Here is a 57,671-nt window from a genome sequence, read left to right on the forward strand (position 1 = left end):
CAAGGCCTGGCTGGCGCGCACCGGTGAGGCTTTTCAGGGCTGGGTGCTGCTGGACCGCGTGGTGGGCAAGTACGAGCTGATCGACTATGCCGCGGGCTTCAACGCCCAGGGGCAGGTCAGTGGGGTGGAGGTGCTGGTCTACCGCGAGTCGCATGGGGCCGAAATCCGCACCCCGGCCTGGCGGCGCCAGTTTGAAGGCCGCAAAGGGCCTTCGCAAATCCGTTTCGGCGACGACATCCGCAATATCTCAGGGGCCACCTTGTCCTGCCAGCACGTGACCGAAGGCGTGCAGCGCCTCAGCGCCCTGGTGCAGGGCCTGGTCAAGGCGCGCGAGGGCCGCTGACTTGCTGCACCAACGCGCCCGCCCCCTGCTGGGCACCCTGGTGATGCTGCGCCTGCGCGACGAGAACCCCGCCCGCGCCGAGCAGGCCATGGCCCAGGCCTTCGAGGCGGTGGCGCTGATCGACCGCCTCATGAGCGCCCACCAGCCCGGCAGCGATCTGCATCGGCTGGCCGGCGCGCGTGCCGGCGATCTGGTGGAACTTCATCCGCACACCGCCCGCGTGCTGGTGCTGGCCCACTATTGGCAGCGCCAGAGCGCAGGGGCATTCGACCCCTTGCAGGCCGGCGCCGAGCTGGCCCGAAGCGGGCTGCGGCCCGCGCTGGTGCCGGCCTTGGGCCAGGCCCTGGCGAGCTGGAGCGGGCTGAGCTGGGAGGCGCCCCACACGGTGCGCCTGGACGGTGCGCTGCCGCTGGATTTGGGCGGTATCGCCAAAGGTTACGCGGTGGACTGCGCCCTGACCGTGTTGCGCCAGCATGGTGTGCCCGGCGCTCTGGTCAATGCCGGCGGCGATCTGCGGGCCTATGGCCCCACGCCCTGGCCGATCGAATTGCGCCTGCCAGAAGCCCCCACCCGCACCCGGCGCCAGCCGGGTCTGCGCGGCCTGCGCGGCGCGGCCCTGGCCTCGTCCGTGAGCGGGCCGCAACGCGCTGACTGGGTGCGCACCGGGCGCACCCGACCGGGCATCCGAGGGCGGCCTGTGTTGCAGCCCAAGGCCTGTACCGTCATGGCGCCGGACTGCGTGAGCGCCGACGCCTTGACCAAATGGGTGCTGCAGTGCCCGGCCGGCGCGCCGCAGGGGCGGCTGGCGCGGGTGTTGCGCGCCCACCGGGCGCGGGTGTGGCTGGCATGAACCGGCGCCACCACCCTCATCATGGGGCCCACCGCCCGCCACGCTGGCGGGCCGGCTGGAGCCGCCGTGGCATCGGGGCCCTGGTCCTGCTGCTGCTGGGGCTGTGGCTCAGCGGCATGGCCTTGTGGGCCTGGGGCGGCGAATGGTCACCCGACACACCGCCCTGGCAAAACCAGGCCCACCGTGCGGCCCAGGTGCTGCACGGCGTGCTGGTGTGGGCCGTGTGTGCCTTGGCCGGGCGCTGGTTGGGGCCCCATGCCCTGCAGATGTGGGGGCGCAAGGGCGCCCGTGGGGCCTGGTGGCTGGGCTTGGCCACAGCCGCCCTGGGGGCCTGGGTGGCGCTGGCCGGCCTGGGCCTGCTGTACGGGCCGGCCGACTGGCGCGAGGCCCTGGTGGCCCTGCATTGGTGGCCAGGCCTGCTGTGGCCGCTGCTGGCCTTGGGGCACGGCCTGTACCACCGCTGGCTGGGGCGTTGAAGGCAGGTAGCGCAGGGCAGGGCAGGGGGCATCGGCCACTGCCACCGGCGCTTCACGTTCTGAAGGCACAATCTCGCGCATGCTGATCTACCCGCAATTCAACCCCGTGGCCCTGCAGCTGGGGCCCTTGTCCGTGCACTGGTACGGCCTGACCTACCTGGCCGCCTTTGGCCTGTTCATGCTGCTGGGCATCCAACGCCTCAAGCACCAGCCCTACGCCTCATTGCAAGGCCCGCAGGCCTGGAGCCGGCGCGATGTCGAGGACATCCTGTTCTACGGCGTGCTGGGCGTGGTGCTGGGCGGGCGCCTGGGCTACTGCTTTTTCTACAAGCCCCTGCATTACCTGAGCCACCCGCTGGAGATCGTGCAGATCTGGACCGGGGGCATGAGCTTTCACGGCGGCCTGCTGGGCGTGATCGTGGCCCTGGTGTGGTTTGCCCGGGCGCATCACCGGCCCTGGCTGCAGGTGACCGACTTTGTGGCCCCTTGCGTGCCCACCGGGCTCGCGGCCGGGCGCGTGGGCAACTTCATCAATGGCGAACTGTGGGGGCGCTTCAGCCCGCCCGACCTGCCCTGGGGCATGGTGTTTCCGCAGTCAGGCTCGATGCTGCCGCGCCACCCCTCGCAGGTCTATCAGATGCTGCTCGAAGGGCTGCTGCTGTTCGTGCTGCTGTGGCTCTATGCGCGCAAGCCCCGTCGCCTGGGTGAGGTGTCGGCCGCCTTCTTGCTGGGCTATGGCGTGCTGCGCTTCACGGCCGAGTACTTCCGCGAGCCCGATGCCTTCCTGGGCCTGCTGTCCATGGGCATGAGCATGGGCCAGTGGCTGTGCGTGCCCATGGTGCTGGGTGGCGTCCTGATGTGGCGCTGGGCCCAGGGCCAGCCCCTGCCAGGCGCTCGCGCCCACTGAGCAGGCCGCAGGCCCTGGGGCGCTGCTGCCCCTGGGCCGGCCTGGCCGGCGTCTCCCCGAACACGGGCTTTTCTCGGGCTGGCTCTGCTCTCTCCACCCTGTATTTCGGCCCGACTTCGGGGGTAAACACCGAGGGCTGAGTGCTTGTCTTGGGCGCTCAAATCAAAATAATTAGCTGTAATTATGAAAAATTACAGCGCCCCAACCTTTTGCCATGCTGGCTGTGGCCCGGTGCTCTGCAGTCTGGGGTGCCCAGAGTGCACCTCAGCGGAGCGGTCATGCGCCTGAAGCCCAACTCCCTGCACAGCGAGGTGGCCAATCAGTTGCGTGAGCGCATCTTCAACGGTGAGCTGGCGCCCGGCATGTTCCTGGACGAGGTGGCCCTGTGCGAGCGCCTGTCCATCTCGCGCACCCCTTTGCGTGAAGCCTTGAAGGTGCTGAGTGCCGAGGGGCTGCTGCGCCACGAGCCGCGCCGGGGCTGTTTCGTCAACGAGGTGACCGAGCGCGATCTGGACGAGATCTTTCCGCTCATCGCCTTGCTGGAAGGGCGCTGCGCCTACGAGGCGGCCCGCCATGTCAACGATGCCGACCTGGCCACGCTCGCGGTCTTGCACGATCAACTGCAGGCCTGCGCCCAGGCCCAGCAGCTGACCGAGTACTACCAGGTCAACTACCAGATCCACGAGGCCATCATCCGCCTGGCCGACAACCGCTGGTTGGCGCAGACGATTGCCGACCTGCGCAAGATCCTGCGCCTGGCCCGCCTGCAGTCCTTGCAGGCCCCGGGGCGCATCGGGCAGAGCCTGTCCGAGCATCTGGCGGTGCTGGCGGCCCTCAAGGCACGCGATGCCGAAGGGGCCGAGGCCGCCATGCGCACCCATCTGTTGCGTCAGCGTGAGGCGCTGCGTGACCTGGCCCGTCAACAACCCAGCCGACTCCTCGCATGAACGCCACCACCACCTGGATCAGCCGCCGCGTCTCCAAACTGCTGCCTGCCGCCCTGGCCAAGGACGAGGCGGCTGCGGGCGCCCCGGTCAAAAGCGAAGCTGCTGCCACCCCCTTGCGTGGCCCCGGCAGCGCCCCCGCGCCCAGCCCGCGCGGCAAGCCGCCCCAGCGCAGCACCCGCGAGCGCCTGGAGGCCACCCTGCGCCAGGGTGAGGAGGCGCTGTCGCCGCGCATGCTGCGGCGGGCGCTCGACGAGCTGCGCGGCATCATCGACCCGCGCGTCAGCGAGGTCGAGGGCGGGCGCCGCGCCGCGGCCCTGGCCGTCTGGTACGAGGGGGCCACGCCGGCGCGCCGGCGTGACCTGTGGCTGCTGATGAGCGAGATGTTCGTGGCCGACGCCGACAAGGCGCGCGAGGCCCAGGCCCGTTTTGCCGCCGCCGTGGGCACCCCGGACGAGGCCGTGGCCGAGGTGCATTACCGCCGCGCCACCGTGTCGCCGCGCCGGCGCCTGCTGCAGCGCTTCAGCGTGTACCCGGGCGGGGTGCAGTTCCTGGTCGATCTGCGCGCCGAGCTGCAGCCCCATCTCAAGGCCGACCGGCGCCTGCAGGCCCTGGATGTCGAGATGGAGTACATGTTCTCCACCTGGTTCGATGTCGGGTTCCTGGACCTGCGCCGCATCAGTTGGGATTCGCCGGCCTCCCTGATCGAGAAGCTGATCCAGTACGAGGCCGTGCACGACATCAAGAGCTGGTCTGATGTGAAGAACCGCCTGGACAGCGACCGCCGCTGCTATGGCTTCTTCCACCCGCGCCTGCCCGAGGTGCCGCTGATCTTCATCGAGGTGGCCCTGCTCGATGACATGGCCAGCGACATCGTGCCCCTGCTCGACGAGTCGGCCGCGGCGGCCGACCTGCAAAAAGCCACCACCGCGATCTTCTACTCGATCAGCAACACCCAGGTCGGCTTGCGCGGTGTGAGTTTTGGCGACTCGTTGATCAAGCGCGTGGTCGATACCTTGAAGGAAGAGTTCCCCAAGCTCAAGACCTTTGCCACCCTGTCGCCCATCCCGGGCCTGCGGCCCTGGCTACAGCGCCACCTGGCGGCTCAGTTGGAGCGCCTGGACGAGCGTGCCCTGCGCGAGCTGGGCCGCGCCGTCAGCTTCGAGCCGCCCAGCACCGAGCATGTGCTGGGCGCCCTGGACAAACCGTTGGCCCTGGACGCCAAGTCGCCGCTGCGCCAGTTTCTGCTGCGCTGTGCCGCCCAGTACCTGGGCGCCGAGTGGCAGGACGGCAAGCCGCTGGACCCGGTGGCGCGCTTCCACCTGGGCAATGGCGCCCGGGTGGAGCGGCTGAACTGGGCTGGCGACCCTTCGCCCAAGGGGCTCAAGCAGTCGTATGGCCTGATGGTCAACTACCTGTACGACCTCAAACGCCTGGACAAGCACCGGGCCCAACTGGCCCAGGGGCGCATCCCCATGGCCGCCGAGATCGAGGGCCTGCTCAAGCCCTGAAGACGGCCTGGGCCCCAGCCCTCTCGAGGGCAGGGGCCCAGGCCGGGCAATCACCGAGCCGGGGCGGCACTTCGAAGGCCGCCCGAACCCATCACGACAGGAGACAGACAAGCATGAACCCGATGTTCCAACGCCGCGCCTTGTTGCGCACCGCATCCCTTCTGGGCAGCACGGCTGCCCTGGGCCCGCTGGCTGGGCTGGGCCAGGCCTGGGCGCAAAGCGCCTGGCCGGCCAAGCCCGTCAACATGGTGGTGCCGTTTCCGGCCGGCGGGGGCACCGACGCCTTCGCCCGGCCGCTGTCGGCCGCGTTCTCCAAGCAGACGGGCAAGCAGCTCATCGTGGACAACCGCGGCGGCGCCGGGGGCACGCTGGGGGCGGGCATCGCGGCCCGGGCCGCACCCGATGGCTACAACCTGTTCATGGGGGGCGTGCACCACGCGATCGCGCCCTCGGTCTACCCCAAGCTCGATTACGACCTCGAAAAAGACTTCATCCCCCTGGCCATGCTGGCCAACGTGCCGCAGGTGCTGGTGGTCAACCCCAAGAAGGTGCCGGGCGATTTCAAGGCCTTCCTGGCCGCGGTGCGGGCGGCGCCGGGGCAATTCAACTTCGGCTCGGCGGGCGGCGGCACCTCGCACCACCTGGCCGGTGAGCTGTTCAAGCTCCAGACCCGCACCTTCATCACCCACATCCCCTACCGGGGGGCCGGTCCGGCCCTGCAGGACCTGATGGCCGGCAACGTCGACATGGTGTTCGATGGCCTGGGCTCATCGGCTACGCACATCAAGGGCGGGCGCATCAAGGCCTTGATGGTGTCGGGCGCCAAGCGCAACCCGGCCTTCCCCGACGTGCCCTGCGCGGCCGAACTGGGCCTGCCCGACTACACCGTCACCACCTGGTATGGCCTGTGGGCGCCCAAGGGCACCCCGGCCGATCTGCAGGCCCAGATCGTCGAGCAGGTGCGCGTGTTGGGGCAGTCTGAAGAAATCAAGGCCGCCTGGGCCCAAAATGGCGCCGAATTCACGGCCAGCACCCCGCAGCAATTCGGGGCTTTCGTGAACGGCGAAATCAAACGCTGGGCGGCGGTGGTCAAGGCCTCCGGCGCCAAGCTCGATTGACAACACAATCCCATCCAGAAAGGTCAATGCATGTCAGCACAGGTACGGGTCGAGCCGGGCTTTGAGGGAGAGGCCCTGCCCGGGGTGGTGCAGGTGATGCTGTCCAACCCGGGCAAGCTCAACGCCATGTCACGCCCCATGTGGCATCAGCTGCGCCAGGCCTTTGTTGACCTGCAGGCGCGCGATGACGTGCGCTGCATTGTGCTGCGCGGCGAGGGCGGGCATTTCTGCGCCGGTGGTGACATTTCCGAGTACCCCGACTTCCGCTTCGACGAGGCGGCCCTGCGGCACTTCCATGAGGTGGAGGTGTGGGGCGGCCTGTCGGCCATGCTGGCCTGCGATGTGCCGCTGATTGCCTGCATCGAGGGCGCCTGCATGGGCGCCGGGGTGGAGCTGGCCAGCACCTGCGACCTGCGGCTGGCCGGGCAGTCGGCCCGTTTTGGCGCGCCGATCGCCCGCCTGGGCTTCCCCATGGCCCCGCGCGAGGTGGCCTTGGTGCGGGCAGCGGCGGGGGAACTCTCGGTGCGCCAGATGCTGCTGGAGGCCGCCACGCTCGATGCCCCCACGCTGCTGGCGCGGGGCTTTCTGACCCGGCTGCTGCCCGACGATCAGGTGGGCTCTGACGCCCGCCACAGCGCGGCCCGCATCGCCACCCTGGCGCCCCAGGCCGCCCGACTCAACAAACAAACCTTGCGCGCGCTGGTCTCGGCCCTGCCCGAGACCCTGCTGGACCAGGCCTACGCCTATGCCGACAGCGCCGAGCACCGCGAGGGCATTGCCGCCTTCCTGGCCAAACGCACGCCCGCCTTCTGAGGCCTGCCGGCCCACTTTCCCATCCCTCATCTCTTTCTCTCTTGCTTTCATCATGACGACGAACCAGAACCTGTTTGCAGCCCTGCGGGCGCAGTTTCCCGCTGATCTGGACGCCACGGCGGTGGAGACCGACAACGGCCTTTTCTACACCTGGCGCGACCTGGACCACGCCACGGCCCGCATGGCCAACCTGCTGGCTTCGCTGAAGCTGCCGGCTGGCGCGCGGGTGGCGGTGCAGGTCGAGAAATCGGTCGAGGCCATGGTGCTGTACCTGGCCACGCTGCGCGCGGGCTATGTGTTTCTGCCGCTGAACACGGCCTACCAGAGCGCCGAGATCGAGTACTTCATCGGCAATGCCGAGCCCGCAGTGGTGGTGTGCAGCGCTGCCAACTTCGGCTGGGTCAGCAAGATCGCCTTCAAGGCCGGCACGGCGCACGTCTTCACCCTCAACGACGACCGCACCGGCTCGCTGCTGGAGCGGGCGGCTCATTTTGGGGACCAGCATGAGGTGGCGCCTTGTGCGGCCGACGACCTGGCCGCCATCCTCTACACCAGCGGTACCACCGGGCGCAGCAAGGGGGCCATGCTGAGCCACGGCAACATGCTGAGCAACGCCGTGATGCTCAAGGACTACTGGGGCTGGCAGCCCGGTGATGTGCTGATCCATGCGCTGCCCATCTTCCACGTGCACGGCCTGTTTGTGGCCATCCACGGCGCGCTCATCAACGGCAGCAAGATGATCTGGCTGGCCAAGTTCGACCCCAAGCTGGTGATCCGCAAGATGCCCGAGGCCACGGTGTTCATGGGTGTGCCCACGCTGTATGTGCGCCTGCTGGCCGACCCCGGCCTCACGCGTGAGGCGGCGTCACACATGCGCCTGTTCATCGCCGGCTCGGCCCCCTTGCTGATCGAAACCTTCAAGGAGTGGCAGGACCGCACCGGCCACACCATCCTGGAGCGCTACGGCATGAGCGAGACCATCATGCTGACCTCCAACCCCTACGTGGCCGACGCGCGCCATGGCGGCCAGGCCGAGCGCCGTGGCGGCACCGTGGGCTTCCCCCTGCCCGGGGTGTCGCTGCGCGTGCAGTCGGACGAGGGGGCTGCCTTGCCCGTGGGCGAGATCGGGGGCATCCAGGTCAAGGGGCCCAACGTGTTCAAGGGCTACTGGCGCATGCCCGAAAAGACGGCCGAAGAGTTCACCGCCGACGGCTACTTCAAGACCGGCGACGTGGGCAAGGTGGATGAGCGTGGCTACGTCACCATCGTGGGCCGCGCCAAGGACCTGATCATCAGCGGCGGCTACAACGTCTACCCGGCCGAGATCGAGAGCTACATCAACGAGATGCCCGGCGTGGCCGAGAGCGCCCTGGTGGGCGTGCCCCACCCCGACTTTGGCGAGGTGGGCGTGGCTGTGGTGATTGCCAAGCCCAGCGCCACGGTCGAGGCGGCCCAGGTGATTGCCACGCTGAAGGGCCAGCTGGCCAACTTCAAGATCCCCAAGCAGTGCTATGTGGTGGCCGAACTGCCGCGCAACACCATGGGCAAGGTGCAGAAGAACCTGCTGCGCGACCAGTACAAGACCTTGTTCGCCTGATGGGGGGCTGCCCCGGTCAACCCACGATCCCACGACCCCACTGAAGGAGAATTTTCATGAGGCTTTTCTCGAAGGGGCTGCGGCCCTGCCTGGCCCTGCTGGGGGTTCTGTGGTGGGCCACGGCGGCCCAGGCGGTGGGCCCCATGCCCGATCCCAAGACCCTGCCGTCGCGGGTGGAGCTTCATGCGCTGCCCAGCCTCACCCTCAGCGATGCCGACTTTCTGACTGGCAACGCTTCAGCAGGCCAGCCCGTCACGGTGGGGGCCGAGTTGCGCCTGGCCGATGTGCCGGGCCGCCAGCCCGCCGTGGTGCTGGTGCATGGTTCCAGCGGCATGGGGGCCAACGGCGAGCTGTGGGCACGTGACCTGAACGCCATGGGCATGGCCACCCTGGCCATCGATGGGTTCACCGGTCGCGGCATCACCACCACCGGGGCCAATCAGGCCCAGTTGGGTCGCCTCAACCTGTCGCTGGATGCCTACCGGGCGCTGGAGTTGCTCGCCAGGCACCCGCGCATCGATCCGCAGCGGGTGGTGTTGATGGGCTTCTCGCGCGGCGGCCAGGCCACGCTGTTTGCCAGCCTGAAGCGCTTTCATGAGGCCTGGAACCGCAGCGGCATCCGCTATGCCGCCTACATCCCGTTCTACCCCGACTGCATGACCCAATACCAGGGCGACACTCAGCTCGATGCCCCGGTGCGCATCCACCACGGCCTGGCCGATGACTACAACCCCGCGGCGCCCTGTCGGGCGTATGTCGAGCGCTTGCAGAAGGCGGGGCAGGACGTGCAGATCAGCCTGTACGAAGGGGCTCACCACGGCTTTGATTCGCCGCTGGCCCCGCAGCCGGCGGTTCAGGCCAAGGGCTCGCAGACGGTGCGGGCCTGCAGCATCCGCGAAGAGGCTCCGGGGCGCTTGGTCAACCAGGCCACCGGTCAGGTGTTCAGCTACCAGGATGCCTGCGTGCAGCGCGACCCCTACGTCGGGCACGACCCGGCGGCGACCGAGCAGGCCCGGGCCTCGGTGGCCCAGACCCTGCAGGCCTTGTTCAAATTGCCGGCACCATGAGAAACGGGCTCCGAGGAGCCCGTTTTTCTTGCAGCGCCTGCAGCCGCGTCAGATGTGCAGCATCGCGGCGGCTCCGATGGCCACGCCGACACCGGCCACGCCGAACATGCCGTATTGCAGCCAGCGCTTCTTGGTCAGCAGGGCAATCGCCGCCAGCGCGATGGCCACCTGCAGTGCGGTGGTCGACTGGGCCCAGCGGTGGTGCAGGTGCATCTGCTCGTCGGATTGTTCGTCCCACTGCTTGGCGTCGGCCTCGAGCTTGTCGGCCACCACCTTGATTTCGTTCTTCTCTTTGTCGTAACGCTCCACCTTGGCCTGGTAGGTGGCCTTCTTGTCCTCGGGCGCCAGGTCGCGGGCCAACTCGGCCAGTGACTGCTTGGTGCTCTTGGACTGGAAGTAATTCCACTGGTTGGAGGCTTCGGTCTTCTTGATGGCCGCGTTGTTCTTGTACAGCCCGGCGTTGGCCTGGGTGGCGCCGCCCATGTAGGAGAAGATGGCGCCCACCGTCGCGATGATGGCCGTGAACATCGCGATCTGGTTGGTCATGCTGTCGCCACCATGCTGGGCTGCGTGCTCCAGCTCATGGTCGTGCGGGCCGTGGACGTGGAATCCGTGTCCGGACATATCAAGCTCCTCGTTCTTGTGTGTAGGTGACAAAACTGAATGTCAGGCCGGTCGATGACTGCTGTGTGTCGCGCGCCACCTCGGTCCAGCCTGGGCCGAATTGTGGCGCAAAGGCGTCGCCCTCAAAGTCTTGCGCGATCTCGGTCACCACGGCCCGGTCGGCCAGTGGCAGGGCCTGGGCGTACACCTCGGCCCCGCCGATGACCCACACCTCCTGCTCGGGAGGCAGCAGGGCCAGAGCCTCGGCCAGTGAGCCGGCGCGGCTGGCGCCTTCGGCCGCCCAGGCCGGATCGCGGGTCAGCACGATGTTCTGTCGCCCGGGCAGGGGGCGAAAGCGCGGCGGCAGCGAATCCCAGGTGCGCCGGCCCATGATGACGGGGCAGCCCAGGGTGTGGCGCTTGAAGTGGGCCAGGTCCTCGGGCAGGTGCCAGGGCAGGGCGTTGTCGCGGCCGATCACGCCATTGGCGGCCCGGGCAAAAATCAGGTTCAAAGGCATGGGCTGGGCTCTCAGACGGCGACCGGGGCCTTGATGGCGGGGTGGCACTGGTAGTCCACCACCTCGAAGTCTTCGTACTGGTAGTCGAAGAGGCTGTCGGGGCGGCGCAGGATGCGCAGCGTGGGGTAGGGGTAGGGCGCCCGGGCCAGCTGGGTCTCCACTTGCTCGTGGTGGTTGCTGTAGATGTGGCAATCGCCACCCGTCCAGATGAAGTCGCCCACGTCCAGATCGCATTGCTGGGCCACCATGTGGGTCAGCAGGGCGTAGCTGGCAATGTTGAAGGGCACGCCCAGGAAGATGTCGGCGCTGCGCTGGTACAGCTGGCAGGACAGGCGGGCGCGCTCACCCGGGGCCTGGGCGGGTGCCACATAGAACTGGAAGAAGGCATGGCAGGGCATCAGTGCCATCTTGTCCAGATCGGCCACGTTCCAGGCGCTCACGATGATGCGGCGCGAATCCGGGTTGCTCTTGAGGGTCTTGATCACCTCGGCGATCTGGTCGATGTGGCCGCCGTCGGGCGTGGGCCAGCTGCGCCACTGCACGCCGTACACCGGGCCCAGGTCGCCGTCTTCGCGGGCCCACTCGTCCCAGATCGTGACACCGCGCTCCTTGAGCCAGTGGTTGCTGCTGGAGCCGGTGAGGAACCACAGCAGCTCCTGGATGATGGAGCGCAGGTGCACCTTCTTGGTCGTGACCAGCGGAAAACCCTCGTTCAGGTCAAAGCGCATCTGGTAGCCGAACACGCTGGTGGTGCCCGTGCCCGTGCGGTCGCCCTTGGCCACACCTGTCGTATAGACGTGGCGCATGAAATCTTCGTACTGGGAACGAACGGGGCGTTGGGTCGGTTGGGGCGGTTGGGTCATGGGGCAGGCGCGCAGGTCTGTGGGTGACCGGCGATTTTAGGGGGTTCGCCGGCTGCCGGTGCATTTGGGTAGGGCCTCCACCTTCCGTCTGGATTGCCTAGCTGATCGGCAAGATGGAGCCGCTGGGCCCTCACAGAATGGCCAATCCCCGTACCGTCTGTTCGGGCAACGCCGGTGCGGGCACTCTGGCGGGGCCCGCCACCCCCGCTTTTTGATGATGGGAGAACCAACCATGTTTTTGCACTTGTTGTCTTTGCGCCCGGCCTTGGGCGCTGTTCTGTTGCTGGCCAGTGCCTTGGGCCCGGCCGCGCCGGCGCAAGCTAATGGGCAAGCTGGTGGGCAAGCTGGTGGGCAAGCTGGTGGGGCATCGGATGAGCCCGGCGCTTTGATGGCCCAGGCCTTTGACTACGCCTACCCGTTGGTCGCCATGGGCCGCCTGCGGGCGGCGTCGCTGGGGGCCGGGACCGACGCCTCACCCAGCCCTGCATGGCAGCACCGCCGCGAGCTGGCCGACCCGGCGCGCCGGGAGGTCACCACCCCCAATGTCGACACCTTGTATTCGCTGCTCTGGCTGGACCTGCGCCAGGGCCCCGTGGAGCTGTCGCTGCCCGACATGGCCGGGCGATACCACTCGCTGGCTTTCATCGACATGGTGGGCAACAACTTCGCCATGCTGGGGCGGCGCCTGAACGGCACCCGGTCCAGCCGCCATGTGCTGGTTGGCCCGGATTGGCCGGGGCCCATGCCCAAGGCGGCCCGCGTGATCCGGGCGCCGTCCAACGATGTGCTGGTGCTGGCACGCATTCTGGTGGATGGGCCGCAGGATCTGCCAGCGGTGCACGCCCTGCAGGACCAATTGGTCGCCCAGCCCCTGGCCGCGGCCCCCCGGCCCCCGGTATGGGATGCCGCGCCCCCCCTGGGCCCGACCCCCCAGGCCTTTGTGGACCTGGCCAACCGCATGCTGGAGCGCAACCCGCCACCGGCCTACGAGCAGGCTTTGCTCGGCCGCCTGGCGGCCGTGGGCCTGTGCGGTGCCGCATGCGCCTGGGATCGTCTGTCGCCCGCCCTGCAGGCGCAGTGGACGCAGTCTTTGCCCACCTTGCTGGCAGGCCTCAAGACCGCAGCCTTCTCCGCGGGCCGCACGGTCAATGGCTGGCGATACGGTCAAGCCAACCTGGGCCAGTTCGGCACCGATTACCGCTACCGGGCCAGCACCGCGCTGAGCGGCCTGCTGGCCCTGGAGCCGGTCGAGTCGGTCTACCCCAGCACCGGGGTGGATGCCCAGGGCCTGGCCCTGAGCGGCGCGCACCGCTACCGGCTGCGCCTGCCGGCCGGGGGCTTGCCGGTGAATGCCTTCTGGTCGCTGTCCATGTACGAGGTCGAGCCTGATGGGCGGCTGTTCTTCAGCGCCAACGCCTTGCGGCGCTACGCCATCGGCGACCGCACGCCGGGCCTGCAGGTGGCGGCCGATGGGGCGGTCGATTTGACCATCCAGCACGAAGCGCCTGCGACACCCGAGCAGGCCCGCAACTGGCTGCCGGCGCCCCAGGGGGCCTTCCGCCTGGTGTTGCGCGCCTACGAGCCCAGGGCGGCCTTGCTTGACGGGCAGATCACCCTGCCTGCGGTTGAGCGGCTGGACTGAGTGGGGCGCAGTGGATCAGCCCTCTGAGCCCTTTGACCCCTCTGAGCTCTGAGCTGCGACATCCATTTCCTTGAACACCTCTTTGGCGGTGCGGAAGCTGTCAATGGTGGCAGGGGCGCCGCAGTAGATGGCGGTCTGCAGGAACACCTCCTGGATTTCCTCGCGGCTCACGCCGTTGGTGAGGGCGCCGCGCAGGAGCCCTTCGTGCGGAGACCGGTGGCGATACATGCGCCATGACCCGTGGCCGTGCTGAACGAGAAGGGCGTGAAGGACATGAAGGACTTTGGGCGCCCGTGGACAAAGAACGTCCGCGTCTCTGCACTTTCCCGAAGGGGGTGCACCGACCGCCCTTAGTCCCTCCCAAGGCGCGCAGTCAAGTGAAGGCTGTCACTTGTTTTGGGGGCATACGGCAAAAATGCTTCTCGATAAAGTCGTGTCCATTCAATCCGACATCGTTCCTGGAAGAAGCCCGCTCGGGGGCTTCGACCGGTGCCCTGGTGACTGTTGGAACTTTTCCTCGCAGCGGCCCCGAAGTGCGCCCCCTTCATTCGCTTCAAGCGGACATTCATGCAACCTCATGACCCACCTTCTCGTCGGCGTTTGATTTTGCAACTCGCGGCTTTGGCTGCGACAGTGCCGTGGGCAGGAGGGCCGGTCAACGCAGCGCCTGGCTCGTCGTTTCCAAGGCGGCGCATGCAAGCCTTGGCCTCGGTCTGCACAGAGTTGACCGGCATTTCCAATGAGAGTGAAGCATTGACCCAGCAGTATTTGACGGTGCTGCTCAAAAGCCTAGGCAAGGCCCAATGGAACGCCTTGCTGAGTCTTGCCAATGCCTCGCCCAAGAACCAGCGCATGGCCTCGTTGCAGGCTCCATTGCGTGATGTCGTGGAGTTTGCGTTGCAGTTGTGGGTCAGTGGCATGGCAGGCTCCACTGAAGTCGTCACCTATGTCGGTGCGCCCATCTGGTCCGTGCTGACATTCACCAAGCCCCCCGGGATCTGTGGCGGCGCCTTCGGTTATTGGTCTGAGCGACCGATCTGATGGCGCACCTTTTCTCCCGCATTGCGCCCCTTTTCCCATTTGAAGAAACGCCACCATGAACAAGTCTCTGGAGAAAGATCTGACGGCTGACGTCGTCGTCGTGGGGGCGGGTGCTGTGGGCAGCATGATGGCCTGGCAACTCGCACAGAAGGGCGTCAAGGTGTTGTTGATTGACGCCGGGCCTCGCATTGAGCGTGCCAACGCGATACAACACTTTTTCGCATCCGCTGAAAAGGGCCCGAACTCACCCTACCCCAGTCAGCCGTACGCGCCGCACCCCATGCATCCGCAAGACCATCTGGTGCAGGCAGGCCCCGCCGTCTTTGGCGGCAGTTACCTGCGCGGCGTCGGTGGAACGACCTGGCATTGGACGGGGTTTTCTGCTCGCTTCAGGCCCAATGACTTCCGGACGAAGTCTTTGTTTGGCGTTGGCGTGGATTGGCCAGTCGGGTACGCGGATCTGCAAGAGCTTTACCTTTTTGTGGAGAAGCAGTGGGGCACTGCCGGCGATAGCGCGTTCGACCAGGGAGGTCCTCGCGGTGGAGCACCGTTTCCCCTGCCGAAGGTGCCGATGACCTACGCAGACACGCTGATCCGCGACGCCCTGGCCCCCCTGGGGTACACCGTTGCGCCGTTTGCCCATGCGCGCAATTCCGAAGTCTTCGATGGGCGCCCAGCGTGTTGCGGCAGTTCCAGCTGCGCCCCCATCTGCCCGATCGGCGCAAAGTACGACGCCAGCGTGCATGTCGCCAAAGCAGAAGCCGCTGGTGTGCGGGTGGTGTCGGAGGCGCTCGTCGAGCACATCGAAGTGGGACCGGATCAACTGGTGACCGGCCTGCGCGTGCGTGGATCGGATGGGCAGCGTGCTGTGGCAACGGGCCGTGCCTATGTGATTGCAGCCCATGCCATTGAGACGCCGAGTCTGTTGCTGCGTTCCGCTCAGGCCAATGCCCCGCAGGGGGTTGCCAACCGCAGCGATGCGGTTGGGCGCTATTTGATGGGCCAGGTGGACCTGGACACGCGCGCCCTGACCCGCGAGCCGATCTACACCTACCGTGCCCCCACGACCACGGCGGGGGTGCTGGAACTTCGCGACGGTCCAACGCGCAGCGAGCATGGCGCGATCGGCACCTCCTTCCTCAATCGCGGATGGCGGACCGCGCTGGGTCCCATGCAGCGTTCTGCCCATTTGATCAGGGCCGGGTTGCGTGGGACCGATCTGGCCCGTCGATTGAGCGATGAATGTGCACGGGAACTCGCCATCAACACTTCCGTGGAAACCTTGCCTTCCGCAAGCAACCGGGTGGTGCCCGACGCCGAACTGCGTGATGCCAGCGGTATGCCGCGACCGCGTATCCAGTTCACCATTGAAGACTACACCTTGCGTGGCATCGAGAAGGCCAGGGAGCGCCATGCGGCGATCACGAAAGCACTGGCTTGCACGGACATCGAGACCGACACTCCTTCCGTGGCCTCCGCGATCATCGCCGGCACGGCACGAATGGGTACTGACGTGCTCACTTCGGTTGTGGATCCATTCTGCCGAAGCCACGATCACGCCAATCTTTTCATTGTGGGCACTGCCAATTTTCCCACCATGCCCATCAATGCACCCACCCTCACGGCGGTGGCCTTGGGTCTTCGGGCGTTGCCCTCCCTCCAGGCCGATTTGACCGCGGGACGTTTCCCTCTGTCTGCCTGATATTCACACGAAAGCTCCTATGCTGCGACGCCATTGGTTGAGAACGACTGCGCTGATGTCCTTTGCTGCGACACTGCCGGTCAAGGCGCGAGAGGCTTTGCGCAAGCCCGGCGATGCGGTGATCGGTGGATCTGGCAGGTATCAGCGCATCGTCCGAAGCATTCGCGACACTTTCCCGTCCCCTGTTCGATCTCAGGCGGCAGACAGCCGACTGTCGCGCCTCATGGCATTTGCGATGTCGGAGTACGAAAGGCGCAAGTCCCACCGGACCTATCTGGGCACCCGTGGTGCGCTTGACTATGCCGGCGCGCGGCGTGAACGCATCGGCGAATCACTGGGCGATGCTCGGAGCACGATCCGGGAGACCGCACGCTATCTGGAAGGTCAGTACACCTGGAGCCATCCCAACGTGCACCGGCTTCACGGATCGGCCACCTCCGTGTCGATCATTGGCCAGTTGTTCGGCTCGATCATCGACCCCAACACGGTCTGGGACGACCTGTCGCACAAGGCGGCCGAAGCCGAAGTGCGGGTATCCGCCATGTGTGCGGCGCTGGTTGGGTACGAAGCAGACAAGGCGCTCGGTTTGTTCACCTTTGGGGGAACTGGGACCACCCTTTACGGCATCAAGGTAGGGGCCGAAATCGCGCAGCCGGGCTTGTTCAACGAGGGGCTGCGACAACCCTTGCGGGTGTTTGGCTCGGACCTGGCGCACTACGCGAAACTCAGCGCTTCCGCCTGGCTGGGGCTCGGCGCTCAAGCCGCAGTGTCCGTGCCCACCGGGGATGACAACTCGATGGATGTGGTCGCGCTGGAGAAGGCCTTGCGCCAGAGCATCGAAAAGGGCGAACGGGTCGCCGCGATTGTCGTCACCATGGGGACGACGGATGCCTTCGGCATTGATGACATTGCTGCGGTACATGCCCTGCGCAAGCGGCTTGTTGAAGAGTACCGACTCGACTACACCCCGCACCTGCATGCCGACGCCGTCATCGGTTGGGCCTACGCGGTTTTCAATGACTATGACTTCGGTGCAAACCCGCTCGGTATTCCCAACGACGCCTGTTCGTCGCTCGAGGTGGTCCGGCAACGCATTCGGCATTTGCATCTGGCTGACTCTTTGGGCATCGATTTCCACAAGAGTGGCTACACGCCCTATGCGTCAAGCCTGTTCCTTGCGCGCGATGCCCAACTGCTCAATACCATTCGGCGCGACAAGGTGGCCATGCCGTATTTGTTCCAGTTCGGCGAATACGACCCAGGCATTTACACACTGGAGTGCTCGCGCTCCGGCGGGCCTGTCCTGGCAGCGCTGGCGAACTTGCTGATGCTTGGCAAAGACGGCTACCGAGGCTTGCTCGGTCATTGCATCGAGATGTCGAATCTCTTGCGCCAGAAGGCACGCACACTGCCCTGGTTGACGGTGCTCAACACCGGGAACCACGGTGCAGTGGTCGTGGTCCGTGTCTACCCGGATGGCGTGGATGCCGACAAGAGTTACCTGTCGGAAAAGGAAGGCGTCGCCAACCGCGATGCGCTGGCTCGTTACAACGACTTCAACAAGGCGGTCTACCTGGCAACCCGGGGTGCAGCAGAAGCCGGTGAAAGCTCTGTGTTCGTGCAAACCAGCCGTTACCGAAATACCGTCTACGGAGAGCCCATCGTCGGGATCAAGGTCTTCACTTTGTCTGCTTTCACCGACTCTGCCTCCGTAGATGCCGCCATCGCGGCACTGCAGGCAGCCCGCAAGAAGGCGGCGAGCGGACTGAAATTCGCCTGATGACTTTCCATTTTTCACAGAGGTTCCCCATGGCCCTGTCTTCACTCTGCACCCGCATGAATTTCATGGCACGGCGTTTCGCCATGATCGCGGGCCTGGTTCTGCCACTGGCCTTGCTCGGGTCGCCTGTGCATGGCCTCGAGCCTGCCAAGGCTCCGCTTGAGATTCCGGCCCAACTGTTCGCTTTGACCCACCCGATCGGGCAGCAGCGCCTCATCGAAAGCAGCTATCGCCAAGCGTACTGGCCGCTCGCGGCCTATTTTGAAACCCAGCGCAATCAGGCTTACTGCTCAGTGGCGACTTCTGTGGTGGCCTTGAATGCCCTGGGCGTAGCTCGCCCAATGACGGGCCTGTATCCGGACTACCGCTTTTTTACCCAGCAGGACTTTTTTGAGGGGGTGGATCCGCGCATCGCCCAGCCCGAGGTGGTGGCCAAGGAAGGCATGACGCTGGCCCAGCTTGGACAGGTTCTTGCCTCCCAGCCCGTGCGGGCTGAGGTCATCTTTGCCGATACGCTCGATCTCAGCCAGTTGCGCCTGCTGCTGATGAGGCACTTGCGGGAGCAGGACCGTTTTGTACTGTTCAACTTCAATCGTCGCATTCTCGGCGAGGCTGGCGGTGGGCACTGGTCACCCCTGGCGGCCTATCATGAAGCGAGCGATTCGGCTCTGTTGATGGATGTAGCCCGTTACAAATATCCGCCCGTGTGGGTGCCCTTGGTGGAGCTGCTGCAAAGTGCACAAGACCATGACAGCGTGAGCGGCAAGGCTCGCGGCATGATCGTGCTCAGTGGGCGTTAGAACTCAATGGCCTTCATACGAGATATTGCAGCGGGCCGAGACCACAGCCTGGTGCTGGGTGTCAACGGGCGTCTGCTGGCCTGGGGCGGCGACGGCACAGGGCGATTCCCGCCTCCCGCCAACGTGTGTTCCGTGCCCATGCCGGCGTCGTCTGCGATCGTGGTTCGCACCCCGTCGCCCCTTCAGCAGGTCAGTGCCAGTGGCGGGACCAGCTTGGGCCTGGACGAGCGCGGATTGCCCTACCTTTGGGGCGCGAACCGGGCTGGCATTGGCGGGCGTCTGGCGCACATCCTGCACGAAAGCCCGCAGGCGCTGAAAGGCCTGCCTCCGATTGCGCGGCTGCACAGCAGCGAGTTCCTTTCACTTGCGTTGACGCGTGATGGACGCCTGTTTGCCTGGGGGCTGGTCAAGCATGCGACGCAGGTGAGCAACGACCAACCTTCCATGGTCCGCGGATTGCCCACGCTGGCGCAATGCGCGGTGGGCGGCTCGCATGTGCTGGCGATCGATCAATCCTGCGGGCTTTGGGGCTGGGGCGCGAACGCGGCGGGCCAACTTGCGCAGGCCCATCTCCAGGACGAGGACAGTCCGGTGCGCATCCGGGGAGTTGGCCGTGCGCAGGCGGCGGCGGCGGGCCCCAGCCACAGTCTGGCGATCGATGCCGATGGGAAGGTGTGGGCATGGGGGAGCAATCAGCATGGCCAACTGGGTTGTCGCGAGGCCGCTTACAGCGACATACCGTTGTGCGTCCGGCTGCCTGAGAGGGTCGCGAAGATCGCGGCCGGCATGTACGTGTCCTATGGCCTGGGCGTATCGGGGCGGCTCTATGCCTGGGGTTGGAATGCACGGGGCCAACTTGGGCAGGGTGATGTGCTGCCCCATCAGGGCATCTTGACGGTCGCGCTGCCTCGTCGCATACGGCAAGTGGTCTCCGGACAGGGGCATGTATTGGCCTCCGACGGTGAACAGGTCTGGGCCTGGGGTGATAACACCAGCGGCCAGCTTGGCCGCGAGGGGGGGCATAGCGGCATCCCGAAGCCTCTGCCCGCGGTCGGCCCAGCATTTCCCCTCCCCACCTAACCCACTGAACTCACCCATGACTCACCCACCTTCCCGCCGAAATTTCCTGAACGTCAGTTGGCAACTCGGTGTCGGGGTCATGGTTTCCCCCGTGCTGGCCGCCTGCGGTGGGGGCCAGACGACGCAGGAAACCTTCGTTGAGCCGCCAAGAATCAAGGCAGCGGATGGTGTTCTCGACTACACCTTGCGCATGGCCTATGCCGATTTGCAGATCGACGGCAAATCAGTTCACTTGCGGACCTACAACGGCATGATTCCGGCCCCCACACTGCAAGTGCGGGCTGGGGATGTGTTGCGCCTGCGGGTCGAAAACGATCTGCCGCCGAATCCCGCCAGCGCCGAGCCTGTCGAGCACCTGCGCTATATGAACAGCGCGAATCTGCACACCCATGGCTTGCACGTCTCGCCAAAGATGGTGGGTCCTGGGGTGTTCGGAGATTACGTCGTGGATGGCCCAGCGTCTGCCGTCCAACCCGGTGCGGTGCGCCAGCACGAGTATTCGATCGTCAGCGATCACCCCATCGGAACCTCCTGGTACCACCCTCACTTGCACGGTTCGACTGCCATCCAGGTGGGCAGTGGCATGGCGGGGGCCATCCTGATCACGGGCGATCTGGACGATGTGCCAGAGATCGCCGCGGCACGTGACCGTGTCATGATTTTTCAGGCCCCTGTCTTCGACGCGGACGGCCGGCTCGAAAGCTTCTCGCAGGTGACAGCCCCTGATGCTGAGCCCCCTTTTCTCATCAACGGGGTACGCCGCCCGCGGTTGGTGCTGTCTCCTGGCGAGGTACAACGCTGGCGTCTGGTCAACGCCGGCATTGCCAACTACCTGAATCTGGCATTGGATGCTCACGACCTGCACCTGATCGCACTGGATTCCTGCCCACGGCGACAGGCGCAGGTCTACTCGGCGCAAGCCGATGCCGGTCTGGTACTGGCACCGGGCAATCGAGCAGATATTTTGATCAAGGCGGGGCCTCCTGGGCGCTACCTGCTGCGCACCAAACCCTATGACATGGGTTTTCCAAACCCCTTGGCGGGTGATGTCCTGGCCGAGTTGGTGGTCGAGGGTGCGTCCATGAACATGGCGCTGCCGACGGCGGATCTTCCCGTATCGCAGGTGCTTCGCCCCATCACGGACGATGAGCTGGCCGCACATGGAGGCCTGCGCCGCAAGGTCGTGCTGCGTTCGGTTTTCAATGAGAACGGTGATCCCTTGAGCGCAGCCCCAGCGGTTGACGCGCTTGACCATCCTGGAGATGAGTTGTCCCAATGGCAATACCAGACAGATGGCACCTTCTTCGCCGATACGGCGTTCACGGTGGGTGTTGGCGACGGCACGGCTTCGGCAACACCGGTCATGCCGCAGCGATTTGCGCCGTTTCAATCACACCGGGCGACCCGCCAGACCGTCGCGCTGGACAGCGTTGAAGAGTGGACCGTCTACAACATGAACGCGGTTCAGCACCCCTTTCACATCCATATCAACCCATTCCAGGTCGTCAAGATCGACGGTTTGCCGGTCGAGCCCTACTGGGCGGACACCATCGGATTGCCCAAGGGGGGCACGGCGCAGGTGCCCACATCCGTGACCTTCCGTACCCGCTTCTCCGATTTCACGGGCCTATTCGTCATGCATTGCCACATCCTGGCCCATGAGGACATGGGCATGATGCAGCTTGTGGAAGTGACGTGAAACATCCTGCCGAAGCGAATGACCGCGCGTCGCCGCTCGGGATCGAGCCCCCGTTTCCTCAGGGGGGGAGTTTCGCCATCGCTGCAGCCTGCATGTTGGCCGCTGTCGCTCTGCCGTTGTTGGGCTGGGCCACGGCCACGCAACTTGCCCCAGGGCTTGTGCTGGCGCTGCTGGCAGGCTTGTGGATGTTGTCGTCAACACCTTTTCTGCTTCCCCCTTTGCTGGCACTCTTGCTGCTCTGCTTGTTCGATGTTGTTCCTTCGGCAGACTTGATCAGGGCGGCCTCGGGCGACGCTGCGCTGTGGGCTTTGGCTTCATTGATCCTGTCGCAGGCGGCCAGACAAAGTGGGCTGCTGGGCACCTTGTTCGTCCATGCCGCCGGGCGAGCTGCGCCGGGCAGTGGGGGTCGTGCGATGGGGGCTGTGATCTGGTTGGCTCTGGCGCTGGCGCTGCTTCCGTCGCCGGCGCAGGCCGCCAGATGGAGCGAGAGTTTTCGTGCGGCCTCAGGGCTGTCCCTTCGAGCAGGCCGCGAACTGTCGGGAGCCGCACATCTGCTGGCGCGGCTCGCTTGGCTGCCTGCCCACCCAGCCAACCTGGTGGCAATAGGCCTATTGCCTTCGGGAGGCCTGGATCGTTTCGTCGCCCTGCACTGGCTGCTTCAGGTGTGGCCGTTGCTCGCCCTCGCCTTGGTGCATGGGGCGGCCGCCCAGTGGCTGTCAGCGCGACCCCCCCGACATCCGGAATCGGCTCACTTGATCTCTGCGCAGATCAAGGACAGGTTTGCCCTTCACGGCGTGGCAGGCATTGGCTTGGGGCTGGCTGTGATGACGGTGCTTCAGCCTTTCCATGGACAGGCCCCCGGACAGGTGGCGCTGTTGGGTCTGGTCATGTTGTTTGCGCTCCGATGGGTGCCCGCTGGCAGATTTCACCCGTCGATCGATTGGGAGGTGTTGATTGCAGTAGGGCTGTTGCCGGGCCTGATAGCAGCGCTGGGCTTCTTGCTGCCGGAAGCGGCGGTGTCTCTGCCACTGGCCGCCACAGCCTTGCCACTGTTGCTGGTTTTGCGGGCCCTGTTTCCTGCTCTGGCAGCGGTCAGCCTGGCCTTCGTCATTGTTGTTCCCTGGACGGGGCGTTTGAGCGCAGATCTGTTGACTACGGCGCTGCCGGTGTTGGTCTCGCTGCACATTGCCGAACTGGTTCTGGTGTGTCCTGGCGCCGGTGATCGTGGCGTCGGTTGGCAGGGCGTTCTCCAGGCGCTGAGGCGTCCCTGGACGTGGCTTTGGGTCGGGGCGTACTACCTCTGGCTTGGCTGGATCCCATGATGGGGGTCTTTCGCGGTCCAGTTGTGGGTGTGCTGGCGGGCGTCTCGTGCTGGCCGAGACGCTTGTTGCTGAGCGCTTTCGTCGTGCTGGCGAGCAGCCTGCTTTGGAAAGGGGCGCGTCGGCCGGCCGTGCTGGTGGTGCACAGTCAGAGCGAAGGGATTCCCTGGACCCAGGGTATTGATGCCGGGTTTGATGCGGTGTTTGGTGTCCGCAAGGAAGTCCGGTTGCAGCGCATTTACCTGAACGCCCATGACACTCAGCGGGTCGCCGACCAAGTCAACAGGGCGCACGGCTTCATTGCCCGCTGGCGCCCGGATGCGTTGATCACCGTGGATGACTTCGCACAACTCGCCGTCGGCACGCGCTACGTCGACCAGGTGTCGCCGCAGGTGGTTTACAGCGGTATTGAAGATGCTGGACGTTCCCTGGCGACCCGTGCTGCCTCCAACGTCAGCGGTATTGTGGAGCGCACGCCTTGGGCCGTGGTCGAGCGCACGCTGCTGAGGCTTGCCAGGCCGCCAGATGGCTCTGCGCGGCAGGCCAATTCAGGCCGACCGCTGCGCGTCGCCATGATCAACGATGGTGGCGCCGCGTCTGATGAGGAAGCGCGAGGCTTCGCTCTGCACCCCTGGGCGCACGCGGTACCAGTTGGGGTTTGGCGTTGTCAGACCCTCGCTGAGTGGCGCACGGCCCTCCATGAGATAGCACACCGGGCCGATCTGGTGGTGGTGGGTGATTACCGGGCGATACCGGTACCAGAGGGCACCAATGCGCCGATCTGGACGAAGCAGTTGGCGACGCAGGCTTTGGATGCGTTGCCGCAACCGATGGTGGCGCTCTCGTACTACGCGGTTCGAGATGGCATCCCGATGGGGGTGCTGCCTTCGCCGATGGAACAAGGCGCGGTCGCCGCACGCTATGCTTTGCGTGCTCTCTCGGGCTCATCGGCTGGTTCACCCTTGTTGCCGCAATATTCCGTCACATCGGAATTCGCGCTGGTGGTCAACCCTGAATCGATGGCGCAACGCCGACTGGCCATCGGTGCCGTCGACGCCTATTACGCGCGGCTTTCAAGCCGGATGCTGGGGAGTGGTGGGCGGTGAAAGGAACTCTGCAGGCACATCCCTTTTGGCGCAGTCTGGACCTCTCGACGCGTCAACTGCTCACCCTTGGCTTGCGACCGCTGCAATGGTCGGGGTCGCACGAACTGCAGCAGCTCAGCCAGGGCGAACTCGTGATTGGTTACTTTGCCCATGGGGGCGTGCTCACGGTGAATGCAAGCACCTTGCTGGCGCAGACAGCGCAGGCTTGCGTCATACCCGATGACGCGGGTCATGGGTGGAGGATTCCCAGTGACCTTCTGCAACCCTTGCTTGACGGCCAAGAGTCAAGCCAAAGCGAGCTGGCGCGAGCTTGTTCCGCACCTTTCGTGATACCAGAGGTGCCTGGACCCGCTCCAGGAGATGAACGCACAGACCCGTTCTCCGGGGCTTTCACGGTTGGCTGGCTCATGGCAATTGCCTTTGCGTTGTTGGCCTCTCTGGTGTGGGGCAACACGCCTGCGCTCAGTGCGTCTTCGGTTCAGCGGCTGCATTTCCTGGCGGCGCTGGCCTCGGGCTTGTGCATCTGGATTTTCAACCTTGCCCCACCCTTTGTTGGCGCCTTGTTGGCACTGCTGCTGATGGTGGCGGGCAGTGGCCTACCGCCTGAACTGGCGTTCTCAGGCCTGGCCAGTGGTAGCTTTTACCTGTTGCTGGGCATGCTGGGCGTCAGTGCGGCTGTCCAGCAGTGCGGGCTGGTGGCACGCCTGCTGTCGGCGGTGCTCAGGCATTTGCCCCGCGGAGCCAGGACTGTGCAGGTCAGTGTGTTGTTGATCGGGGTCCTCATGTCGGCATTCATTCCCAGTACCTCTGGGCGATTGCAGCTGATCACCCCCATGGTCAATGCCTTTGCCCGACCTGGCCACCGATCTGCGCTCGCGTTTGCGGGCTTGTCCGGTTGCACCTTGTTTTCGACCGCATTTCTGTTGGGCAATGCTGGCAACTTCATTGTGCTGGGTATTTTGCCGGCGCATTGGCAGCCCCACGTGAATGGGCTGATGTGGTTCCGGGGCGCTGCAGTCTACGTGGGGGTGCTTGGCGCCTTGTTGGCCGCGACGCTGTTGTTGCAGTCCTTGGATTCCGCGGGGGCCAGGTCGCAGACAGCGGTTCCTGATCACCCATTTTCTGCCGACGAAGGCATCGTCGCCCTGGCGCTTTGTTGTCTCACCTTGGGACTCGGTCTTGGCAATTTTCACCACATCGAGACCTCCTGGTTGACGCTGTTCGTGTTCTTGCTCCTGCTGGCCACCGGTGTGCTGTCCTCGTCCGGACTGCGCAGCGCCATTCATTGGCCCATTCTCATTTATCTGGTGTGCACGGTGGGGTTCGCTCGTGGGTTCGCATTCACTGGGCTGAATGAGTGGATTGGCGCCCATCTGGGGGTGCTTACATCGCTCATGCGCGGTGGTCAGACACAGTTTCTGTTGTGGCTCATCGCCATCGTATTGCTGATGCGGTTGTTGTTGCCTGCCGTGGTCTGTGTGACCACGATTTGCGCTGTGATGATGCCGTTGGCCGATTTGTTCGGCTTGAATCCCTGGGTCATTGGCTTCGTCGTGCTGACCGCCAGCGAGGTCTGGTTCTTCCCGCATCAAAGCACCGACTACCTGTTGTTTCGTGAGTCGACCGGGCTGGACTCTGGAGAGCGAACATGCTTGCTTCGCAACAACACCCTCATCCAAGCCTGCAGGGTACTGGCATTGGCCTTGTCGATTCCCTATTGGCAGCATTTGGGGTATGTGCAATGACGCGTCTGTGGCGAATGGCTTGGGTGGTCTGGTTCATGTTGCTGGCCGTTGCGGCAGTGTGGGTCAATGCCGGCAGCCGGCGCATCTTCATATTGCATGAGGGGCGCGCAGACCAAGTGACGTCACGCGCGTTTTTCAGCGGAGCCGATAGCGTTCTGCGGGGGCTTTCGCATCTGAAGGCCCGTCACCAGTACCTCGGTCTGGGTCTGGACGCCTGCCGACAAGCCCTGATACAGCTGACGTCATTTCACCCCGATGCCGTGATTGCAGAAGGCCCCCAGGCGCGTGAATGCGTTGGCGAATGGCACAACGAGCAGGCACAGCGCATTTTTGAACCTGCGACCGGTGCGGCCACGAACGGTAAAGAAGCCTTTGTTGCGGCCTGGGCGACCTTGCTGCGTGAGCTGGTGTCTGGCAGTGGGCCAGTCACTTTGCTGCATGGGGACGACCGTCACAGCCTGGCGGAGCGAGACCTCCTGGCGCAAGCGGTGGCCATGGCAGGATTTGAAGTGCGCTTTGTCGAATTCAAGACCTCTGCTGCGCCTGACTCTGCCTGGACCCTGCCAGATGCGCTTCTGAGCCAGACAGAAGGCGCGTTGGTGCTTGGCCGCATTGGGGGAGGGGGCGCAACCGAAAGCAGTGAAAAGGCCTGGCGCACCTTGTTTTCCAAACTCCACGAGGTGACCTCGGAGCCTATTTTGTCGACCCGGCTTGACAGTGTGTTTTGGGGGGCTGACATGGCCCTTGACGAGGCGCCGGAGCAGCGTGGCGAGCAGATGGCGTTGAGTGCATGGCGGGGCGGCCGTGAAGAAACGATTCCGCCTCTCGAAATGGCTGTGGCGTTGCGCAGTGCGTTTGCCGAGCGAGTGGCGACGACATTGCCGCAGGTCTATCTGGCCAGTGCACGGCTTTCCGGGCTTCTGGCAGCACCATGAACGGCGGCACCTTGATCACAAAGCGATGGGTGGCGGGTTCGCTTGTGAGCCAAGGCTTGCAGCCATCCGGTGACAGGGAATCGCAGTCAGGAGGCCCGTGGGCGCTTGATCGCGAGACATCTCACGCGTTGTCGCTGCTCAGGCCAGCGTTCCACGGATATCCCCGGCTTTCGGGGCGATACCCGACAGGCGGGTTGATAATCCCCCAGTTTCTGTGCAATAGGGGGGCCGTGACCCTGCTTGGCGTTGGCGACGCCATTTGTGCATTTGACGGCTGATTCGCCCCAGTCCCCACCCTTGCCACTATGCCAACCCCAGCGCCTTCTACCCAGATTCGGGTTGCCCTTGTCGAGGACGATGTCGAGGTTCAACACGCCATCGTGAGTGCCATTGAGGCCTCTGCCGATTTGTGCATGGCCTGCCTTGCCAACACCCGGGCTGAAGGTCTGCTTGCTCTGCAAGGTCAGGCTGCAGACGTCTTGCTGGTGGACCTGGGGCTGCCGGACGGATCCGGCTTGGACGTGATTCAGGCTGCCAGACACCTGTGGCCCACCTGTGCGGTCATGGTTTGCACCACCTTTGCCGACGAAGCCCACGTCATGAAGTCGCTGGAAGCAGGGGCCTCTGGCTATTTGCTCAAAGACGGCGAGGCGGGCGACATGCTGCGCGAAATCCGGAGCCTGTATGCCGGCGGCAGCCCCATCAGCCCCATGATCGCCCGTAAGATCTTGACGCACTTTCGCAAGCAGTCCCTGACCAAAGCGCTGGAGCCTGCAGGTCGGCAGGGCAACATCCCCTCAGTGCTGTCCGGGCGGGAGACGGAGGTGCTGGAGTTGATCACCAAGGGATTCACAGCTGATGAGATTGCCAAGGTCATGCAGGTGTCTACGCACACGGTGCAAACCTATGTGCGCCGCATCTATGCCAAGCTGAAGGTCAACTCCAAGGCTGAAGCCATTTACGAAGCCCGATACCAGGGTCTGGTATGACGGCGTCTTGGCGCCCATGACCCAGGCGCATCGCTCCAAATGGCATCGCCAGGGCTCCTGGAGGCGATGCGTTTGCTCTCGGCTGGTTCTCGCTTTCTGTGCGCTGGTCTGGAGTCTCGCCCTGGCCGGATGCGAACAGGCCGTGAGCGAGACGCGTGCCACCCAATGGCGCGAGGCGCAATTTCTATCGGTGCCTGGTCGTGGTTACAGCCGGCCCCCAGCACAACTGACCCCGGAATTTCTGGCTCAGGAAGGCTGGAAGAGCGTCGGGCTCCCGAGTGCTTTCAAGCGCGACGTGTTGGCCGCTGCGGGCCTTGAGGGGCAAACACTGACCGATTGGTATCGGCTGGATTTGAGTCATTTCAATGCCAGTCAAGAGCCCCAATACCTCTACATCCCGCGGTGGAAGACCGTTGGTCAGGTGGCGATCTATGCAGATGGTCGCCTGATGTACGCGTCTCAGGGCAGCATGACGCTGAATGGTTACAACCATCCGCTTCTGATTCCGCTCAACGCCGCCGCCGACGAACTGCTGCCCATGGCGGTCACCCTGCGCATAGACCATTTACGAAACAGCGGCAGCGCTCTTTCCACGGTCTGGGTAGGCCCTGCGAAGGCCCTGGTCTGGCGCTACCAGTTGCGTCAATTGGTGCAGACCCAACTTCCCTTGATCGGCAGTGGGGCCTTTTTGGCGGTGGGTTTTTTTGCGTTGGCCATCTGGATCAAGTTGCGCCGTGATGCGCTGTACCTCATTTTTTTTGCAACATCGGTCATGGCCTTTTTGCGCATGTTGCATTACCACGTGGGTGGCGGATTTCTGCCCCTCTCTGACGAGTGGATGGAGTGGATCAAGACCTGCTCACTGATTTGGCTGGTGGTCTTCTGCCACTGCCTGATGGAGCGCCTGCATCGACTTTCCATGCGCGGCGTGACTCGTTTTCTGATGTTGAGCGCTTTGCTTTGGAGCGCTGTGACCGTCCCCGGTCTGGGTATCCTGCCAACGCTGACGCTGTTGACGCCGATGATCAATATTTTGATGGTCCCGGTTGCCGCGCTGATTTTCTATGACGCTCTGCGCAAAGGGTTTCGTCAGAATTCGCGGGAAACGTGGGTTGTGGCTGGCTGGCTGTTTATCGCAGCGCTGTGTTGCATTTACGATTTATTGTTGCAAACCAATTGGGTGAGCCCGGAGGGCATCTACACCAATCCGTATGCCATCGTCGGTGTTTTCGGCGTCACCCTGTACATCATGTACGGCCGCTATGTGGGTGCAATGGAGAATATAGAACAAGCCAATCTTCACTTGGCCCAGCGTCTGTCGATTCGAGAAGCGGAGCTGATGGCCAGCCATGCGCGTTTGCGCGACATCGAGAGAATCCAAATGCTCAGCGAAGAGCGCCAACGCCTCACGCAAGACATGCATGATGGATTGGGCTCCTCGCTGGTCACCGCGCTGCGCGCGGTGGAGGGCGGTGACATGACGCAGGCCTTGCTCGGTGACATTCTCAAAGCCTGCATCGACGATTTGAAATTGACGATTGATTCGATGGAACCCATCGAAGCAGACTTGCTCTTGCTGCTGGCCACTTTGCGATTCCGCTTGGGTCCCAGGCTCAAAGCGGCGGGAGTGCGACTGAATTGGGAGGTGCAGGATATACCCAAGCTGTCGTGGCTGAATCCGCGCAGCGGTTTGCATATTCTGCGCATCTTCCAAGAAGCATTCGCGAATATTCTCAAACACACTCGTGCCACCGAAGTCCATGTGCGTACCGGGATGCAGGGGCCGAATGTGGTGGTTTCGATTCAAGACAACGGAACCGGCTTTGACTACGAGGCTGTCCGGTTAAACCCCAAAGGGCGTGGTTTGCACAATCAAATGCGCCGGGCTCAAGCCATCAATGGGAGCGTTCAATGGGTATCTGGGCCTCTGGGGACGCAATTCACTTTGTTGCTTCCCCTGTCCGAGGCCGAGGAGCGCTGATCGCACCGCGCCCCGGCTTCCACGGCGGCTGCTCGGGTTCCGCCATGCCAGTTGGATCGGCGGTCGGAAAACGCTGGTTTCAACACCCCACCGGCGCGCACAGCTTGGTCGAACCGTTTGCGCGTTGTGCGAGATCGCAAGGCGTCGATCCCCCCGACAGCAGCCAGGTCGCCTGGCCGCTCAGGGCCGGGGTGAAATGGAGCACAACCCCCCTGTGGAGGGGCTGAATCTCATCCTGGTTGGGCATCCACTTCCTTGAACACCTCTTTGGCGGTGCGGAAGCTGTCGATGGCGGCCGGGGCGCCGCAGTAGATGGCGGTCTGCAGAAACACTTCCTGGATCTCTTCACGGGTCACGCCGTTGGTGAGAGCGCCGCGCAGGTGCAGCTTGAGCTCGTGCGGGCGGTTCAGCGCGGTCAGCATCGCCAGGTTGAGCAGGCTGCGGGTGCGGCGGTCCAGGCCCGGCCGGTTCCAGATCTCGCCCCAGGCGTATTGGGTGACCAGCTCCTGCAGCGGGCGGTTGAAGGCATCGGCATTGGCGATGGCGGCGTCGACGTACTCGCTGCCCAGCACCTCGCGGCGGGTCTGCAGGCCGGCATCGAAGAGTTCCTGGTTCAGAGGCATGGGGGTTCCTTGAGGGGTTTGAAAAAAAGCGAAGGGCTTGAACAGGTCGCGACCCGGGCGCTCAGACCTCGATCACCCGGCCTGGGTTCATGAGGTTCTGTGGGTCCAGGGCACGTTTGATGGCGCGCATCAGCTCCAGCGCCACCGGCGATTTGTAATGGGACAGCTTGTCGCGCTTGAGCGAGCCCACGCCGTGTTCGGCCGAGATCGAGCCCTGGTAGCGCTGCACCTGGTCGTACACCAGGGTGTTGACGCGGTCCTCCTGCTCACGCAGAAACACCTTGGGGTCGCCATCGGCCGGGGCCTGCACGTTGTAGTGCAGGTTGCCGTCGCCCAGGTGGCCGAAATTCACCAGGCGCACGCCCGGGATCTCGCGCTGCAGCAGGGCATCGGTCTCGGCGCAGAAGGCCGGGATGCGCGACACCGGGATGCTGATGTCGTGCTTGATGTTCAGGCCTTCCTCGGCCTGGGCCAGCGGAATGCTCTCGCGCACATGCCACAGCTGGTGGGCCTGGCTGAGGTTCTCGGCCACCACGGCATCGAGCACGAGGCCTTGCTCCAGCGCCAGCTCCAACAGCTTCTCGAAGCGTTCACGGGCGTGGGCCTCCGACTCGCTGTCGGAGTTCTCGAGCAACACGCCCCAAGGCGCATCGTCCTGGCCCAGAAAGGGCACGCGCAGCTGCGGCATGTGCTTGCCCACCAGGCTGAGGGCGAACTGGCCCATGACCTCAAAGCCGGTCAGCCCGGCACCCAGTTGCTGGTGCGCCAGGCCCAGCAGGCTCACGGCGGCCTCCAGCGAGGGCACGGCGGCCCAGGCGGTCAGGCAGGCGGCGGGCTGGGGGAAGAGTTTCAGGGTGGCGGCGGTGATCACGCCCAGCGTGCCTTCGCTGCCGATGAACAGGTTACGCAGGTCGTAGCCGGTGTTGTCCTTGCGCAGGCCGCTCAAGCCGTCCCAGACCTCGCCCTGGGCAGTGACCACTTCCAGCCCCAGGCACAGTTCGCGCGTGTTGCCATAGCGCAGCACCTGGGTGCCACCGGCATTGGTGCCCAGGTTGCCACCGATGGTGCAGCTGCCCTCGGCCGCCAGGCTGAGCGGAAACAGGTAGCCGGCCTGCTCGGCCGTGGTTTGCAGGTTCTGCAGAATGCAGCCGGCCTCGACGGTGAAGGTGAGGTTGTGCGGGTCGATCTGGCGCACCGCGTTCATGCGCGTGAGGCTCAGCACCACCTGGCGACCGCTGTCGTCGGGGATGGAGCCCACGGCCAGGCCGGTGTTGCCGCCCTGGGGCACCAGGGCCGTGCCGGCCGCCACGCAGGCCTTGACCACGGCCGCCACTTCGGCCGTGCTGGCGGGGCGTACCACGGCCAGGGCCAGGCCGCGCGAGCGGCGGCGCCAGTCCTGCTCCCAGGCGCTGAGATCGGTGGCGGGGTCGTCATGGGTCAGCACATGGGCGGCGCCGACGATGCGGATGAGTTCGGAGATCAGGTGGGCAGACATGGTCGAGAGGGTGTGAAAGGGCCCGACGGGCCGGATTCAGGACGGTTGGGCCTGGCGGGCCTGGGCCTGACGCGCGTTGCGCAGGCGCAGGCGCACATGCAGGGCGCAGGCTGCAAACAGGCTGAGGCACAGCAGCACCTCCAGCCCGGCCAGCCAGGCACCGGGCGAGCGGTCGCTGTAGGCGCGCACCACGCCTTCGGTGAAGTACAGCCACACCAGCAGGCTGACCCAGCGGTAGGTGTACATGCGGTTTTTCAGCAGGCCGGCGAGCGGAATGCACAGCGGCAGCACCTTGAGCGCGAGCAGCGAGCCACCGGGCCGCACCGGGGCCAGCACCAGCTCCCAGGCCAGGCCCAGGGCGATCAGCCCGACCAGGCTGCCCACCGCCAGCCAGCGGGTCAGCCGCACCGATGGGTCAGAAGAAAGGGCCGTCTCGCCCGATAGGGCGGCATGAGCCGGGGGGGGAAGGGGGGCGGTGCGATCAGGCTGTGTCATGGCGATGGCATCATAGCGGGCATGTTCGAGTCTGCCCGTTCCACTTCCCCCCGACGCCCCTGGTCGCTACGCCTGATGTTGGAGCTGAGGCATGTCTGGCGCAGCCTGATGCGCTTTCCGTGGCGTGTCACGGCCTTGACCCTGCGTGAGCGCTTCCGCGAGGACCGGCTGGGCCTGACCGCCAGCAGCCTCACCTTCACCACCACCCTGGCGTTGGTGCCGCTGGTGACCGTGGCCCTGGCGGTGTTCACGGCCTTCCCGATCTTTGGTCAGGTGCAGGGCGTGTTGCAGCGCTGGTTGATCGAGAGCCTGGTGCCCGAGACCATCTCGCGCCAGGTGTTGGGCTACCTGACCCAGTTCTCCAGCAAGGCCAGCCAGCTCGGGGTGGTGGGCCTGTCGGCCCTGCTGGTGACGGCGCTGACCCTGATCCTGACCATCGACCGCACACTGAACAACATCTGGCGGGTGCGGCGCCCGCGCAAGCTGGGCCAGCGGGTGCTGATCTACTGGGCCGCGCTCACGCTGGGCCCCCTGGTGCTGGGCATGAGCCTGGCGCTGACGTCGTACGTGATGAGTGCCTCGCGTGGCGTGGTGTCGGGCCTGCCGGCGCCGATCCGGGTGCTGCTGGATTCGGTCGAGTTCCTGGTGCTGGCGGCCGGCCTGGCCGGGCTGTACCACTTTGTGCCCAATACCCAGGTCAAATGGGCCCATGCCTGGACGGGGGGCCTGTTCGTGTCGCTGTGCATGGAACTGGCCAAGAAGGCGCTGGCCGTCTACATGGCCCAGGTGCCCACCTACTCGGCGGTGTATGGGGCGTTTGCCACCTTCCCGATTCTGCTGATCTGGATCTATGTGGCCTGGGTCATCGTGCTGCTGGGGGCTGTGACCACGGCCTACCTGCCCAGCCTGTTGTCGGGGGTGGCCCGCTACGGCACGGGCGCGGGCTGGACCTTCCAACTGGCGCTGGAGGTGCTGGACCACCTGCGCCAGGCGCGTGAGCAGCCCCATCATGGGCTGAGCCTGCCCGAGCTGGCCGCGGTGCTGCAGGTGGACAACCTGCAGCTCGAGCCGGTGCTCGAAACCCTGTGCGATCTGGACTGGGTGGGCCTGCTGCAGGTGGATGAGGGCTCGCCGGTGGCCCGCCATGTGCTGCTGGCCGCCCCGGAGTCCACGCTGCTCGCGCCTTTGCTGGAACGGCTGCTGCTGCAACACCGCAGCAGCGTGGCGCCGTTCTGGGACCGGGCCGGCCTGTCGGGCTTGTACCTGGCAGACGCCTTGCCTGCGGTCCGTTAGCAAGCTCTCAGAACGGCACCCGGCCCAGCCAGATGTCACGGTACATGGCCCAGTCGCCCATGAAACTGTAGAGAGGGCGCTTGAAGCTGGCGGGCTTGTTCTTTTCGAAGACGAAATGCCCCACCCAGGCCAGGCCATAGCCGCACAGCAGGCCATACAGCAGGTACTGCGGGCGCCCGGTGAAGGCCAGCATGGCCAGGCACACCAGGCTCAGCGTGGAGCCCGCAAAGTGCAGGCGCCGGCAGGTGCGGTTGCTGTGCTCACCCAGGTAGAAGGGGTAGAAATCAGCAAAACGGGTGAATTGGCGCGGGTCGACGCTGGGGGCGGCCGTGCTGGCCGTGCTGGCCGTGCTGGCCGTGGTGCTGGCGTGGGCTGAGGGCATGGAGCGGCTCCTGGGGTAGGAGCCGCAGTCTAGGCAGCACCTGCCGTTCGTCAGTGTCGCCCCTGTGTCTTCAGGCCCTCAGGAAATCCCGGATCGCGAACAAGGTGTCGTCGGGCGCCTCGCTCATCTGGTGGTGGCCCACCGGCACGTTCACGCTGCACACCGCCTTGCCTGCGGCCTGGGCCGCCTGGATCAGGCCCTGGGCGGCCTTGGGCGGCGTCATCTGGTCTTGCGTGCCCAGCACGAACAGCACCGGGCAGCTGAGGTCGGCCATGGCCTGCAGGCCCCCGGCGTACTGGTCGCAGGCCTGGAAACCCCGGTGGAACACGTTCACGGAAGGGTTGCTGCGCAGCACGCGTCGGCCCAGCGCCATGCCGCCGCCAAACACCCAGGTGCCCGGCCCCAGCGTGGACGGGGGCGCGCACAGGGTGCTGCGCGAAAAGACGTTGATCATGCGCAGCGCCTTCTCGGGCTCGTTGAGCGAGCTCTCCAGCAGGGCGGGCGACACCTTCATGGGGAAGGCGCAGCCCACCAGCACCAGGTGGCTGACGCGCTGCTGGAGCTGGGCGGCCGCCTGCAGCGCAATCAGCGAGCCCCAGCTGTGGCCCACCAGGGCGGCCTTGTCGACGCCCGCGGCCTGCAGCAGGTCGCCGATGAAGCGGGCGGCCTGCTCCACGCTGGCCGGCGCCTCGCCCGCGCTGCGGCAATGGCCGGGCAGGTCGATGGCCAGCACGTTCCAGCCATGGTTGGCCAGGTAGCGGCTTTGCAGAATCCACACGCTGTGGTCGTTCAGCACACCGTGGATGAAGACCACCGTGGGCTGGGCCGGGTTGAAGGGCTTGCCCCCGGTGTAGCAATAGGTGTCGTGCCCGTTGACCTTGAGGATCATGGCTCAGCTCCCCGCTTTTTCTGCGGCCTTGAGAGCGCGCTTGAGGTCGTCGATGAGGTCGTCCGGGTCTTCCAGACCGATGGACAGGCGGATGGTGCCCTGGCTGATGCCGGCGCCGGCCAGTGCCTCGTCGCTCATGCGGAAGTGGGTGGTGCTGGCGGGGTGGATCACCAGTGAGCGGCAGTCGCCCACGTTGGCCAGGTGGCTGAAGAGCTTGAGCGCCTCGATGAACTTCTTGCCCTGCTCGCGGTTGCCCTTGAGGTCGAAACTGAACACCGAGCCGGCACCCCGCGCCCCAAAGCGCAGCAGGCGCTCGGCCAGGGCGTGGCTGGGGTGCGACTCGAGCAGCGGATGCCCGACGCGGGAGACAAAAGGCTGGCTGGCCAGGAACTCGACCACCCGGGCGGTGTTGCTCATGTGCCGCTCCATGCGCAGGGGCAGGGTCTCGATGCCTTGCAGGATCAGCCAGGCCGAGTGCGGGCTCAGACAGGCCCCGAAGTCGCGCAGGCCCTCGCGGCGCGCGCGCAGCAAAAAGGCCCCCACGGTGGACTCTTCACTGAACACCATGTTGTGGAAGCCGTCGTAGGGCTGGGTCAGCTCGCTGAAGCGGCCGGCCGCGGCCGGGCCGTCCCAGTCGAAACTGCCGCCGTCGACCACGATGCCGCCGATCACCGTGCCATGACCCGACAGGAACTTGGTGGCCGAGTGGTAGACCAGATCGGCCCCCAGCGTCAGAGGCTTGATCAGGTAGGGCGAGGTGAGGGTGGAGTCGACCAGCAGGGGCACGCCGGCCTCGTGGGCGATCGCGGCCACGGTGGGGATGTCCAGCACGTCCAGCCCCGGGTTGCCCACGGTTTCGCCGAAGAACAGCTTGGTGTTGGGGCGCACCGCGGCGCGCCAGCCATCGATGTCACCGGGCTTGACGAAGGTGGTCTCGATGCCAAAACGTCGCAAGGTGTAATGCAGCAGGTTCTGCGAGCCGCCATACAGGGCGGTCGAAGCCACGATGTGCGAGCCAGCCCCCATCAGGGTGGCCACGCTCAAGTGCAGGGCCGCCTGGCCGCTGGCGGTGGTGATGGCGCCAATACCTTCTTCCAGGGCCGACACCCGTTGCTCCAGCACGGCGTTGGTGGGGTTGGAGATGCGCGAGTAGACGTGGCCCGAGCGCTCCAGGTTGAACAGGGCGGCCGCGTGGTCGCTGGACTCGAACACGAAGGAGGTGCTCAGGTGGATGGGCACGGCGCGGGCGCCGGTGCTGGGGTCGGGCGCAGCGCCCGCGTGAAGTGCCAGGGTGTCGAACCCGGGGTCTGAATAGCCGGCCATGCAGGGTCTCCTCTGATTTCTCGTGGGGTGCGAGAGCGCATCATAAAAGGGCTGATCCATGTGGCCCGGGGTGCGCACGCAGAGCTTGCCGTGCTTTGGGCGGCCAACTCGCCGAACTCGTGTCATCAAGGTTGCAAAATCGGTCGGCGAACGGCGAATTCTTCGTTATATTCTTTCCAATCAACCGCCAGGAGACGAAACATGAAAGTCAGCGACATCCTCCGGGTCAAGGGCAACACGCTCTACACCGCCACCCCCGACGAGCCTCTGGCCAAGGCCATCCAGATCATGTCCGAGAAAGACATCGGCTCCCTGGTCGTCATGGAGCATGGCGACCTGGTCGGGATGCTGACCTTCCGCGAGGTCATCATGACCGTGGTGAAGAACGGCGGCGGTGTCGGCACGACCCTGGTGCGCAGCGCCATGGACGACCACCCTCTGACCTGCACCTCGGAAACCGACCTCGACGAGGTGCGCCGCATGATGCTGGACCGCCATGCCCGCTACATGCCCGTCATGAACCAGCGCATGTTGATGGGCGTGATCAGCTTCTACGATGTGGCCAAGGCCGTGGTGGACAGCCAGAACTTCGAAAACAAGATGCTCAAGGCCTACATCCGCGATTGGCCCGAGGAAGACAACAGCGCCAGTTGATCGGTGCGGGCCGCGCTGCCCGCCACCCTCGACCACCGGGCCCCAGGGCCCGGTTTTTCGTTGGGGGGGTCAGCTCAGCCCGACCTCGTTGCGTTGTTTCAGCCACTGCTCCAGCTCAGGCGCTGGCAGGGGGCGGCTGAACAGGTAGCCCTGCAGCACCGGCCCGCCCTGGCTTTGCAGCCAGCTCTGTTGATCCCGGGTTTCGACACCCTCAGCCACCACCTCGATGCTCAGGCTGCGGGCAATGCTCATGACCGACAGGGTGAGGGTGCGCGCCGCCTGGCTGGTGGACAGGTCTTGCACAAAACTTTTGTCGAGCTTGAGTTCCTGGATGGGCAGGCGGTGCAGGTAGCTCAGGCTGGAATAGCCGGTGCCAAAGTCGTCCAGCGACAGGTAAAAGCCCCGGGCATGCAGGTCCTGGATATTGGCCGCCGTGATGGAGCGGGTGTCCATCATCACGCTCTCGGTGATCTCCAGCATCAGATCGGCGGGCTGCAGGCCATGTTCACGCAGCCGGGCCTCCAGCCGGGCCGAAAAATCCGGCTCATGGAAACTCTTGGCCGACAGGTTCAGCGCCACCCGGGGCACGGGCAGGCGGGCCTGGCGCCAACGCACCAGCTGCTGGCACACCTCGTCCACCAGCCAGTCGGTCATGGGGCGGATCAGGCCAGCGTCTTCGGCCACCGGGATGAAACGGTCTGGCGGCACCATGCCCCACTCGGGATGGCGCCAGCGCATCAGGGCCTCCACGCCATACAGGGTTTGCGCGGCGTCGCTGCGGATCTGGGGCTGGTAATGCAGGCCCAGCTGGCCGAGCTGCAGGGCCTGGCGCAGGGCCAGCTCCAGCGCCGCCCGGGCCTGGGTGCGCTGGTTCATCTCGGGGTTGAACAAGCGCAGGCTGTGGGCCGAGTCGCTCTTCGCCTGGTACATGGCCTGGTCACCGTGGCGCAGCAGGGCGTCGATGTCCGGCCCATCGGTGGGGAAGAGGGCGATGCCGATGCTGGCCTGGGGTTGATGGGTCTGTCCATCAATCTGAACGGGCTCGCCAAGGGCCTCCAGCACCCGTTGGGCGGTCTGCACGGCTTGCTCGGCGGAACATCCGGTGAGCAGCAGCACGAACTCGTCGCCGGACAAGCGCCCCGACAGGTCCCGCGGCCGGACGCTGCGCATGAGCCGCGCGGCGACTTCACACAGCAGGGCATCGCCGGCCGCGTGCCCCTGGTTGTCGTTGACCCGTTTGAAGCGGTCCAGATCGATGTAGAGCAGGGCGGCCGAGCCGCCTTCCCGGGCCAGCAGGTCGAGCGCGCGTTCGGCGCTTTGGCGGAACATGGCCCGGTTGGGCAGGCCGGTGAGCACGTCGAAGTAGGCCAGTTGGTGGATGCGTGCCCTGGCCGCCTCGCGCTCCAGGGCGAGTGCGCACAGGTGCAGGCAGACCTCGACCAGCCGGTGGTGCAGCGCGTCTGGCACACGGTGGTCCTGGAAGTAGAAGGCAAAGGTGCCCACCACCTGCCCCTGGTGGTTCTTGATCGGGCTGGACCAGCAGGCCTTCAGGCCGGTGGGCGCAAAAACGGCCCGGTAACCGGCCCACAGCGGGTCGGTCTCGATGTCGGTGACCAGCACCGGCTCGCCCCGCCAGGCCGCGGTACCGCAGGAGCCCGCGCTGGGCCCGATCGGTGCGCCCTCGATGGCCTGGGCAATGTAGGAGGGCATGCTCGGGGCGGCCAGCGGGTGCACAAAGCCCTTCTCATCGACCGCCAGGATGGTGGCCGTGACCTCGGGCGCGATGCGTTCAACCTCGCGGCAGACCAGTTTCATCAGCTCGCTCAGCGCGATCTCGTTGACCATGCCCTCGAGCACCTTTTTCTGCAGCACCTCGTGCATCTTGGTCAGCGTGATGTCGTTCATCACGGTGATCGACTGGGTGCCGCTCAGTGCCCGCGAGGTCTGGTTGACCACCATCGACACCCAGCGGGGCTGCCCGTTGCGGCCATAGACCAGGGTTTCGATGCGGGTGTGGCCGTGCAGCGCCAGCGCGTCGCGGATGGCCTGGGGCAGGTGCGGGTCGGAGTGTCGCCCCAGCAGCACCTCGTCGGGAGTACGGCCCAGCACCTCAGCGGGGCTGTAGCCGAACATGCGGGTGAAGCCCTCGTTCACGTAGCAGATGCGTCGCCGGGCGTCGGTGATCAGGATGGCACTGTCGCTGGCGTCCAGCGCATGAACCACCATGCCCTGGTCCACCTTCGGAGCAGGTGCAGCCGTGGCAGGCAGGGCTGGCTGCCGTTCTGGCTCTGACGGATGGCTTGAAGGCATGGGCGTCTCGCGCTGGGATGTCCCCTGTTAAGCACATCGTAGCAGGGTGTAACAAGGTTGAAGGGAGGGATTTACATGGGTTTTGCCGGCTACATCCGGGCCGTTTGTGAGCTGCGGTCAGCCCCGCGTCACTCTGGGATAATCGCGACATGAGCGGCAATACCCTTGGAACCCTTTTCTCCGTCACCAACTTTGGTGAATCCCACGGCCCGGCCATCGGCTGCGTGATCGACGGCTGCCCGCCGGGCATGCAACTCAGCGAGGCCGACATCCAGGTCGAGCTGGACCGGCGCCGCCCAGGCACCAGCCGCCACGTCACCCAGCGCCAGGAGCCTGACACGGTGGAGATCCTCTCCGGCGTCTATGAGGGGCAGACCACGGGCACCCCGATCGCCTTGCTGATCCGCAACACCGACCAGCGTAGCAAGGACTACAGCAACATCGCCCAGAGCTTTCGCCCTGGCCACGCCGATTACAGCTACTGGCACAAGTACGGTGTGCGCGACCCGCGCGGCGGCGGCCGTTCTTCGGCCCGGCTGACGGCCCCCACCGTGGCGGCCGGTGCGGTGGCCCGCAAGTGGCTGTTCGAGAAGCACGGCATCGTGCTGCGCGGCTGCATGACGGCAGTGGGCGAGGTCGAGATCCCGTTCGAAAGCTGGGACCACGTGCCCAACAACCCCTTTTACGCCCCGGTGGCCGACGTCCAGAACCTGGAAGACTACATGGACGCGCTGCGCAAGGCCGGAGATTCGTGCGGTGCCCGCATCCGGGTGGTGGCCTCCAACGTGCCTGTGGGCCTGGGTGAGCCCCTGTACGACCGCCTGGACGCCGACATCGCCCACGCCATGATGGGCCTGAACGCCGTCAAGGCGGTGGAAATCGGTGCCGGCTTTGCCAGCGTGAGCCAGCGCGGCACCAACCATGGGGATTCGCTGTCGCCCGAGGGCTTTCGCAGCAACAACGCCGGCGGCATCCTGGGCGGCATCAGCACCGGGCAGGACATCGAGGTCAGCCTGGGCATCAAGCCGACCAGCTCGATCATCTCGCCGCGCGAATCGATCGACGTCAATGGCCAGCCGGTGGAGGTGGTCACCAAAGGCCGCCATGACCCCTGTGTCGGCATCCGTGCCACGCCGATTGCCGAGGCCCTGCTGGCCCTGGTGCTGATGGACCATGTGCTGCGCCACCGCGCCCAATGTGGTGATGTGCGCCTGCCGGTGCCTCCGATCCCGGGTTCTGCGGCCTGAACCGGCAGGGTCTGGCGGTGTCTGCTCCTTCGGTGGCGCCGGCCCAGCCGGCGTCCATGCGGGCCTTGCTGCCTTTTGGCGCGCTGTCGGCCAGCTATTTCGCCCACATCGGGTTTTTCAACCCCTATCTGCCGCTGTGGCTCAAGGACCTGGGCCTGCCGCTGCTGGCCATCAGCCTGCTGACCTCGGCGCAGTCGCTGACCCGGCTTTTTGCGCCCTATGTGTGGGGCGCGCTGTCTGACCGCACCGGCGAGCGCGTGCGCCTGATGCGTTACAGCGCCACGGCCGCCCTGGTGCTGTCGCTGGGCCTGTGGTGGCCCCAGGCCGGTGTGTGGTGGCTGGGGGCCGTGCTGCTGCTGATGTTTTCGCACACCAGCGCCATGATGCCCATGAGCGAGGCCGCCATGGCCCATCTGGTGAGCCAGGGCGGGCAGTTTGACGCCAGGCGCTACGGGCGGGTTCGGCTCTGGGGCTCGCTGGGCTTTTTGTTGACGGTGTTTGCGGCGGGCAGCTGGTTCGAGCTGTTCGGCATGGGTCACTTCCCGGGCTGGACCCTGTTCACCTTGCTGGCGGTGGTGGGCAGCACCTGGTGGCTGCCGGACCACCGCGAGGCCGTGCAGCAAGCCCGGCACGAACACTTGCCGGTGTGGCCGGTGCTGCGCCAGCCCGAGGTGCGCTGGTTCTTCGCCTCGATCTTTTTTCATGTGCTGTCGCATGTCAGCCTGTATGTCTTCTTCTCGCTGTACCTGGACTCGCTGGGCTACAGCAAGGCGCTGATCGGCGTGCTGTGGGCCGTGTCGGTGGTGGTGGAGGTGAGCTGGTTCTTCACCCAGAGCCGCTGGCTGCCCCGCTGGCCGCTGACCGTCTGGCTGGTGTTGTGTGGTCTGGTGATGGCCGTGCGCATGGGCTTCACGGCCGCTTTTGGTGCTTCGCTGGCGGTGTTGCTGGTGGTGCAATGTGTGCATGCCCTGACCTTTGCCGCCCACCACACCGCCTGCATCGCCCTGGTGTCGCACTACTTTCCGGCGCGCCTGCGGGGGCGCGGTCAGGCCTTGTTCACGGTGATCGGCTATGGCCTGTCGGGTGTGACCGGGGGGCTGGGCGGGGGCTTTCTGGCCAAGGCCTTCGGGCTCTCCAGCGTGTATTGGGCTGCCTGCGCCATGGCCTTGCTGGGCAGTGCCTGCGCCTGGCGCCTGTACCGGCTGGCGCACCACCTGCGCACTTGAGCCCAGGCGCGGTGCCATGGAGTCGGCCCCGGCCGCCTTTGTTCGGATGCCGTCACCTCGGTGAACCTGGGGCCACCGGCGCTGGCCTAGGATCGTGCGGCGTTCATTTTGTGAGGAGCCGCACCTTGAAAATCAGATCACTTGCTGTGCCCGTGGCCTTGAGCCTGCTGGCCTTGACGCTTCAATCGGGCTGGGCCCAGCAGCCGCTGCCGGCGCAACCCGCCACCGTGTCTGCCCAGGCCGAGGCCCTGAAAGGCCTGCCGCGCGAAGACCGGCGCGATTTCGAGGCCGCCCAGCGTGGCTTCATCGCCAGCCTGCCGGACGCGGCCACCATCCGCAATCCAGACGGCAGTGTGGCCTGGACGTTGAAGGGCTTCGAGTTCCTGCAGCAGGAGCGGGTGCCTGACACGGTGAACCCCAGTTTGTGGCGCCAGGCGCAGCTGAACATGCTGCATGGTCTGTTCAAGGTCACCGACCGCATCTACCAGATCCGGGGCTTCGATCTGGCCAACATGACGATCATCGAGGGCGACAGCGGCCTCATCGTGGTCGACCCCCTGACCACCGACACCGTGGCTGCGGCTGGCCTGGCCCTGTACCGGGAGCACCGCGGCAACAAGCCCGTCAAGGCCGTCATCTACAGCCACAGCCATGTGGACCATTACGGTGGCGTGAAGGGCGTGGCCTCGGCCCAAGACGTGGGCGCGGGGCGGGTGGCCATCTACGCCCCGCAGGGCTTCATGGAAGAGGCTGTGAGCGAGAACGTGCTGGCCGGCAATGCGATGAGCCGGCGTGCCCTGTTCCAGTTCGGCCACGTGCTGCCGCGCGGTGAGCGCCAGCAAGTCGATGCCGGTCTGGGCAAGTACATCTCGCGCGGGCAGGTCACCCTGATCGCGCCCACCAAGCTGATCACCCAACCCATCCAGAACGAGGTGATCGACGGGGTGCAGGTGGAGTTCCAGCTGACCCCGGGCACCGAGGCCCCCGCCGAGATGCACATGTACTACCCGCAGCTGCGGGCCCTGAACATGGCCGAGAACGCCACCCACACCCTGCACAACCTGTACCCCTTGCGGGGCGCCCAGGTGCGCGATGCCAATGAATGGGCCCGCTACCTCAACGAGGCGCGCGAGCGCTACGCCGGCCGGGCCGACGTGATGCTAGCGCAGCACCATTGGCCGACCTGGGGCAGCGAAGAGATCACCCGTGTGCTGGCCAAGCAGCGCGATCTCTACAAGTTCATCAACGACCAGACCCTGCACCTGCTCAACCAGGGCTACACCCCCAATGAAATTGCCCAGGAACTGGTGTTGCCGCCCAGCCTGGCCGGCGAATGGTTTGCCCGCGGCTACTACGGCACGGTCAGCCACAACGCCCGCGCCGTGTATCAGCGCTATCTGGGTTGGTATGACGCCAACCCGGCCCACCTCAACCCCTTGCCGCCCCAGGCGGCTGCGGCCAAGTGGGTGGCCTACATGGGCGGGGCCGAGGCGGTGCTGGCCAAGGCCCGGGCCGATTTCGCCAAAGGCGAGTACCGCTGGGTGGCCGAGGTGGTCAATCAGGTGGTGTTCAGCGACCCGGACAACCGCGAGGCCCGTGAGTTGCAGGCGGCCACCCTGGAGCAGATGGGCTACCAGGCCGAATCGGCGACCTGGCGCAACGCCTACCTGCAAGGGGCCAGCGAGTTGAGAAACGGCGTGCCCAAGGGCGCCACCGTCAGCTCCAGTGCCGACGTGGTGCAGGCCCTGTCGATCGAGAACCTGTTTGACTTCATGGGGGTGCGCCTGGACGGGCAGCGCGCTGCGGGCAAGACCATCGTGCTGAACTGGGTGTTCACCGACACCCAGCAGCGCTATGCCATGACCCTGGACAACGCGGCCCTGACCTACCTGAAGGGCAAGACCGATCCCCAGGCCGATGCCACGCTGACCCTGCCGCGCAGCGTGCTCGATGCCATCAACACCAAGCAATTGAGCCTGCGTGATGCGGTGGGCGCCGGCAAGGTGCAGATCACCGGCAAGGGCGAGAAAGTGGGTGAACTGCTGGGGCTGATCGACGAGTTCCAGCCCGGTTTCCCAGTGGTCACGCCTCGCTAGGTGTCGGGTCGCTGAGGCCGCAAAAAAACAGGCCCCGAATCTCGGGGCCTGTTGGGGTGGGGTGAACGCAGGATGGGGCCAAGGGCCTACTTGCGAACCTCATCGACCAGGGTCTTGAACTCGTCGATGTCTTCAAAGCTGCGGTAGACGCTGGCAAAGCGGATGTAGGCCACCTTGTCCATCTTCTTGAGCTCACGCATCACCAGCTCGCCGATGCGGTGCGAGGCGATTTCGCGCTGCCCCAGGTTGAGCAGCTTTTCTTCAATGCGCTCGATGGCCGTGTCGATCTGCACCGTGCTGACCGGGCGCTTGCGCAAGGCCAGGTTGAACGAGGCCTGCAGCTTGGCGTGCTCATAGTCGATGCGCCGGCCGTCTTTCTTGACCACGGCCGGAAAATTGACCTCCGGCCGCTCGTAGGTCGTGAAGCGCTTCTCGCAGGCACCGCACTGGCGGCGTCTGCGGATGAAGTTGCCGTCCTCGGAGACACGTGTTTCCACCACCTGGGTTTCGGCGTGTCCGCAAAAAGGGCATTTCATCAGCAGCGATCCAACAGAACTTAACGGTAAACCGGGAAGCGGGCGGTCAGGGCGTTCACTTTTGCGCGCACGGCCGCGATGTTGGCTTCGTCGCGCGGGTTGTCCAGCACGTCGGCCACCAGGTTGGCGGTGATGCGGGCTTCTTCGTCCTTGAAGCCGCGGGTGGTCATGGCCGGGGTGCCCACGCGGATACCGCTGGTGACCATCGGCTTTTCCGGGTCGTTCGGGATCGCGTTCTTGTTGATGGTCATGTGGGCGGCGCCCAGCACGGCCTCGGCTTCCTTGCCGGTGATCCCCTTGGCGCGCAGGTCGACCAGCATCACGTGGCTTTGGGTGCCACCGCTGACGATGCGCAGACCGCGTTGGGTCAGGGTCTCGGCCACGACGCGGGCGTTGGTGATCACTTGCTGCTGGTAAGCCTTGAATTCAGGCTGCAGCGCTTCCTTGAAGGCCACGGCCTTGGCCGCGATCACGTGCATCAGCGGGCCGCCTTGCAGGCCGGGGAAGATGGCGCTGTTGATGGCCTTTTCGTGCTCGGCCTTCATCAGGATGATGCCGCCACGCGGTCCGCGCAGGCTCTTGTGGGTGGTGCTGGTCACGACATCGGCGTGCGGCACCGGGTTGGGGTAGACGCCTGCGGCGATCAGGCCGGCGTAGTGGGCCATGTCGACCATGAAGATGGCGCCGACATCCTTGGCCACCTTGGCGAAGCGGGCGAAGTCGATGTGCAGGCTGTAAGCCGAGGCACCGGCCACGATCAGTTTGGGCTTGTGCTCGTGGGCCTTGCGCTCCATGGCGTCGTAGTCGATGGCTTCGTTGGCGTCCAGGCCATACGAGACCACGTTGAACCACTTGCCGGACATGTTCAGCGGCATGCCGTGGGTCAGGTGGCCGCCTTCGGCCAGGCTCATGCCCATGATGGTGTCGCCGGGCTTCAGGAAGGCCAGAAAGACGGCTTCGTTGGCCGAGGCGCCGCAATGGGGCTGCACGTTGGCGGCATCGGCGCCGAAGATCTGCTTGACGCGGTCGATGGCCAGTTGTTCAGCCACGTCTACGTGCTCGCAGCCACCGTAGTAGCGGCGGCCCGGGTAGCCTTCGGCGTATTTGTTGGTGAGTTGGGAGCCCTGGGCCCACATGACGGCGGGCGAGGCGTAGTTTTCGCTGGCGATCAGCTCGATGTGGTGCTCTTGGCGAGCGTTCTCGGCCTGGATGGCAGCAAAGATTTCGGGATCGGTTTGCTCGACGAGGATGTTGCGGTTGTACATGGCAGTCCTTAAAGACGTGGTCCCTGTTGCTCGGAAGAGAAGAACAAGGGCTGCCCAGGCGAACGGCTGATCGCTCGGGCCAAGGCCCTGGAGCGGCACGCTTCCCAGTGGTAACCCCACGTCAGCGGCAAGGCCTCATGAAGCTGAAGCCTGCGCCTATCGCCAGTCGCGTACCGGCCTAGTGTAACTGATGCGGCGCCGGGCCTGCATGCCAGCCTCCACAGGCCGGCTCTGTTGCAGGGCGTGCTCAGGATTGGCTCAGCAGAGCGACCTTCTCGGTGGCCGCCGGAGCGGCCGCCGCACGCGCCGGGGCAGGGGCCACAGGGGCCGGCACCGGGGTCAGGATGGGCACGTTGCGGCCGGCCGCCACCTGTTGCAGGCGGCTGTGCTCGGCCAGCACCTTGGCGGTGTAGCCGCCGTCGTCCTCGACATTGGCCGCGCCCACGTAGAAGCGCAGGCCGCCTTCGATGGAGCCGGCGCGGGCGATGCAGTCCTGCAGCACCTTCACGCCCACCCGCAGGTTGGCCACCGGGTCAAAGGCGGCCAGGTGACCACCAAAACCCTGGTACTTGTCGCTGTGCACCTGGGTCATGACCTGCATCAGGCCCTGGGCACCGACGGCGCTCTGGGCGAACGGGTTGAAGCTCGACTCGATCGCCATGATGGCAAGGATCAGCGTCGGGTCCAGGCTGTTGCGCTTGCCCACTTCCCAGGCTTCGGCCACGAGGGCGCTCACAGGCTCGGGGGCCACGCGGTACTTGCGGCTCAGCCAATAGGCCACGGCCGCCTGCGACTTGGGCAAAGCCCGGGGGTCGGTGGCGGTCGCGCGTTCACGGGCGTCGCGTTCGTTTTGAAGCCCGGTGAGGGCTTCCTGACGGGACTGAAGCCAGCCCATCAATTCTTCTTCGCCAGCCTGACGCAAGTCAGGGCGGGCAGTCAGGGTGATCACAGCAAAGGCGACGGCGAGGCCCAGCAGGGCAAAACCGTTGTGTGTGATCTCAAAAAAACCTTCGGCGATATCGGATGCGAATGTTCGCAAGCCTCGGGCGATTTGACCTAACGCTGTCATAGCTCTTCCTTTCTACGCGTGGGGTGGTTCGCGGCGGCACGGGCTGCGCAAGCAGCGGTGTGTGCCGTGAACCAACCCTCGTTTGGATTGGTACGCCATCAGGTTCACCGGGGCACCCAAGGGGGTTGCAAAGGGGTGAACTGACTTAGCCGGGGTCGGCAGCGGGTTCGGGTTGTCCCCTGTTTTTGGGGACGGGCGGATTCTAGAAGCATTGCAAATAACAAGTCAACAGTATTGAATTGATTTGTTATGTCGAAAACGATATTAAAAATGGGGTATAGGAGCCCATATCTGGACGTCCATACAGTCGTTGCAAAATTCAATCGAAACCCATTTCTCGATTGGAATTCCCATCTTGAATCAGCTCTTCCGAGAACTATCCTGAAGTGGCCTGAGCGTTTCAGGCGACCGTCGGCAAGTGACAGTCCACACCCTGCGTATGACGGGGTGGCGATGACGAAGCGAACCCGGCAAACCCAGAAGGCAATCTCTTGCCTTCCCTGCAAGCTGGGACTGTTCTCTCCCGCTTGCATGTCTGACGGCAAAGGCCCTTTAGCCAGCCGTCAAGCCCGGCAGATCGAGTGTTCGGTCTGTCGGGCTTTCTTATTGGCGGGTTCCAGCGCGTGCGGCACGCTTTCGTGAAATTTCCCTCGATGCGCCGGCGCTGGCCGCAGCACAATGCTGCCCATGAATCTGGCGTCTTTGAGCAAGAACCCGTGGCTTCGACGGGGCGTTTTTTGTGTAGTGGGCATCTTGTTGGTCTGGGCCGTGTCCTGGGCCTTGGTGCCCTCGCTGTTGCGGCATCTGGTCGCGTCGCGCGCCAGCGAGGCGCTGGGGCGGCAGGTGAGTGTGGCCGAGGTGGATTTCCGCCCCTGGAGCCTGGAGCTCACGTTGCGCGATCTGGTGGTCCGCACCCTGGATGGGGATGCCGAGCAACTGGCGGTGGAGCGTCTCTATATAGACATGGAGCTTCAGTCCCTGGTGCGCCTGGCGCCGGTGCTCGATGCCCTGGTGGTCGAACGGCCCCACCTGCTGCTCACCCACACCCAGCCGGGCCACTACGACATCGATGATCTGATCGCGTTGGCCAGCCAGCCCTCGGACCCGGCGGCGGCGCCTTTGCGCTTTGCCCTGCACAACCTGAGTCTGGTGGAGGGGGCGATCGATTTTCGCGATACCGTGGCCGGTCAGGACCACCACCTGACGGCCTTGCAGCTTGGGCTGCCCTTTCTGAGCAACTTTGATTCAGGCCGTGCGGTGCTGGTACAACCCCGCCTGGCGTTTCAACTGGACGGTGCCGCTTTTGACTGGTCCGCCCAGGCCACGCCGTTTGCCGACAGCCGCCACGCGGAGGTGCAGGCGCACATGGCGCGGCTCGACCTCGCGCCCTTCCTGCCTTATTGGCCCAAGGCCTTGCCGGTGCGCCTGGCGGCGGGCCAGCTCGAGGCGGATCTGAAGCTGGTGTTCGAGCAGGCGCCCCAGCCCAAGCTGGTGCTGTCGGGCACCCTGGGGGCCCAGGATGTGCGCGTGAACGACGCGCTGGGCAGCCCTTTGCTCGCCTTCCCGTCGCTGGTGGTGGATCTGGCCGAGCTGCAGCCCCTGCAGCGTTCGGTGCATGTGCGCTCGGTGCAGTGGGATGGCCCGTCTCTGGACCTGCGTCGTGACGTCAACGGTCAGTTCGCGTGGTTGACGGCCTCGGCCCCCCCGGCACCAGCGGCCCCAGCGGCCCCAGCGGCAGGCCAAGCCGAAGCCGCACCTGCGAAGGCCACCTCGGCCGAGGTCGGCTGGAACGTTCAGGTGGACCGCATCGCGCTGCAGCATGCCCGTGTGGGGTGGCGAGACGAGGGCACCCAGCCCGCGGCGGTGCTCTCGGCCTCTGATGTGGCGCTGCAGGTCGAAGCCCTGCATTGGCCCCTGCGGGCGCCGGCCCGCTTCCAAGGCAGTCTGGTGTTGGGCGGCGCCGCTTCTGGCGCGGTGTCCGGGCGCTTGCATTTCGCAGGTCAGGGCACCGACCGGGCTGCTGCCGTGGCCTTGCGGGCCGAGGGCTTGCCGCTGGCGGCGGCTGCGCCCTACCTGGCGCGTTACCTGAACCCGATCCTGCAAGGGCGGCTCAGCCTGGTGGGCGGCCTGGGCTGGCGTGCCCCGGATCTGGCGTTCCAGTTGAGCAGCCTCACGGTGGATGCCTTGCGTCTGAAGCAGGGCGAGCAAGACCTGGCTGCCTGGGACCAGCTGAGTCTGAGCGACACCCGTGTCGATCTGGCTCAGCGCACGGCCAGTGTGGGGGTGCTGAGCCTCAGCGGGCCCCGGACCACGGTGTCCCGAGATGCGCAGGGGCATTGGATGTTCGAGCCTTGGCTCAAGACCCAGGAGGCAGCTGCCGCGTCGCCGGTGCGGGGCCCGGGTGCTGAGGCTGAGCGTGCAGCGCCGGCCTCCGCCCAGCCACCCGGCTGGCAATGGCGTCTGGGGCAATTGGCCTTGCGCGATGGCAGCCTGGGCTGGCGCGATGCCACGGCCGTGGTGGCCCGAAAGCCAGGCGGGGTGGCGCTGGACGCCGCGGCCTTGCAGTTGCAGGCCGGCCCTTTGAGCGGCGGCCCGAATGGGCTGGGTGTGGAGCCGGTCGAGCTGCAGGTGAGCGCCCGTCTGGGGGCGCCTGGGCGTGATGGCGCGGCCGCCGCCGAGCCGGGGCGCCTGGATTACAAGGGCCGGGTCAAATTGGTGCCTTTCTCCACCCAGGGGCGACTGGAGTTCAACCGGCTGCCTTTGCACGCGGTGGAGCCCTATTTTGGCGATGTGTTGAACCTGGAGCTGCCGCGGGCGGACGCGAGTTTCCGGGGCAACCTGGACGTGGCCGTGGCCGTGGCCGTGGCCGCTGCCGGGGCCACCGTGCGGGTCAAGGGTGATGGTGCGCTGGAGGATGTGCGGGCCAACAGCGTGCTGGCCCAGGTTGGCACCGACGCGGGCCCGCCCACCAGTGACGAGTTGTTGAGCTGGAAGGCCCTGAGCCTGCGGGGCATTGACCTGGCCCTGCAGCCCGGCACACCGCTCACGCTGGGGATCAGCGAAACCGCGCTGAGTGATTTCTATGCCCGCGTGGTGATCAACGACCAGGGGCGCATCAATTTGCAGAATCTGGTGCGCAGCAGCGCGCCGGCGCCCACGCCGGTCAAGGGTGCCGCGGCGGCGAAGGTGCCGCCAACGCCACCAATGCCACCAGCACCGGCTGCACCGGTTTCTGCCGCAGCCAGCAAGCCCGTGATCCGCATGGGCCCGATCACCATGCTCAATGGGCGGGTGTTGTTCTCGGATCGTTTTGTCCGGCCCAACTATTCGGCCAGCCTCAGCGAGTTGACCGGGCGTCTGGGGGCCTTCTCGTCGGTGCTGGAGGCTGGCAGTGCCGGCCTGGCCGATCTCGAGCTGCGGGGCCGCGCCGAGGGCACGGCCTCCCTGGAGGTGTCGGGCAAGCTCAATCCGCTGGCCACACCGCTGGCGCTGGACATCCAGGGCAAGGTGCACGAGCTGGATCTGCCGCCGCTCTCGCCCTACACCATCAAATACGCGGGCCATGGCATCGAGCGCGGCAAACTCAGCGTCAACGTGGCCTACAAGATCGACCCCGATGGGCGCCTCAGCGCGAGCAACAACATCATCCTGAACCAGCTCAGCTTTGGCGAGCAGGTTGAAGGGGCGCCCGCCTCGCTGCCGGTGAAGCTGGCCGTGGCCTTGCTGGCCGACCGCGATGGGGTGATCGACATCAACCTGCCCATCAGTGGCTCGCTCAACGACCCGGATTTCCGCCTGGCGCCCATCGTGGGGCGGCTGCTGTTGAATCTGGTGGCCAAGGCCATCACGTCGCCTTTCAGCCTGCTGGCCAATGCATTCGGCGGTGGTCAATCCGAGAGCAATGAAATCGCCTTCGCGCCGGGGGGCGCCGATCTGATGCCCGATGCCCGGCAGCGCCTGGACAAGGTCGCTCAGGCCTTGCAGGACCGGCCGGCACTCAAGCTCACCGTGGTGGGGCAGGTCAATGTGCAGGTGGAGCGCGAGGGCTATCGCCGTCAGCAACTGGCGCAGATGATGCTGGCCGAGAAGCGTCGGCAGGCCGTGCTGGCGGGGCACAAGGGCACCGAGGTGGAGGCTGTGACCGAGGCGGAGCAGCCCGCTTTGCTCAAAGCCGTGTACCAGCGCGCCGACCTGCCCAAGCCTCGCAATCTGCTGGGCCTGGCCAAGGATCTGCCGGGGCCCGAGATGGAGGCGCTGTTGCTGGCCAGCGTGCCGGTGTCGGACGAGCTTTTGCAGCCCCTGGCGATGCAGCGGGGTGTGGTGGTTCGTGACTATTTGCTGGGCCGCGCGGTGCCGGTGAACCGCCTGTTTCTGGGGGCGCCCAAGACCTTGCGCAACGAAGCCGCATGGACCCCCTCGGCCGAACTGTTGCTGGACACGCGTTGAAGGGGGGCGGTCGAGCGGCTGCAAGCCCTGGTGGGAGGCCGCTGCAGGCCTGCTTTGGCGCCCCTCAGCAACACTGTTGACATCTTTCACTCGGCCGGTTTGGAGGGGCTTGTCCAATTCCGGCGAAAATAGCGCTTTGATTCCGTGGCGCAAATGTCTGCGTCACGGCGTCGTGCCCGCCTGATCCGGCGGCGCGCCGTGTTTACCGACCTACAAAATGTTCAGTTTTTCTTCCCGCAACAAAATGTCCGAAGCTCCTGAAGTGAACCCGGCTCCGGCCAAAGCCCAAGAAGTCCACCCGCTGGACGCGCTCACGGGCGGTGCCTTTTCTGCCCCCACCTCGGGTGAGCGCTCCTCGCGCATCCGCGAGTGGCTGGCGGGCAATCCGGCCGAAAGCCAATTGCAGGAGGTGTTCAAGGAACTCAGCGTGCGCGACAAGGGTGCAGCCCGCCCCGTGCGTGAGCGCCTGGACGAGCTCAAGCGCGCCAAGGGCCAGGAAGTGATTGCCGCCGAGTGGGCCGAGAAGGCCCAGGCGCTGCTGTCGGCGTCCCGGCTGAACATTGCCGACGCCATGGCCTGGCAGCGCGATGCCGCCAAGGCAGGCGCTCCGCTGAGCCGCGAGCCGCTGTCGGTGCTCAAGGTGCAATTGGCCGATCGCGTCAAGGTGATCGAAGACCTGCAGCACCGCGTTCAGGTGCAGCGTGAGGCCGCCGTGCTGCTGGCCCAACGCATCGAAGTGCTCTCCACCAAGCCCTGGCGCGATGCCCATGCCGTGCTCGAAGGCTTGCGCGGCGACGTGCAGGCCTGGCAGGACCAGGCTCAAGGCCTCACCGGCGACGGTGCCTGGGCCAGCGTCGATGCTCGCTTCCCGCCCATGCTGGACGCGTCCCGTGCCCAGTTGCTGGTGGTCTGGGAGGCTTTCCAGGTGGCCATTGCCCAAGCCTTGGCCGCCTCTGAAGATGCTGCGGCGCCGCTGCCCACCGTGCCTGTCTGGGCCGATGAGCTGCGCGTGGCCCGTGGCCTGCCCACCGAAGCCTCTGAAGCCGCTGCCGCCAGCGCTGCGGCCGCCAAGCCGGCCCGCGTTGCGCGCCCGGCCGTGCCCCCCGAGTTGCGCAACAAGGCCTCGAACATCGTCCGTCAGGCCCTGGAACGCCTCGAAAAAGAAACCGCCGAAGGTCATGGCAAGGGCAGCGCCGGTGCGGCGTCCGCCCTGCGTGCCGTGCTCAAGGACCACGGCAAGTTGATCGATGCCGCCCTGGAGCACCAAGTGCACACCGCCCTGGTGGCGGCCGGTGAACTCGAAGGCTGGCAGCGCTGGAGTGCCGATCAGGTGCGCGAGGCCCTGGTGGGCCGCGCTGAAGCCCTGCTGAACCGCCCTGAAGGCCAGGCCCTGGGCGGGCGCAAGATGCAGGAAACCCTGCGCGCCCTGCGTGACCAGTGGAAGCAGACCGACCAAGGCGGCGCACCGAACCACGCGCTCTGGAAGCGTTTTGACGAGGCCTGCAACGAAGCCCACAAGGTGGTCGAAGTCTGGCTCGAGAAGATCAAGACCGATGCCGCTGAGCACAAGGCCCAGCGCCTGGCGCTGATCGAAGAGCTCAAGGCCTGGGCCGCAGCCCATGCCGCCAGCACCGACTGGAAGGCCATCAACCGCGCCTTGTACCAATTCAGCGACCGCTGGCGCGATGCCGGGCACCTGGGTGAAAAGGCCTTTGCCGAGATCCAGCCGCTCTGGAAGGAAGCCATTGCCGCCGCTGCTGCACCGCTGGAAGCGGCCCAGAAGGCCAGCCTGGCCGTGCGCCACGCCATGATCGATGAGGCCAAGGCCCTGGGGGCGGCAGCCTCGCTGCGGGTCGACGCCGTCAAGGCCCTGCAGCAGCGCTGGCAGGCTGAGGCCCAAGCCGTGCCGCTGGACCGCAAACATGAACAAAAGCTGTGGGACACCTTCCGCAAGCCGATTGACGAAGCCTTCAACCGTAAGAGCGCCGAGCGTGAAAAAGCCTCGGCCGCCCTGAGCGAACGCGACAAGGTGGTGCTGGACGCTGCCAAGGCCCTCGAAGCGGCCAATGCCAGCGGCGATGCCCAGAAGATCCGTGCCGCCATGGCGGCGCTGGACGCGGCCCTGCGAGGCCAGGCCCAGGCTCAGCAGGCCGTGGCGGCCGCTGTGGCCGCCGAAGGCGCCGAGGCGGCACCGGCTGCTGAGGCTCCTGTGGTGGCGGCAGCTGAGGGTGATGCGGCTGAGGGCACTGCCGAGCAGGCTCCGGCCGAAGAGGCTCCGAAGCCCGCCCCGGCACCGCGCAAGGTGGTGGCTGTGCGTGGCGATGACCGCCCCGGCATGAAGAAGGCCGAGCCCGCGCCGGCGGGCCGTCCGGGCCGTCCGGGTGAACGTCGTGATGGTGGCCGTGACGGTGCGCGCGGCCCGCGCGATGACGCACGCGGCGGCCCCCGTTTTGATCGTGGCGACCGCGGCGATCGCGGCGCGCCCCGCGAAGACCGCGGCCCGCGTCTGGGCGACACCGCCTTCCGCGCCCAGCGCGAGGCTCTGGAGCATGCCCAGTTGGCCCTGCGCAAGCTGGCAGCCCAGGCCCATGGCGAGGCGCTGACCCAGTTGTTGGGCGCCTGGGAGCAACGCGATCCGGCGCAACTGCCGGGCACCCAGGAGCTGGGTGGCCGTGTCAGCCCTGCTGTGCGCGGTGCCTGGAGCCAGGCCATCGGCGCTGCGCCCAAGGGCGACGCTGCCACCGCCTTGCTGCGCCTGGAGATGGCGGCCGAAGTGCCGACACCGGCCGAGCACATCAACGCTCGCCGCACGCTGCAGTTGCAGTTGCTGACCCGCCGCAACGACCCCTCGCCGCAACAGACCTGGGGCCAGGATGCGGCCACGGTGCTGGCTTCGGCCAGCGACCCGGCCACGGCGCGTCGCCTACAGAACGCCCTCAAGGCCTTGCTGCGCTGAACGCATGAGGGGCGGGCGGCTCGTGTCTGACACGTCTTCGAAAGCAGGTGTGCAGGAGCGTGCGCCGCTGCCCGGGCTCAACATCCGGGTGTTCCACCCGGCCGATGAGCCGGCGGCGGTGGCCTTGTGGGGTGCTTGTGGCCTGCTCAGGCCCTGGAACGACCCGCACAAGGACATCGCCCGCAAGCTGGCCGAGCAACCCGAGCTGTTTCTGGTGGCGGTGCTGCCTGGCGCCCAGCCGGGCGAGGCCGAGCGACTGATCGGTACCGTGATGGCGGGCTATGACGGCCACCGGGGCTGGGTGTACTACCTGGCGGTCGACCCGGCCTGGCAGCGTCACAGCCTGGGCCGCCTGCTGATGCAGCGGGTCGAGGCCGAGTTGCTGGCGCTCGGTTGTCCCAAGATCAACCTGATGGTGCGCGCCGAGAACACGGCGGTGCTCGATTTCTATGCCCGTCTGGGTTTCAGTGCTGACGCCTCGGTCAGCCTGGGCAAGCGCCTGATTCCTGACACCTGACTTGGAGCGTTGGAGCGTTCGATACCGGCGCGGGCTCAGGCGCCCGCTGGTAGCAGCGCAGCCAGGCCGCCTTCGGGCTCGAAACGCTTGTTGCGGTAGGTGAGCCGTGTCGGCCCCTGCCAGATCGGCTCAGACCGGCTGCGCCGTGGGTCACCCGGGTAGCAGATCACCCGTTGGCCGTCCTGGTCGAAGGGTTCGGGCTCGATCAGGGCCGGTGCGCGTTGCCGGGCGCTGGTCAGTGCCTCATCGGCCTGCTCGAAGCGTGCCAATTGGCTCAGGGTCATGATCTGCGGTGGCGCCAGGTCCATGTCGTGGTTCCAGTAGCGCTGCAGGGCCTCGGCAGGGCGGATCCACAGGGTCTCGGTGGCTTCGTGGTTGTCATGGGCCGCAATCTGGCCAACAGGGGCCTTGGCCACGAAGAACCGGGTGTCAAAGCGCTTGTTGGTCACCGAGGGCACCTTGGGCGTGATCCAGCGCGACCAGGGGTGCAGGGCCCGCGTGGGCAGGGGCAAGCCCAGAGCTTCGAAGGTGTCGAGCAGCGGCTGGGCCGCATGAAGGCGGTCCAGCGCCTGTTGCAGGGCCTCACCCTGGGCGGGGCTCCCCAGCAGCAGATCGCATTCTTCGAAGGTTTCCCGCAGGGCCGCCACATAAAGACCCAGGGCGGTGGCCGGGGCCAGGTCGGGTTCGTTGAGGGTGCTGGGCAGTTGTTCGATCGGCTGGTCGCAGGCCAAGGCCAGTGCTTGTTCGTCGGCAGCGTCCAGCTTGCCACCCGGAAAGACGTGGGCATTGCCCAGCACGGCGGAACGGCTGTGGCGGCGCAACAGCAGCACCTCGAGGCCGGCCGGGCCATCGCGCAGCACGATCACGGAGGAGGAGGGGCTGGGGGCGCCCAGCACGGTTTCTGAGTTGATTTCGATGACCATGACCGGCATTGTCGCGGTCACGGACGGCTGTGTGTGCCACCCAGGTGTCCGGGTTTTCCGCGATGACCCATGAAAAAAGCCACCCGAGGGTGGCTTTCAAACAGTGGCCGGGGCCGCTTACACGCGCTTGCGGTATTCGCCGGTGCGGGTGTCGATTTCGATGCGATCGCCTTGCGAGACGAACAACGGCACCGGGATTTCGAAGCCGGTGGCGATCTTGGCAGGCTTCAGGACCTTGCCAGAGGTGTCGCCCTTGACGGCGGGTTCGGTCCAGGTGATTTCGCGTTCGATGCTGGTGGGCAGTTCGACCGAGATGGCCTTGCCTTCGTAGAACACCACTTCAACAGCCATGCCGTCTTCGAGGTAGTTCAGGGCGTCGCCCATGTTTTCGGCTTCGACTTCGTACTGGTTGTATTCGCTGTCCATGCAGACATACATGGGGTCGGCGAAATACGAGTAGGTGCAATCCTTCTTGTCCAGAATGACCTGGTCCATCTTGTCGTCGGCCTTGAACACGACTTCGGTGCCGAAGTTGGCGATCAGGCTCTTGAGCTTCATGCGCACGGTGGCCGAGTTGCGGCCGCCACGGCTGTATTCAGTCTTCAGCACGACCATCGGGTCCTTGCCGTGCATGATCACGTTGCCGGCGCGGATTTCTTGAGCAATTTTCATAAAAATGTAGGGCCCTGCGGGCCTGTTGGGCTTGAATCGGGGTTTCCTGGCGCGCTGCCGTCATTCTTCGCTGTTTTCCACTGTTTCCAGTAGATACAGCAGAGACGATGCGGCGCTGTCCGGGGAACTGCGCACCAGCAGGCTTTGAGCTGAAACGCCCGTGCTGCGCAAAACCCAGGATTTTATCGTTTTTCTGTGCAAAAACGAAGAAGCTGTGTGACCAGATCGCTTTGGGCCAGCAGTTTGGCGCGTGCTGCCTGCACGCAGGCTTGCCATTCGGGCAGGTCGATCGGCGGCAGCGGTGCGGCGCTCAGCCCGTTCCAGACCTCGTGGAACTGCCTCAGCGAGGGCGGCGCGTCGAGCCAGTCGAGAAAGGCGCCGAGCTTGTCTCGGTGGGCCTCATCGTCTTGCGGGTAGATGTGCCACACCAGGGCCCGCCCGGCCCACAGCGCGCGCACCACCGAGTCTTCACCGCGCACGAAATTCAGGTCGCAGGCGCGCAAAGTGCGGTCGAACTCGGCTTGGGGCACCGCTTCGGGCCAGGCCAGGCGCAGCCAATCGGTGCCTTCAGCGAAAGCGGGAGGCTCGGCTTGCACGGCCCTCACGGCCGCTGCAGGGCGGCCAGGCATGACCAGCAGGTGCACGGGCTGTCCGGCCTGGCCTTCGGTCTGCCAGCGCGCCAGCAGGGCGGGCAGGGCAGGGGGCTCGTAGCAGAACAGTGAGACCAGGCAATGCTGTGCCTGAGCGCCCAGGCGCTGGCGTTGGTCCAGCCGCCATTCGGGTGTGGGCTCGTCAGCCACGCCGGGCTCGCGCATCAGCCCCCCGGTGGCGGGCGTGAAGCCGGGGTAGAAGAACCATTTGGTCCAGCCGGCCGCTGGGCCGTTCATCACCGGCGAGGGCAGGGCGTGGCAGCGTTCCACCCAGGCCTCGGCCGACAGGTACTCGAGGTTGATCCACACCCGAGGCTGCTCAGGTCGCAGGGCCCGGTGCCGGGCCAGCAGGCCTGCATCGATCTCGCAGCCAAAGGCCTCGACCAGCACATCGGCCGGCGCCAGCGAGGCGAGCCTGTCGGCGGGCAAGGGGCTGAGCCAGGGCAGAACGGTGACCCCGGCCTGCCCTTGTGGTGCCATCCAGGCCAGGGCGCTGGCGTCGTCGACCCACAGCCGCACCTGTTCGCCGCGGCGTGCCAGTTCGGCCGACAGGCGCCAGCAGACGCCCAGGTCGCCATGGTTGTCGATGACGGTGCAGAAAATGTCCCAAAGCATGCTGGAGAGCGCAGGTCAGGCTGCGCGCGGGGTTGAAGGATGGGGCGCATTGTCGCCGCTCGTGGGCCGGGTGGCGCCACAATACGACCCCATGTCTGATGTGCATTCCGAACAGCTGCTGTCCGAAGTGGCCGCCTTGCCCGCCCTGCCGGGTGTCTACCGGTATTTCGATGCTGATGGGGGCTTGCTCTACGTGGGCAAGGCCCTCAACCTGAAACGCCGGGTCTCAAGTTATTTCCAGAAAGACCATGGGGGCACACGCATCGGTCACATGGTCAGCAAGATCGTGCGCATGGAGACCACGGTGGTGCGCTCCGAGGCCGAGGCGCTGCTGCTGGAAAACAACCTCATCAAGACGCAGAACCCCAAGTACAACATCCTGTTCCGGGACGACAAGAGCTACCCCTACCTCAAACTGGCCAGCCATGCCTACCCGCGCATGGCCTATTACCGCGGGGCTGTTGAAAAAAAGCACCGGTACTTCGGCCCTTACCCCAGTGCCTGGGCGGTGAAGGAAACCATCCAGCTGCTGCAAAAGGTGTTTCGACTGCGCACCTGCGA

The 57,671-nt window shown here is 65.7% G+C and carries 48 protein-coding genes, 2 pseudogenes and 1 riboswitch (2 of these 51 running past the window's edge); of the genes and pseudogenes, 33 read left to right on the plus strand and 17 right to left on the minus strand.

The genetic code is table 11. The features are described 5' to 3' along the window. From F624_RS0111840 to F624_RS0111885, 10 genes are all read left to right on the plus strand, one after another. On the plus strand, window positions 1-343 hold the 3' portion of the coding sequence (locus tag F624_RS0111840) for an FMN-binding protein (protein ID WP_019574520.1). Its footprint begins 212 nt before the window's first position; 343 of the gene's 555 nt are visible here — the last part of the coding sequence; the start codon falls outside the window, past its left edge; its stop codon occupies window positions 341-343. 1 nt (window position 344) lies between these two features. Then, window positions 345-1,193, plus strand: coding sequence for an FAD:protein FMN transferase (locus F624_RS0111845; protein WP_019574521.1), 849 nt, complete (start codon window positions 345-347; stop codon window positions 1,191-1,193). Beyond that, the gene (locus F624_RS0111850) at window positions 1,190-1,669 is read left to right on the plus strand and encodes a hypothetical protein (RefSeq protein ID WP_019574522.1); all 480 of its coding nucleotides are present in this window, start codon (window positions 1,190-1,192) and stop codon (window positions 1,667-1,669) included. Before F624_RS0111845 ends, F624_RS0111850 begins: the two co-directional genes overlap by 4 nt. A gap of 79 nt (window positions 1,670-1,748) precedes the next feature. Then, window positions 1,749-2,576: a prolipoprotein diacylglyceryl transferase gene (gene lgt / locus F624_RS0111855; protein ID WP_019574523.1), complete on the plus strand. Its 828-nt coding sequence runs from the start codon at window positions 1,749-1,751 to the stop codon at window positions 2,574-2,576. 278 nt (window positions 2,577-2,854) lie between these two features. Further along, a complete protein-coding gene (locus F624_RS0111860; RefSeq protein ID WP_019574524.1) occupies window positions 2,855-3,523 on the plus strand; it encodes a GntR family transcriptional regulator in 669 nt (222 codons plus the stop codon). Further along, complete coding sequence (locus tag F624_RS0111865; protein ID WP_019574525.1) at window positions 3,520-5,031, plus strand: malonyl-CoA decarboxylase; 1,512 nt, start codon at window positions 3,520-3,522, stop codon at window positions 5,029-5,031. Before F624_RS0111860 ends, F624_RS0111865 begins: the two co-directional genes overlap by 4 nt. Before the next feature lie 122 nt (window positions 5,032-5,153). Continuing rightward, complete coding sequence (locus F624_RS0111870) at window positions 5,154-6,149, plus strand: Bug family tripartite tricarboxylate transporter substrate binding protein (protein ID WP_019574526.1); 996 nt, start codon at window positions 5,154-5,156, stop codon at window positions 6,147-6,149. A 30-nt stretch (window positions 6,150-6,179) separates the two neighbouring features. Next, complete coding sequence (locus tag F624_RS0111875; RefSeq protein WP_019574527.1) at window positions 6,180-6,962, plus strand: enoyl-CoA hydratase/isomerase family protein; 783 nt, start codon at window positions 6,180-6,182, stop codon at window positions 6,960-6,962. Between the two features lie 52 nt (window positions 6,963-7,014). Next, window positions 7,015-8,559 carry a malonate--CoA ligase gene (locus F624_RS0111880; RefSeq protein WP_019574528.1) on the plus strand — a complete coding sequence of 515 codons (1,545 nt, stop codon included), beginning with the start codon at window positions 7,015-7,017 and terminating at the stop codon, window positions 8,557-8,559. 56 nt (window positions 8,560-8,615) lie between these two features. After that, complete coding sequence (locus tag F624_RS0111885) at window positions 8,616-9,626, plus strand: dienelactone hydrolase family protein (protein ID WP_019574529.1); 1,011 nt, start codon at window positions 8,616-8,618, stop codon at window positions 9,624-9,626. 48 nt (window positions 9,627-9,674) lie between these two features. On the opposite strand, the gene F624_RS0111890 is transcribed toward F624_RS0111885, so the two are convergent. The 3 genes from F624_RS0111890 to F624_RS0111900 are packed head-to-tail and all read right to left on the minus strand — an operon-like array spanning window position 9,675 to window position 11,609. Beyond that, window positions 9,675-10,250 (minus strand): DUF4337 domain-containing protein, encoded by a 576-nt coding sequence (locus F624_RS0111890; RefSeq protein ID WP_019574530.1) that lies wholly within the window; start codon window positions 10,248-10,250, stop codon window positions 9,675-9,677. 1 nt (window position 10,251) lies between these two features. Next, the gene (locus F624_RS0111895) at window positions 10,252-10,746 is read right to left on the minus strand and encodes a dihydrofolate reductase (protein WP_019574531.1); all 495 of its coding nucleotides are present in this window, start codon (window positions 10,744-10,746) and stop codon (window positions 10,252-10,254) included. A gap of 11 nt (window positions 10,747-10,757) precedes the next feature. After that, a complete protein-coding gene (locus F624_RS0111900; protein WP_031254795.1) occupies window positions 10,758-11,609 on the minus strand; it encodes a thymidylate synthase in 852 nt (283 codons plus the stop codon). Window positions 11,610-11,841: 232 nt separating this feature from the next. Here F624_RS0111900 and F624_RS36235 point away from each other — a divergent pair, with 232 nt between their 5' ends. Beyond that, window positions 11,842-13,251, plus strand: coding sequence for a DUF1254 domain-containing protein (locus F624_RS36235; RefSeq protein ID WP_019574533.1), 1,410 nt, complete (start codon window positions 11,842-11,844; stop codon window positions 13,249-13,251). Between the two features lie 15 nt (window positions 13,252-13,266). Here the strand turns inward: F624_RS36235 and F624_RS0111910 are convergent. Then, window positions 13,267-13,461: pseudogene (locus F624_RS0111910) on the minus strand (carboxymuconolactone decarboxylase family protein); the annotation flags it as partial. Window positions 13,462-13,818: 357 nt separating this feature from the next. On the opposite strand from F624_RS0111910, the gene F624_RS0111915 reads away from it, so the two are divergent. From F624_RS0111915 to F624_RS0111970, 13 genes and pseudogenes are all read left to right on the plus strand, one after another. Further along, window positions 13,819-14,292, plus strand: coding sequence for a sugar dehydrogenase complex small subunit (locus F624_RS0111915; protein ID WP_084679491.1), 474 nt, complete (start codon window positions 13,819-13,821; stop codon window positions 14,290-14,292). Window positions 14,293-14,347: 55 nt separating this feature from the next. After that, window positions 14,348-15,994, plus strand: a complete 1,647-nt coding sequence (locus F624_RS0111920; protein ID WP_019574536.1) for an FAD-dependent oxidoreductase — start codon at window positions 14,348-14,350, stop codon at window positions 15,992-15,994. A 19-nt stretch (window positions 15,995-16,013) separates the two neighbouring features. Then, window positions 16,014-17,774 carry a pyridoxal phosphate-dependent decarboxylase family protein gene (locus tag F624_RS0111925; RefSeq protein ID WP_084679492.1) on the plus strand — a complete coding sequence of 587 codons (1,761 nt, stop codon included), beginning with the start codon at window positions 16,014-16,016 and terminating at the stop codon, window positions 17,772-17,774. A 29-nt stretch (window positions 17,775-17,803) separates the two neighbouring features. Next, window positions 17,804-18,574 (plus strand): phytochelatin synthase family protein, encoded by a 771-nt coding sequence (locus F624_RS32470; protein WP_019574538.1) that lies wholly within the window; start codon window positions 17,804-17,806, stop codon window positions 18,572-18,574. A 6-nt stretch (window positions 18,575-18,580) separates the two neighbouring features. Next, window positions 18,581-18,658: pseudogene (locus F624_RS36500) on the plus strand (RCC1-like domain-containing protein); the annotation flags it as partial. A gap of 129 nt (window positions 18,659-18,787) precedes the next feature. Then, window positions 18,788-19,654, plus strand: coding sequence for an RCC1 domain-containing protein (locus tag F624_RS0111935; RefSeq protein ID WP_245573614.1), 867 nt, complete (start codon window positions 18,788-18,790; stop codon window positions 19,652-19,654). A 16-nt stretch (window positions 19,655-19,670) separates the two neighbouring features. After that, complete coding sequence (locus F624_RS0111940) at window positions 19,671-21,353, plus strand: multicopper oxidase family protein (RefSeq protein ID WP_169426583.1); 1,683 nt, start codon at window positions 19,671-19,673, stop codon at window positions 21,351-21,353. 92 nt (window positions 21,354-21,445) lie between these two features. Then, entirely contained in the window at window positions 21,446-22,675 is a 1,230-nt protein-coding gene (locus tag F624_RS0111945) for a hypothetical protein (RefSeq protein WP_019574541.1), read from the plus strand. A 65-nt stretch (window positions 22,676-22,740) separates the two neighbouring features. After that, entirely contained in the window at window positions 22,741-23,778 is a 1,038-nt protein-coding gene (locus tag F624_RS0111950; RefSeq protein ID WP_157443432.1) for a hypothetical protein, read from the plus strand. A 407-nt stretch (window positions 23,779-24,185) separates the two neighbouring features. Beyond that, on the plus strand, window positions 24,186-25,523 hold the full coding sequence (locus F624_RS0111955) for an SLC13 family permease (protein WP_019574543.1): 1,338 nt from the start codon (window positions 24,186-24,188) through the stop codon (window positions 25,521-25,523). 35 nt (window positions 25,524-25,558) lie between these two features. Then, window positions 25,559-26,458, plus strand: a complete 900-nt coding sequence (locus tag F624_RS0111960; RefSeq protein WP_157443433.1) for a hypothetical protein — start codon at window positions 25,559-25,561, stop codon at window positions 26,456-26,458. A 305-nt stretch (window positions 26,459-26,763) separates the two neighbouring features. Further along, entirely contained in the window at window positions 26,764-27,447 is a 684-nt protein-coding gene (locus tag F624_RS0111965; protein ID WP_031254804.1) for a response regulator, read from the plus strand. A gap of 142 nt (window positions 27,448-27,589) precedes the next feature. Beyond that, window positions 27,590-29,428, plus strand: a complete 1,839-nt coding sequence (locus tag F624_RS0111970) for a sensor histidine kinase (RefSeq protein WP_084679494.1) — start codon at window positions 27,590-27,592, stop codon at window positions 29,426-29,428. Window positions 29,429-29,658: 230 nt separating this feature from the next. Here F624_RS0111970 and pcaC read toward each other — a convergent pair whose 3' ends face one another. From pcaC to F624_RS0111985, 3 genes are all read right to left on the minus strand, one after another. Beyond that, complete coding sequence (gene pcaC / locus F624_RS0111975) at window positions 29,659-30,051, minus strand: 4-carboxymuconolactone decarboxylase (RefSeq protein WP_019574547.1); 393 nt, start codon at window positions 30,049-30,051, stop codon at window positions 29,659-29,661. Window positions 30,052-30,112: 61 nt separating this feature from the next. After that, window positions 30,113-31,546, minus strand: coding sequence for an FAD-binding oxidoreductase (locus F624_RS0111980; protein ID WP_019574548.1), 1,434 nt, complete (start codon window positions 31,544-31,546; stop codon window positions 30,113-30,115). 36 nt (window positions 31,547-31,582) lie between these two features. Then, window positions 31,583-31,954, minus strand: a complete 372-nt coding sequence (locus F624_RS0111985) for a DUF2069 domain-containing protein (protein WP_019574549.1) — start codon at window positions 31,952-31,954, stop codon at window positions 31,583-31,585. Window positions 31,955-32,116: 162 nt separating this feature from the next. Between F624_RS0111985 and F624_RS0111990 the strand changes: the two genes are divergently transcribed. After that, a complete protein-coding gene (locus F624_RS0111990) occupies window positions 32,117-33,334 on the plus strand; it encodes a YihY family inner membrane protein (protein ID WP_019574550.1) in 1,218 nt (405 codons plus the stop codon). Window positions 33,335-33,341: 7 nt separating this feature from the next. Here F624_RS0111990 and F624_RS0111995 read toward each other — a convergent pair whose 3' ends face one another. The 3 genes from F624_RS0111995 to F624_RS0112005 all read right to left on the minus strand — a co-directional run bounded on the left by F624_RS0111995 (window position 33,342) and on the right by F624_RS0112005 (window position 35,928). Then, on the minus strand, window positions 33,342-33,716 hold the full coding sequence (locus tag F624_RS0111995) for an Mpo1-like protein (protein WP_019574551.1): 375 nt from the start codon (window positions 33,714-33,716) through the stop codon (window positions 33,342-33,344). A 70-nt stretch (window positions 33,717-33,786) separates the two neighbouring features. After that, window positions 33,787-34,605 carry an alpha/beta fold hydrolase gene (locus tag F624_RS0112000; protein ID WP_019574552.1) on the minus strand — a complete coding sequence of 273 codons (819 nt, stop codon included), beginning with the start codon at window positions 34,603-34,605 and terminating at the stop codon, window positions 33,787-33,789. Window positions 34,606-34,608: 3 nt separating this feature from the next. Continuing rightward, entirely contained in the window at window positions 34,609-35,928 is a 1,320-nt protein-coding gene (locus F624_RS0112005; RefSeq protein WP_019574553.1) for an O-acetylhomoserine aminocarboxypropyltransferase, read from the minus strand. Window positions 35,929-36,129: 201 nt separating this feature from the next. Between F624_RS0112005 and F624_RS0112010 the strand changes: the two genes are divergently transcribed. After that, complete coding sequence (locus F624_RS0112010; protein WP_019574554.1) at window positions 36,130-36,582, plus strand: CBS domain-containing protein; 453 nt, start codon at window positions 36,130-36,132, stop codon at window positions 36,580-36,582. A 69-nt stretch (window positions 36,583-36,651) separates the two neighbouring features. On the opposite strand, the gene F624_RS0112015 is transcribed toward F624_RS0112010, so the two are convergent. Continuing rightward, window positions 36,652-38,892, minus strand: coding sequence for a sensor domain-containing protein (locus F624_RS0112015; protein WP_043425883.1), 2,241 nt, complete (start codon window positions 38,890-38,892; stop codon window positions 36,652-36,654). A gap of 149 nt (window positions 38,893-39,041) precedes the next feature. On the opposite strand from F624_RS0112015, the gene aroC reads away from it, so the two are divergent. The 3 genes from aroC (at window position 39,042) to F624_RS0112030 (ending at window position 43,461) form a co-directional block, all read left to right on the plus strand. Then, on the plus strand, window positions 39,042-40,139 hold the full coding sequence (aroC, locus tag F624_RS0112020; protein ID WP_019574556.1) for a chorismate synthase: 1,098 nt from the start codon (window positions 39,042-39,044) through the stop codon (window positions 40,137-40,139). A 56-nt stretch (window positions 40,140-40,195) separates the two neighbouring features. After that, entirely contained in the window at window positions 40,196-41,365 is a 1,170-nt protein-coding gene (locus F624_RS0112025; protein ID WP_019574557.1) for an MFS transporter, read from the plus strand. Window positions 41,366-41,490: 125 nt separating this feature from the next. Beyond that, on the plus strand, window positions 41,491-43,461 hold the full coding sequence (locus tag F624_RS0112030) for an alkyl/aryl-sulfatase (RefSeq protein ID WP_157443435.1): 1,971 nt from the start codon (window positions 41,491-41,493) through the stop codon (window positions 43,459-43,461). An 86-nt stretch (window positions 43,462-43,547) separates the two neighbouring features. On the opposite strand, the gene nrdR is transcribed toward F624_RS0112030, so the two are convergent. The 3 genes from nrdR to F624_RS0112045 form a co-directional block, all read right to left on the minus strand. Then, on the minus strand, window positions 43,548-43,997 hold the full coding sequence (nrdR, locus tag F624_RS0112035; protein WP_019574559.1) for a transcriptional regulator NrdR: 450 nt from the start codon (window positions 43,995-43,997) through the stop codon (window positions 43,548-43,550). 20 nt (window positions 43,998-44,017) lie between these two features. Then, window positions 44,018-45,262, minus strand: coding sequence for a serine hydroxymethyltransferase (gene glyA, locus F624_RS0112040; protein ID WP_019574560.1), 1,245 nt, complete (start codon window positions 45,260-45,262; stop codon window positions 44,018-44,020). A 45-nt stretch (window positions 45,263-45,307) separates the two neighbouring features. Continuing rightward, window positions 45,308-45,442: riboswitch (ZMP/ZTP riboswitch) on the minus strand. A 67-nt stretch (window positions 45,443-45,509) separates the two neighbouring features. Beyond that, window positions 45,510-46,331 carry a lytic transglycosylase domain-containing protein gene (locus F624_RS0112045; protein ID WP_031254807.1) on the minus strand — a complete coding sequence of 274 codons (822 nt, stop codon included), beginning with the start codon at window positions 46,329-46,331 and terminating at the stop codon, window positions 45,510-45,512. A 687-nt stretch (window positions 46,332-47,018) separates the two neighbouring features. Between F624_RS0112045 and F624_RS0112050 the strand changes: the two genes are divergently transcribed. From F624_RS0112050 to F624_RS0112060, 3 genes are all read left to right on the plus strand, one after another. Further along, window positions 47,019-50,777, plus strand: coding sequence for a DUF748 domain-containing protein (locus tag F624_RS0112050; protein WP_031254808.1), 3,759 nt, complete (start codon window positions 47,019-47,021; stop codon window positions 50,775-50,777). A gap of 244 nt (window positions 50,778-51,021) precedes the next feature. Then, on the plus strand, window positions 51,022-53,733 hold the full coding sequence (locus tag F624_RS0112055; RefSeq protein ID WP_019574563.1) for a DUF349 domain-containing protein: 2,712 nt from the start codon (window positions 51,022-51,024) through the stop codon (window positions 53,731-53,733). A 22-nt stretch (window positions 53,734-53,755) separates the two neighbouring features. Beyond that, window positions 53,756-54,250 carry a GNAT family acetyltransferase gene (locus tag F624_RS0112060; RefSeq protein WP_245573615.1) on the plus strand — a complete coding sequence of 165 codons (495 nt, stop codon included), beginning with the start codon at window positions 53,756-53,758 and terminating at the stop codon, window positions 54,248-54,250. A 35-nt stretch (window positions 54,251-54,285) separates the two neighbouring features. Here the strand turns inward: F624_RS0112060 and F624_RS0112065 are convergent, their stop codons facing one another. The 3 genes from F624_RS0112065 to earP form a co-directional block, all read right to left on the minus strand. Further along, window positions 54,286-55,194: an NUDIX hydrolase gene (locus tag F624_RS0112065; protein WP_245573616.1), complete on the minus strand. Its 909-nt coding sequence runs from the start codon at window positions 55,192-55,194 to the stop codon at window positions 54,286-54,288. Between the two features lie 96 nt (window positions 55,195-55,290). Then, complete coding sequence (gene efp, locus F624_RS0112070; RefSeq protein WP_019574566.1) at window positions 55,291-55,845, minus strand: elongation factor P; 555 nt, start codon at window positions 55,843-55,845, stop codon at window positions 55,291-55,293. A gap of 182 nt (window positions 55,846-56,027) precedes the next feature. Next, a complete protein-coding gene (gene earP / locus F624_RS0112075; RefSeq protein WP_019574567.1) occupies window positions 56,028-57,110 on the minus strand; it encodes an elongation factor P maturation arginine rhamnosyltransferase EarP in 1,083 nt (360 codons plus the stop codon). A gap of 91 nt (window positions 57,111-57,201) precedes the next feature. Between earP and uvrC the strand changes: the two genes are divergently transcribed. Next, on the plus strand, window positions 57,202-57,671 hold the start of the coding sequence (gene uvrC, locus F624_RS0112080) for an excinuclease ABC subunit UvrC (RefSeq protein ID WP_031254811.1). It continues 1,492 nt past the right edge of the window; 470 of the gene's 1,962 nt are visible here — the first part of the coding sequence; the start codon lies at window positions 57,202-57,204; its stop codon lies beyond the right edge, outside the window.

Origin of the sequence: Curvibacter lanceolatus ATCC 14669 (assembly GCF_000381265.1) — a bacterium.
GTDB classification, from domain to species: domain Bacteria; phylum Pseudomonadota; class Gammaproteobacteria; order Burkholderiales; family Burkholderiaceae_C; genus Curvibacter; species Curvibacter lanceolatus.

Coding starts and splice junctions, on each gene's coding strand:
- F624_RS0111925 (WP_084679492.1), top strand. CDS start 16,014: ATGCTGCGACGCCATTGGTTGAGAACGACTGCGCTGATGTCCTTTGCT.
- F624_RS0112050 (WP_031254808.1), top strand. CDS start 47,019: ATGAATCTGGCGTCTTTGAGCAAGAACCCGTGGCTTCGACGGGGCGTT.
- earP (WP_019574567.1), bottom strand. CDS start 57,110: ATGCTTTGGGACATTTTCTGCACCGTCATCGACAACCATGGCGACCTG.
- F624_RS32470 (WP_019574538.1), top strand. CDS start 17,804: ATGGCCCTGTCTTCACTCTGCACCCGCATGAATTTCATGGCACGGCGT.
- F624_RS0112025 (WP_019574557.1), top strand. CDS start 40,196: ATGCGGGCCTTGCTGCCTTTTGGCGCGCTGTCGGCCAGCTATTTCGCC.
- F624_RS0111865 (WP_019574525.1), top strand. CDS start 3,520: ATGAACGCCACCACCACCTGGATCAGCCGCCGCGTCTCCAAACTGCTG.
- F624_RS0111875 (WP_019574527.1), top strand. CDS start 6,180: ATGTCAGCACAGGTACGGGTCGAGCCGGGCTTTGAGGGAGAGGCCCTG.
- F624_RS0111860 (WP_019574524.1), top strand. CDS start 2,855: ATGCGCCTGAAGCCCAACTCCCTGCACAGCGAGGTGGCCAATCAGTTG.
- F624_RS0111960 (WP_157443433.1), top strand. CDS start 25,559: ATGTTGCTGGCCGTTGCGGCAGTGTGGGTCAATGCCGGCAGCCGGCGC.
- F624_RS0111890 (WP_019574530.1), bottom strand. CDS start 10,250: ATGTCCGGACACGGATTCCACGTCCACGGCCCGCACGACCATGAGCTG.
- F624_RS0111990 (WP_019574550.1), top strand. CDS start 32,117: ATGTTGGAGCTGAGGCATGTCTGGCGCAGCCTGATGCGCTTTCCGTGG.
- F624_RS0111965 (WP_031254804.1), top strand. CDS start 26,764: ATGCCAACCCCAGCGCCTTCTACCCAGATTCGGGTTGCCCTTGTCGAG.
- F624_RS0112005 (WP_019574553.1), bottom strand. CDS start 35,928: ATGGCCGGCTATTCAGACCCCGGGTTCGACACCCTGGCACTTCACGCG.
- glyA (WP_019574560.1), bottom strand. CDS start 45,262: ATGTACAACCGCAACATCCTCGTCGAGCAAACCGATCCCGAAATCTTT.
- F624_RS0111885 (WP_019574529.1), top strand. CDS start 8,616: ATGAGGCTTTTCTCGAAGGGGCTGCGGCCCTGCCTGGCCCTGCTGGGG.
- efp (WP_019574566.1), bottom strand. CDS start 55,845: ATGAAAATTGCTCAAGAAATCCGCGCCGGCAACGTGATCATGCACGGC.
- F624_RS0112055 (WP_019574563.1), top strand. CDS start 51,022: ATGTCCGAAGCTCCTGAAGTGAACCCGGCTCCGGCCAAAGCCCAAGAA.
- aroC (WP_019574556.1), top strand. CDS start 39,042: ATGAGCGGCAATACCCTTGGAACCCTTTTCTCCGTCACCAACTTTGGT.
- F624_RS0111955 (WP_019574543.1), top strand. CDS start 24,186: ATGGCAATTGCCTTTGCGTTGTTGGCCTCTCTGGTGTGGGGCAACACG.
- F624_RS0111880 (WP_019574528.1), top strand. CDS start 7,015: ATGACGACGAACCAGAACCTGTTTGCAGCCCTGCGGGCGCAGTTTCCC.
- F624_RS0111870 (WP_019574526.1), top strand. CDS start 5,154: ATGTTCCAACGCCGCGCCTTGTTGCGCACCGCATCCCTTCTGGGCAGC.
- F624_RS0111850 (WP_019574522.1), top strand. CDS start 1,190: ATGAACCGGCGCCACCACCCTCATCATGGGGCCCACCGCCCGCCACGC.
- F624_RS0111895 (WP_019574531.1), bottom strand. CDS start 10,746: ATGCCTTTGAACCTGATTTTTGCCCGGGCCGCCAATGGCGTGATCGGC.
- F624_RS0111915 (WP_084679491.1), top strand. CDS start 13,819: ATGCAACCTCATGACCCACCTTCTCGTCGGCGTTTGATTTTGCAACTC.
- nrdR (WP_019574559.1), bottom strand. CDS start 43,997: ATGAAATGCCCTTTTTGCGGACACGCCGAAACCCAGGTGGTGGAAACA.
- F624_RS0111980 (WP_019574548.1), bottom strand. CDS start 31,546: ATGTCTGCCCACCTGATCTCCGAACTCATCCGCATCGTCGGCGCCGCC.
- lgt (WP_019574523.1), top strand. CDS start 1,749: ATGCTGATCTACCCGCAATTCAACCCCGTGGCCCTGCAGCTGGGGCCC.
- F624_RS0111920 (WP_019574536.1), top strand. CDS start 14,348: ATGAACAAGTCTCTGGAGAAAGATCTGACGGCTGACGTCGTCGTCGTG.
- F624_RS0112010 (WP_019574554.1), top strand. CDS start 36,130: ATGAAAGTCAGCGACATCCTCCGGGTCAAGGGCAACACGCTCTACACC.
- F624_RS0111940 (WP_169426583.1), top strand. CDS start 19,671: ATGACTCACCCACCTTCCCGCCGAAATTTCCTGAACGTCAGTTGGCAA.
- F624_RS0112045 (WP_031254807.1), bottom strand. CDS start 46,331: ATGACAGCGTTAGGTCAAATCGCCCGAGGCTTGCGAACATTCGCATCC.
- F624_RS0111995 (WP_019574551.1), bottom strand. CDS start 33,716: ATGCCCTCAGCCCACGCCAGCACCACGGCCAGCACGGCCAGCACGGCC.
- F624_RS0112015 (WP_043425883.1), bottom strand. CDS start 38,892: ATGCCTTCAAGCCATCCGTCAGAGCCAGAACGGCAGCCAGCCCTGCCT.
- F624_RS0111900 (WP_031254795.1), bottom strand. CDS start 11,609: ATGACCCAACCGCCCCAACCGACCCAACGCCCCGTTCGTTCCCAGTAC.
- F624_RS0111945 (WP_019574541.1), top strand. CDS start 21,446: ATGTTGGCCGCTGTCGCTCTGCCGTTGTTGGGCTGGGCCACGGCCACG.
- F624_RS36235 (WP_019574533.1), top strand. CDS start 11,842: ATGTTTTTGCACTTGTTGTCTTTGCGCCCGGCCTTGGGCGCTGTTCTG.
- pcaC (WP_019574547.1), bottom strand. CDS start 30,051: ATGCCTCTGAACCAGGAACTCTTCGATGCCGGCCTGCAGACCCGCCGC.
- F624_RS0112000 (WP_019574552.1), bottom strand. CDS start 34,605: ATGATCCTCAAGGTCAACGGGCACGACACCTATTGCTACACCGGGGGC.